The organism is Mycobacteroides sp. H001, assembly GCF_001440005.1.
Taxonomy (GTDB): Bacteria; Actinomycetota; Actinomycetes; order Mycobacteriales; family Mycobacteriaceae; genus Mycobacterium; species Mycobacterium gwanakae.
The window spans coordinates 113,425-170,809 of record NZ_LJYH01000025.1 but is presented as its reverse complement, the minus strand read 5'-3'; the positions used below and the strand labels follow the sequence as shown (position 1 = coordinate 170,809).

Genomic DNA, 57,385 nt, shown 5'->3' with positions numbered 1-57,385 from the left:
CAATGAGGCGGCAAATACTCCGGAGCTGGATCCGGCGATCGCCGATCCGATGCGTTCGTGGGCGACAAACGCCAACAAGCTCATGATTCTCATGGGCGTCCGGGCGCCGGTCGACGGTGTCAACGGGAAGGCCAACGACCTGAATACCGACGCTCATAACGTTCAGATGGCCTGCGCGCTGGCGGGGACGCACGCTTAGCGCTGCGCGGCCGTCCTAGTCTGGTGCCATGTTCACTGGAATCGTTGAAGAGCTTGGCGAGGTCCTGGGCAGGGAGGATCTCGGCGACTCTGCCCGCCTCACTGTGCTCGGTCCGCTGGTTGTCGAGGACGCGAAACATGGCGACTCGATAGCCGTCAACGGCGTCTGCCTGACGGTGGTCGAGGTGCGCCCCGGAGGGGTCTTCACCACCGATGTCATGGGGGAAACGCTGTCGCGCTCGAGTCTGGACAAGATCGGGACCGGCACGAAGGTCAATCTTGAGCGCGCGGCCGCGGTCAACAGCCGACTCGGTGGGCACATCGTGCAGGGGCATGTCGACGGCACCGGGAACGTGCTCCTCCGCACTCCGTCGGAGAACTGGGAAGTGGTGCGCGTCTCACTGCCCGCGCAGGTGGCCAGGTACGTCGTCGAAAAGGGCTCGATCACCGTGGACGGGGTGTCTCTGACGGTGTCGGCGCTGGGGCCGGATTGGTTCGAGGTGTCACTGATTCCGACCACATTGGGGTTGACGACGCTCGGATCTGCCGAGGTCGGGACGCCGGTGAACCTCGAAGTGGATGTCATCGCCAAATACGTGGAACGCCTGCTCGAGCACCGTTCTTAGCTTCCCGGTTCCGCTGAGTGAACAGCGCTCGAATCGTTCGATTTGCGGTGGTTCATAATTAACATGCCCCACACGCCCCTAACGAGAGTGGTCCCCATGACCAGGTTGGACAGCATCGAACGCGCTGTCGCCGATATCGCCGCCGGTAAGGCCATCGTCGTCGTCGACGATGAGGATCGGGAGAACGAAGGCGATCTGATTTTCGCCGCGGAGAAGGCCACCCCGGAGTTGGTGGCGTTCATGGTGCGATACACGTCGGGCTACCTCTGCGTGCCGCTGGCCGGGGAGGATTGCGATCGCCTCGGACTGTTGCCTCAATACGCGGTGAATCAGGACAAGCACGGCACCGCGTACACGGTCACCGTCGACGCGAAAAATGGTATCGGGACCGGGATTTCGGCGTCTGATCGCGCGGCGACAATGAGGCTGCTGGCCGATGCGACGAGCGCACCCGATGACTTCACGAAGCCGGGTCACGTTGTTCCGTTGCGCGCCAAGGATGGTGGGGTGCTGCGTCGCCCGGGCCACACCGAGGCCTCGGTGGATCTGGCGAAGCTGGCGGGGCTACGGCCCGCCGCGGTGATCTGCGAGATCGTCAGCCAAAAAGACGAGGGCGCGATGGCCCAAACCGAGGAACTGCGGGTCTTCGCCGACGAACACAACCTTGCCCTGGTGTCGATCGCGGACCTGATCGAGTGGCGCCGCAAGCACGAGAAGCATGTGGAGCGGATCGCTGAGGCGCGGATTCCCACTCAGCACGGAGAGTTCCGCGCGGTGGGCTACACGAGCATTTACGACGACGTCGAGCATGTGGCACTGGTGCTGGGCGATATTTCGGGGCCCGAAGGTGACGGCAATGACGTGTTGGTGCGGGTGCACTCTGAGTGTTTGACCGGCGACGTATTCGGTTCTCGCCGTTGTGATTGCGGTCCGCAGCTGGACGCGGCAATGGAGATGGTGGCCAAGGAGGGGCGTGGGATCGTGCTGTACATGCGCGGCCACGAGGGGCGCGGTATCGGCTTGATGCACAAGCTGCAGGCCTACCAATTGCAGGACGCCGGTGAGGACACTGTGGATGCGAACCTCAAGCTCGGTTTGCCTGCCGACGCGCGTGACTACGGTTTGGGCGCGCAGATTTTGGTGGACCTCGGGGTGAAGTCCATGCGGCTGCTGACCAACAATCCCGCCAAGCGTGTGGGGTTGGACGGGTACGGCCTGCACATCATCGAGCGGGTGCCCCTGCCGGTGCGCGCCAACTCGGAGAATATTCGATACCTGCGTACCAAGCGGGACCGGATGGGGCATGACTTGGCGGATCTTGACGATCACCCTGAGGCCGACGGAGCGTGAGCGGCGAAGGCATCCCGTCACTGAAGGTCGGTGACGCATCGAGTCTCAGCCTGGCGATAGTGGCCAGCACCTGGCACGACCAGATCTGCACCGCGCTGCTGGAGGGCGCCAAGCGGGTAGCAGCTGACGCGGGAATCGATCGTCCGACCGTGGTCCGGGTTCTGGGCGCCATTGAGATACCCGTCGTGGCGCAGGCACTGGCCCGTACCCATGACGCCGTCGTTGCGCTCGGGGTCGTAATCCAAGGTGAGACACCGCATTTCAACTACGTGTGCGACGCGGTGACTACTGGGCTGACCCGTGTCTCGCTGGATACCAGCACACCGGTGGCCAACGGGGTGCTGACCGTGAACAACGAGCAGCAGGCCCTCGACCGTGCCGGTCTGCCGGAATCCTCCGAAGACAAGGGCGCCCAGGCAGCGGCGGCCGCGCTCGACACCGCGCTTACCCTGCGCCGGCTCCGTCAGCCGTGGACCGAGGCGTGACCCAATCGCCACGGGACGACGCTTGGGAACTCGTCCTCAAACCGCATCTCTCGCCGTACTTTGTGTACGCCGCCGCCTTCATCATCGCGGCCGCGCATGTCGCGGTGGGGGTGCTGCTCAAGATCTCGCCCAATAGTGGGGTGATCTTCAAGACCTCCGACCAGATCGGTATCGCGTTGGTGGGCTTTGTCATCGCGGGTGTGGTCCTCATGTTCGCGCGTCCGCGGGTACGTGCCGGTGTGGTGGGGATCGAGGTACGTAATGTGCTGGGTCCCAAACTCATCCCGTGGTCCGAGGTAGTCGGAGTCTCATTTCCCGCCGGTGCGCAGTGGGCACGGCTGGACCTGGACGACTACGAATACGAGCCGTTGATGGCAATTCAGGCCATCGACAAACAGCGGGCCGTCGAAGCGATGGACGCGCTGCGCGGGTTGGTCGTCAAGTACACGGAGCCGTCCCCGGCTTAGCCGGTCATGAGCGGGCCGGACGGCCATCTCACGCAGTTTCCGGTCCTGGCGGCGATGTCCACGTATCGTGGCAATACCGACCGTGCCTGCGAAGATGGCCAGGGCAGAGAGCTTGGAGAACGTGGCGACTACGAGAACTACCGCGCGCCGCGGGGGTGTTCGGGCGTCCCTGGCGTCCGTACGTAACGCGCACGACCTCTTTGTGGCGGGCCAGGTAGACGGTTCGTATCTGGAATCGATACCGCTGCCGCGCCTCGTCACTGAAAGCTGGCAGCGGAGTCTGGCGACCGGCGTCGATCCCGACCGTGGTCCCGGCGAGGCGGCCGCCGCGAGGAGCCTGACCGAGCTGCGCAGCAGCCATCCGCTGGCCGGCGCGCTGCCCGTCATCCGTCGTCTGCTCGTGGACCATGCCACGGATTCGGGCGTACTTGTCGGGGTTACCGCTGCTGACGGCGCACTGCTGTGGGTGGAAGGCGACGCGGGCGCGGGCCGCAAGGCGGCGTCGATGAACTTCGTGCCCGGTGCCGACTGGAGCGAGCGGGCCGTGGGCACGAACGCCCCCGGTACCGCCCTTGCCCTGGATCGGGAGGTGCAGATCCGTGGCAGCGAGCATTTCTGCAGGCTGGTCCGGCCATGGTCGTGCACCGCGGTGCCGATACACGACCCGCTGACCGGTGAGCCCCTGGGAAGCATCGATCTCACCGGCGGTTCGGCCGTTGCATCGGCCCAGACGCTGGCCTTGGTCCGTGCGACGGCAGTCGCCGTTGAGCATTTCATCGCCCTGAACTACCCGCGGCGGGGCCAGCCGGAAAGTGATGCCGAACCGCGTGTGACGCTGCTCGGCGCTGACCGCCCGATTTTGCGCACCGGCGGAGGACAGCGTCGGCTGTCCGGTCGCCATGCCGAGATCATGGCGCTATTGCTGCGCCACCCGGAGGGTCTGAGCGCCGACCATCTGGCGATACTGCTCGACGAAAATGATCTCGACGTCGTCACCATTCGCGCCGAAATGTCGCGATTGCGGCGCATTGTGGGGGACGAGCTGATCGGGTCCCGCCCGTACCGGCTGCTCGAACAGGTGGGAAGCGATATGGGTGATGTCTTCGCCGCGCTTCGATCCGGAGATATCGCCAGGGCGATGGACCACTACTCGGGCCAGCTGTTGCCGCGTTCGGCGGCGCCGGCCGTTGCGCGGCTGCGCCTGGAGCTGAGCACCAGTCTTCGCGGCGCTGTGCTTGCAGACGGTGATCTGCAGCTGCTGCGCCGTTGGCTCGACCTGCCGGAGGCGCGCGATGACCGCCAGGGATGGCAGGCGCTGCACGATCATCATGGTGCGGGCGTTGTCGGCCGCTCCTCGGCGCGCGGCCACCTCGTTGCGTTGGACTCCGATCTCGCCTGAGCACCGCCACTGCTGGCCGAAAGTTGCAACCGTGCTGCAACGGGCCTAAACCTACCTTCAGTGATCACCGACACATGTGATGTCTTGAAGGTAGGAGAACGCCGTGACTGTTTACGCCCGCCCGGGTGCGCCGGGATCGCTGATGACTTTCGCATCCCGCTACGAGAATTTCATTGGCGGGCAATGGGTTCCCCCGGCCGAGGGCCGATACTTCGAGAATCGCACGCCGGTGACGGGGGAGGTGTTCTGCGAGATACCGCGTTCCGGTGAGGCCGATGTGGAGAACGCTCTCGATGCTGCACACGCCGCGGCTCCAGGCTGGGGTAAGACCTCGCCGGCCGATCGTGCGCTCATCCTCAACCGGATTGCCGACCGGATGGAATCCAACCTGCAGTCCATTGCCGTGGCCGAGTCGTGGGACAACGGCAAGCCCGTCCGGGAAACCCTGAACGCAGACATCCCGTTGGCCATCGATCATTTCCGGTACTTCGCCGGTGTCCTTAGGGCGCAGGAGGGTTCACTCTCGCAGATCGACGAGGACACTGTCGCCTACCACTTCCACGAGCCCCTCGGCGTGGTCGGGCAGATCATCCCGTGGAACTTCCCGCTGCTGATGGCGAGTTGGAAACTCGCCCCGGCCATCGCCGCGGGCAACACGGTGGTGCTCAAGCCCGCCGAACAAACCCCGGCATCCATCCTGTACCTGTTCTCTCTCATCGGTGATCTTCTGCCTCCCGGTGTGGTGAACATCGTCAACGGGTTCGGGGTGGAGGCGGGTAAGCCACTGGCATCCAGCAGCCGGATCGCCAAGATAGCCTTCACCGGCGAAACCAGCACCGGCCGGCTGATCATGCAGTACGCCAGCCAGAACCTGATTCCGGTCACCCTGGAGCTCGGTGGCAAGAGCCCCAACCTCTTCTTCTCCGACGTGATGGTCGCCGGTGACGATTTCCAGGACAAGGCCCTGGAAGGGTTTACCATGTTCGCGTTCAACCAGGGTGAGGTGTGCACCTGTCCTTCGCGGAGCCTGATACAGGCCGACATCTTCGATGAGTTCCTGGAGCTGGCCGCCATCCGTACCAAGGCCATCCGCCAGGGTGATCCGCTGGACACCGAGACGATGATGGGGGCGCAGGCCTCCCACGAGCAGCTCGAAAAGATCATGTCGTACATCGACATCGGCAAATCCGAAGGGGCACGGCTGGTTACCGGTGGTGAGCGGGCCGAGCTCGGGGGCGATCTGTCGGGCGGTTACTACGTGACACCCACGGTCTTCGCCGGCACGAACTCGATGCGGATCTTCCAGGAGGAGATCTTCGGGCCGGTGCTGGCCGTGACCTCCTTCGCGGACTACGACGACGCCGTCGCCATCGCCAACGACACTCCGTACGGGCTGGGCGCCGGAGTGTGGAGTCGCAACGGCAACATCGCCTATCGCGCCGGGCGTGACATCAAGGCCGGCCGGGTGTGGACCAACTGCTATCACCAGTATCCCGCGCATGCCGCCTTTGGCGGCTACAAACGGTCGGGTATCGGCCGCGAGAACCACAAGATGATGCTGGATCACTACCAACAGACCAAGAATCTGTTGGTGTCCTACAGCTCCAAGGCGCAGGGCTTCTTCTGAGCAACGCCACTGGCGACATCACCCGAAAGCGAAGTCATTCACCTGAATTGATCTGTGGAGAGCAAGGAAACGATATGGCGACCACCAAGCACGGCCTCGTCGAGGAGCATCTGGAAAGCGCGGACTATCTGCGCAAGCGCCAACTCAAATCGGGGAGCGCGGGCTGGCTGCTGCTGGCCGGTCTCGGCGTGAGTTACGTGGTGTCCGGCGACTATTCGGGCTGGAACTTTGGCCTCGGTCAAGGTGGTTTCGGTGGGCTGGCCATCGCCACCGTGGTGATCGCTGGCATGTACTTGGCACTGGTGCTGGGGATGGCCGAACTCTCGTCGGCGCTGCCGACGGCCGGCGGCGGTTACACCTTCGCGCGCCGTGCGCTCGGCCCGTGGGGCGGATTTGCTACGGGCACAGCAATTCTCATCGAATACTCGATCGCTCCGGCCGCCATCGCCACCTTCATCGGCGCGTATGTCCAATCGCTGGGTCTGTTCGGCATCACCAACGGATGGTGGGTTTACCTGGCCGCCTATGCGTTGTTCATCGGGATCCACCTATCCGGGGTTGGCGAGGCGCTCAAGGTGATGTTCGTGATCACCGCGATCGCCTTGGTGGGCCTGTTGATCTTCGCGGTTGCGGCGGCCGGCCAGTTCGACGTTCACAATCTCACCAACATCGCGGTCGATGCGGGCGCGGCCGGGGCCTCTAGTTTCCTGCCGCATGGATACCTGGGTATCTGGGCGGCCATCCCGTTCGCGATCTGGTTCTTCCTGGCCGTCGAGGGTGTACCGCTGGCAGCGGAGGAGACCGCCAATCCGGAACGCAATGTGCCGAGAGGGATTATCGCGGCGATTGGCGTGCTGCTGGTGACCTGTGCGATCGCACTGGTGCTGACCACGGGTGCCGGTGGCGCGGAACAGATGTCGGACTCGGGCAATCCGCTGGTCGAGGCGCTCGGCCACGGCACTGCCGCCAAGCTGGTCAACTACATCGGCTTGGCCGGACTCATCGCCAGCTTCTTCTCGATCATCTACGCCTACTCACGACAGCTGTTCGCGCTCTCGCGTGCGGGCTATCTCCCGACGGTGCTGTCGGTGACCAATTCGCGGAAGGCGCCCACGCTGGCGCTGATCGTCCCCGGCGCTATCGGGTTCGCGCTGTCGTTGACGGGGCATGGCGACCTGCTGCTCAACATGGCGGTCTTCGGTGCGGCCCTGAGCTATGTGCTGATGATGGTCAGCCACATCGTGCTTCGCGTGCGCGAGCCCAACATGCCGCGGCCGTACCGTACCCCGGGCGGTGTGGTCACCACCGGCTTCGCTTTGGCCATCGCGGTGCTGGCGGTCATAGCCACCTTCCTGGTCAACCCGGTCGCTGCGGGCTTGTGCCTGGCGGTGTTCGCGGCATTCATGGTCTATTTCGCGCTGTACAGCCGCCACCGTTTGGTGGCGAATTCGCCCGACGAGGAGTTCGCGATGCTGGCGGAGGCGGAAAGCGAGCTCACGTGAAGTACCGGCAACAGGTCGCGGGAGTCAGCTACGCCTTCGACGGGCTGGTGGACGTGATGGCCAAGGCGACGCCGCTGCGGTCGGGTGATCAGCTGGCCGGCTGCGCGGCGGAGTCTGATGCCGAACGGGCAGCCGCGGCATGGGTTCTCGCGGACCTGCCACTCGACACTTTTCTCAACGAAGCGGTGGTGCCCTACGAAACCGATGAGGTGACCCGGCTGATCATCGACAGCCACGATCGTCGCGCCTACTCGGACATCTCGCATCTGACGGTAGGCGGCTTTCGGGATTGGTTGCTGCAGAGTGCTTCCCGCGACGACGGCGCTCAGCGCATCGCTGCCGTGTCTGCCGGGGTAACCCCGGAGATGGCGGCGGCGGTCAGCAAGATCATGCGCAATCAAGACCTGGTCGCGGTCGGGTCGGCGATGCGGGTGAGCGCGGCTTTCCGCACCACGGTCGGTGGCGTGGGCACGCTGGCCACCCGGCTACAACCGAATCACCCCACCGACGATCCCCGGGGTGTCGCCGCAGCCGTGCTCGATGGACTGCTTCTGGGGTGCGGTGACGCGGTGATCGGTATCAACCCGGCGACCGATTCGCCGGAAGCCACCTCGGAGCTGCTTCATCTGATGGACTCCATCAGGTCGCGCTACGACATTCCGACCCAGTCATGCGTCCTGTCACACATCACCACCACCATCGGATTGATCGAGCGGGGCGCGCCGGTAGATCTGACGTTCCAGTCGATCGCCGGCACCGAGGGCGCCAATTCTGCTTTCGGAGTGAACATTGCGTTGCTGCGTGAAGGTCGCGATGCGACCCGGGCGCTGCGGCGCGGGACCGTCGGTGACAACGTCATGTACCTCGAAACCGGGCAGGGTTCGGCGCTGAGCTCCCAGGCCCACCTGGGTACCGGCGATAAACCTGTCGATCAGCAGACCCTCGAAACGCGCGCCTACGCGGTGGCCCGCGATCTGGAGCCATTCCTGGTCAACACCGTTGTCGGATTCATCGGGCCGGAATACCTCTACGACGGAAAGCAGATCATCCGCGCCGGATTGGAGGACCACTTCTGCGGCAAGCTGCTTGGTCTGCCGATGGGTGTCGATGTTTGTTACACCAACCACGCAGAGGCAGATCAGAACGACATGGACACGCTGCTGATCCTGCTTGCCGCGGCCGGGGTGGCATTCGTCATCACTGTTCCCGGCGCCGACGATGTGATGCTCGGCTACCAGAGTCTGTCGTTTCATGATGTCCTGCAAGCGCGCCGGACGCTGGGCCTGCGTCCGGCACCCGAGTTCGAACAGTGGCTGCGTGCCATCGGAATGGTCGACGAAGCCGGCGCTCTCACCCCCTTTGATGTGACGAGCTCGCCGTTGCGTGCGCTGACGGCATCGGGCGCCTGATGACGACAGGTGATGTTGCCCGCCAAAAGTTTTGGAAAGAACTGAGGTTGAACACCCAGGCCCGGATCGGTCTGGACCGGGCGGGCAATGCGCTGCACACGCGGGATGTGCTGGACTTGGCCGCCGCGCACGCGGCCGCCCGCGATGCGGTCCACGTGCCCCTGGACACCGAGCGTCTCACCGCCGAAGTCGGTGGTATCGGACTGGGGACACCCACGGTGGTCACCAGTCAAGTGAGTTCGCGCGCAGAGTATTTACGCAGACCCGACCTCGGGCGGTTGCCGGCGGACTTGTCGTCGGTGCCGCGGGAAGGCGCCGATATCGGCTTCGTGCTGGCCGATGGTCTGTCACCCACGGCCCTCATGCGCCACGGCGTCCCACTGCTGTGCGAACTCGTTCTGCAGCTTGGCGTTTCCTACACCCTGGCCGCACCCGTGATCGCCACGCAGTCCCGGGTGGCGCTGGGCGATCACATCGCCGCGCAGGGACGGTACCGCACGCTGATTGTGATCATTGGCGAGCGTCCGGGCCTCAGCGTTGTCGACAGCCTCGGCATCTATCTCACGCATCTGCCGCGCCCGGGTTGTACCGACGCCGACCGCAACTGCATTTCCAATATCCACCCGCCGGACGGGCTCAGTTACCGGGAGGCCGCACACATCGCGGCGAGTCTGGTCGGTGGCGCGCGCCGGTTGGGCCGTTCTGGCGTGTCACTCAAGGACACTTCGCGCGCGGGCGTGATCGACGGGGCCGGGCAGGGCGAGTTGGGCTGATTTGGGTGCTTACCCCGTGTCACCCATGACGAGGCCCTCACGGCGCGGATCCGCACCGCCGATCCACCCCTGACCTCGTCGCACCAGCGCCGACAGCCCACTGGACTGGTCGGCGACATCGACAGTGTGTCCGCGACTGCGCAGCCCTTGGACCAGTGGATCATCGGAGCCGTTGTTGTGCGCGTCGATGTTGGGGTGTTCTCCACCGACGTTTGTCTTGCGTGAGTTGTTGGCGCCGAAGTCCACCATGGAAACCGCCTGTTGCGGGTCGAGTCCCCAATCCAAAATGCCGACAAGGGTTTTCACCACGAATTGGATGATCACCGCACCGCCGGGAGAACCCAGCGCCAGCAGCAGGGCGCCACGCTTGCCGGACTCCGCACGTTCGAAGACCAGGGTGGGGGCCATGGAGCTGCGCGGCCGTTTTCCTGGTTGTAGCCGGTTGGCAATGGGAAGCCCGTCCTTGCCCACGGGCTCGGCGGAGAAGTCGGTGAGCTGATTGTTGAGGATGAAGCCGTCGACCATGTGGAATGAGCCGAATGCGGATTCCACTGTCGTGGTGAGCGATGCGGCATTGCCTTGCCTATCGACGACCGTCACCTGGCTGGTGCCGTGTTCGGGAGTGGACACCGCGGCAGAGGCTGGAACGTTGAATTCGCCGGGCCTGGCGGTGCCCATCGTCTTATCGCCGGAGATCAGCCTGGCACGTGCGCTGAGGTAGGTCGGGTTGAGCAGGGTGTTGGGTGAATTACCCGGCAGTGCCACGAAATCGGTATCGGCGACGTACTTGTCGCGATCGGCGTAGGCCAGCCGCTCGGCCTCCGCGATGTAGTGCACTCCGTCCACCGTGGGTCTACCGCCGTCCAGGTCGACGTCGGTGGGGCGGTAGGAGGCCATCGGAAAGTTCTGCAGGATGCCCAGGGTGGCGGCGACGGCGATGCCACCCGAGGATGGTGCCGGCATGCCGCAGATTTCGTGATCGCGGTATGTGGTGCAGAGGGATTCACGGCGCTTGGCCGTGTACCCGGAGAGATCGGCCGTCGTCATCAGGCTCGGGGTGCGGCCGGACGAGGTATCTGCTGCCGCCGCGACGATATCCTCGGCGATGGCGCCCCGGTAGAACGCTTCAGGTCCGTCGGTGGCCACCGCGCCGAGGGTTTTCGCGTAAGCTGGATTGGTCAGCCTGGTCCCCGCGGATTTCGCTGATCCGTCGGGGTTGAGAAAGTACGTGCCCGCCTCGGGATCGATGGCAAGGCCGGCCGCCGAGTCGCTGATGGCGGCGGCGAGGCGCGGACTGATCTCGAAACCTTCGTCGGCCAATTGAACTGCCGGTGTGAACAAATCGCGCCATGAAACGGTGCCATGCGCGGAATGGGCGTCGTGGAGTAAACGAAGAATGCCGGGAACCCCGATGGAGCGGCCCGATGATCGGGCATCGGGAATGGGCTTGGCTCTGTTGGCGTCATCGATCCAGCGCAGATAGTTTTCGGTGGCGGCCGCGGGAGCCACCTCGCGGCCGTCGTATGTCTCGACGGCACCGGTCTTGGCGTCGTAGTAGACGAGGAAACCTCCGCCACCGATCCCGGAGGATTGCGGCTCGACGAGCCCGAGGACGGCTTGCGCGGTGATCAATGCGTCCGCCGCGGAGCCGCCGTCGCGTAGCACCCGGCAGGCCGCCTGGGTGGCCAGCGGGTTGGCCGTCGCGACGGCAAAGCTGGCAGTGCGTACGGCAGTCATGCCCGTGCGATAGCCGGTCGCGACCTCGGGGTTGGTGGAGATATCGCGTTCCCCGGAGGGACCCGCAGTGGCGGTGTTCGTGACGGGAACGCCATTGGTGACGATGCTGCACGGCTCGGATCCGGCGCCCGGACGCATTGCGTGGTCGGTCGAGCAGCCGACCGTCACGAGTGCGGCGAGGGCGAGGACGGCTAGCGGTCGTGGTGGAATCCTCACAGTTCCATGACGTTAGCGGCTACCGCGTGAGATCCACCGGGTGGTAGGAGAAACCGATTTCGACGGGCGTGTTGGTGAGTTCAGAACTCCGGGCGGACAGCACCGACTGGCCATCGGGATCGATCGTGACGGTCAGCGGGATCGCGGTGCCCTTGCTGTTGGTTACTGCCGGGGATGCGAACATCCCGACCAGCAGTGGCGGCTGATCCGGACCAGCATCGGATTCGATCAGCAGCGTGGTGTCATGACGCACCCAGTGTGTGCCCGCGGGAAGCGCGAGGTGCAGGTTGTAGTCGAACGAGTCGGAAGGGTTCTTCTTCACGATGGTGAAGTACTCGCCGCCGTCGACAAGGGGAGTCACCGTGAAGTCGGTGTCGGCAGACCGATAGGTCGCCTCTCCGTCGGGGCCCCATTCGGCGGGCATGAGGGGTGCGCTGTCGGGCAGGTGGATTGTCAGCAGCTCGCCGGGTTTACCGGTCCTGACCTTGATGCCCTCCTGCGCGAAGACGGGAAGTATCGCTGTGCGCGTGGCGGCTTCAGAATTCGGTGCGGGTGCCGGGGTGTCGGGATCGGCCGCGGCGATCGCGGGTGACAAGGCGATCCCGCTCATCGTCAGCAATGCGGTGGCCAGGGAACTAATGCCGAACTTCATTCAATTCGTCCTTCTGTGTCAGCACGCCAGCGTGACGTGGGCGACCTTGGTGGAGACTGGAACTGATGTCGGCCTGTTGCGCATATCACGCGCGCTGGCGACGTTGGAAACCGGCGATTGCTGATTGACGGATTGGACGGTGCAGTTATCTGGATGACCGGATCCGATTCTCGTCACGGTGACGCGATAGCCGCTGGCCTGCAGGCTGTTGATCACCGCATCGGCGTCGTTCGACGGTCGGGCCTGCGCGTGAATCGCCGTCGCCAGAGAAAAGCTGGAAGCCGCTACGAGCAGGACGGGTATGAATCCACTAGGCAATCTACGCACCGTCATAAAGCCCTCACCTTGTAGTTGATTCTCTTTTCAGGCTAGCCGATCACACGCGCCGCGTCTGGAAGCCCGTGATTCTGAGCTGCGTTAAGTGCGGGGCCCAGCCCGGTCGGGTGCGGATACGTGCCGGGTTGTCGCATGAACAGCAATCCAACGATTGAGCCTGACCAAGTAAACAGCTACCCATCAATGGGTTAACAACGTTAGCTCGATGCTACTGTTGTTTATGCGAATAGCCGTGGCGAAGGTGATGTCTGGATATGTCTCGTCGATGCTTATCGGGGGTGTATTTCTTTGTAATATTGCTCACGCAGACCCAAGTGCCGAACCGCCCGACTGCTCGGCTGCTGACTTAGCGGGGATTGTGGCGGGGGTTTCCGCCTCGGAATCGGTCTATCTGCACACACACCCTGACGTGAATGACTTCTTGTCCGGTTTGAAGGGCAAAAATGCTAAGGAAATTCGTACTGAACTGCGGCAGTACATGAGCTCACACCCGGATGTAAAACAAGATCTTCAGGATATTCGTCGGCCACTCACCGATTTCAAGAGCAGGTGCAGTGCCGAGTCGCTTGAATCAGTCGGCGATTCGGAATAGGGGGCAATGGCGATGCGTAGTGTTGCATTTATCACTGGCCTCCTGAAGCGAGGATCCATCATCGGAATGGCCGCATTGGCGTTGTTTGCCACTGCAAGTCTGAACGTTGCGCACGCGGATATTCCGCCGTGCGCCCCGCACGAAGACCCCGAGCACTATCGATGCAAGATCTACACAGACGATCCATTTGGCGTGTGGGAGTCCGAGGTTGAGCAGGAGCTGCTGGGTATTCCTTGGTCCGATCACTGACGGGCCGGGCCGGACGTGCTCTGCTCGCCAGGGTTAGTCGGACTCCGCGACTAGCCTGGATACGTGCCTGATCCCTCGACCTATCGACCGGCTCCCGGCTCGATACCCGTCGAGCCGGGGGTCTATCGATTCCGTGATCCGCACGGACGGGTCATCTACGTGGGCAAGGCCAAGAGCCTTCGTAGCCGGCTCACCTCGTACTTCGCCGATGTCGCCAGTCTGCATCCGCGTACCCGGCAGATGGTCACCACTGCGGGCAGCGTCGAGTGGACCGTGGTGGGCACCGAGGTCGAAGCGCTGCAGCTCGAGTACAACTGGATCAAGGAATTCGATCCGCGCTTCAATGTGCGCTACCGCGACGACAAGTCGTATCCGGTGCTCGCCGTCACGCTCAACGAGGAGTACCCGCGGCTGTTCGTCTATCGCGGGCCTCGCCGTAAGGGCGTGCGTTACTTCGGCCCGTACTCGCATGCGTGGGCGATCAGGGAGACGCTCGACTTGCTTACCCGGGTCTTCCCGGCCCGCACCTGCTCTAACGGAGTGTTCAAGCGGCACAAACAGATTGACCGCCCTTGCTTGCTGGGATACATCGAGAAATGTTCGGCGCCCTGCATCGGGCGGGTGAGCGCCGAAGAGCACCGGGAGATCGTTCTCGATTTCTGCGACTTCCTCTCTGGCAAGACGGATCGTCTGGCCCGGGACATGGAACGTGAAATGAACCACGCGGCTAAGGAACTCAATTTCGAGCGGGCGGCACGGCTGCGCGACAACATTTCTGCCTTGCAGCGTGCACTGGAGCGACAGACTGTTGTGTTCGGAGATGGCACCGACGCCGATGTGGTGGCCTTCGCCGACGACGAGCTGGAAGCCGCGGTGCAGGTGTTCCATGTGCGTGGTGGGCGGGTTCGCGGCCAACGTGGCTGGATTGTCGAAAAGTCGGGGGACCCGGGCGATTCCGATCTTGAGGGACTCGTCGAACAGTTCCTCACTCAGTTTTACGGCGACCAGGCCGATCTCGCTTATGTCGCCGACACGGATGCCGACGTGGCCCCGGTGCCGCGTGAGGTTCTCGTGCCGGTGCTGCCGCGTGATGCCGAGGGCATGACCTCTTGGTTGACCGGGCTACGGGGTTCCCGGGTCTCATTGCGGGTACCGCAGCGTGGCGACAAAAAGGCGCTCGCCGAGACGGTGGAGCGCAATGCCAAAGAGGCCCTGTCGCAGCACAAGCTCAAGCGCGCAGGCGATCTCACCACAAGGTCGGCGGCGTTGCAGGAGCTTCAGGATGCGCTCGGCCTGGAGCAGGCGCCGCTGCGCATCGAGTGCATCGACATCAGCCATGTCCAGGGCACCGACGTGGTGGCCTCGCTGGTGGTCTTCGAGGATGGGCTGTCCCGCCGGTCGGACTACCGCCACTACAGCATCCGGGAGGCTGCCGGGGATGGGCGCTCCGACGACGTCGGGTCCATTGCGGAGGTGACGCGGCGCCGATTCGCCCGGCACGTGCAGGATCAGCAGGTTCACGGTGACAGTGGTGCGGTATTGGATGCTGCCGGCGTTGCGGCTCCGGGGTTGGACGTCGCCGGCGCCGCGGCTCCGGGGTTGGACGTCGCCGGCGCCGCGGCTCCGGAAGGCAGGTCGAGGAAGTTCGCCTATCCGCCCAACCTTTTCGTCGTCGACGGTGGTGCACCCCAGGTCAACGCGGCCGCTGCCGAACTGAGTGAGCTGGGTGTCACCGATGTCGCGGTCATTGGATTGGCCAAGCGCCTCGAGGAGGTGTGGGTGCCGGGTGAGCCGGATCCGGTGATTCTGCCGAGGACGAGTGAGGCGTTGTATCTGCTGCAGCGTGTTCGCGACGAGGCGCACCGATTCGCCATCACGTTCCATCGCAGCAAGAGGTCCCGGCGGATGACCGCCTCGGTGCTCGATGGCATACCGGGGCTGGGGGAGGCGCGCCGGGCCGCGCTCGTCTCGCACTTCGGTTCGGTGGCGCAGCTGAAGAAGGCCAGCGTCGAGGAGATCACCGCGGTTCCGGGCATCGGTGCGGCCACCGCACTGGCGGTACGTGAGGCGCTCGTCGGTCCAGTCAATTCGGAGGCGACTTCCGGTGCAACCGAAGCACCACTGCCCGCCATGGTCGAAAATGGAGTCGATGACAATCGATCCTCTTAGCGTGGCAAGCGGACCCGCGAACGCCGATATCGACGTCGTCCTGGTCACGGGCCTATCGGGCGCGGGACGCGGCACCACCGCCAAGGTGCTCGAAGACCTGGGATGGTATGTCGCCGATAACCTGCCGCCCGAATTGATCACCCGGATGGTGGACCTGGGTCTTGCCGCGGGTTCACGCATCACGCAGCTCGCGGTGGTGATGGATGTCCGCTCCCGGGGCTTCACCGGCGATCTGGAATCGGTGCGTGCCGACCTGGCCACCCGGGGGATCAGCCCACGTGTGCTTTTCCTGGAGGCATCCGACGAGAGCCTGGTGCGCCGCTACGAACAGAACCGGCGCAGTCACCCGCTGCAGGGCGGTCAGACCCTTGCCGAGGGCATTGCCGCCGAACGCACGTTGCTCTCACCGATCCGGGCCTCGGCGGATCTGGTCATCGACACATCGTCGCTGCCCGTGCCCGCACTGCGTGCCGCTATCGAGCGTGCCTTCAGCACCGAGACAGTCGCACATCTGAGCGTCACCGTGGAATCTTTCGGATTCAAATATGGGCTACCGATGGATGCCGATATGGTCGTCGACGTCCGATTTCTACCGAACCCACACTGGGTTGACGAGCTGCGACCGCATACCGGTCAGCATCCGTCGGTGAGCCAGTACGTATTGAGCCAACCCGGCGCGGACGAGTTCCTGGACACCTACCATCGGCTGCTGAACCTCGTCATCGACGGTTACCGGCGAGAGGGAAAGCGCTACATGACAATCGCGGTTGGCTGTACCGGCGGCAAGCATCGCAGTGTCGCGATCACCGAGGCCCTGGCCGCATCGTTTGCCCCCGATGAAGACCTGTCGGTGCGGGTATTGCACCGCGACTTGGGGCGCGAATGAACCCCGGCATCGACCAGCCGTTCACGCGCCGCGAACCCCGGATCGTTGCCCTCGGTGGTGGCCACGGTCTGTACGCCACACTTTCGGCGGCGCGACGGCTCACCCATGACATAACCGCCGTGGTGACGGTGTCCGATGACGGCGGCTCGTCCGGGCGAATTCGTTCCGAGCTCGGGATCGTGCCACCCGGCGATCTGCGCATGGCGTTGGCGGCGCTCGCCTCCGACAGCCCGCGCGGGCGCATGTGGGCCACGGCCATCCAGCACCGCCTGGGCGGCAATGGCGGGTTGGCGGGGCACCCGATCGGCAACCTGATCCTGGCCGGGCTCACCGACATGCTCGCCGATCCGGTCTCCGCGCTCGACGAGATGGGCCGCATGCTCGGCATCACCGGCCGGGTGTTGCCGATGTGCCCGATTCCGTTGCAGATCGAGGCCGACGTATCCGGTCTGGAGTCCGACCCGCGGATGAGCCGGGTGATCCGCGGGCAGGTGGCGCTGGCGACCACCCCCGGCAAGGTGCGCCGCGTCCGCATGCATCCGGGCAACCCGCCGGCCACCCGGCAGGCCGTGGAGGCCATCATGGCCGCCGACCTGGTGGTTTTAGGGCCCGGGTCCTGGTTCACCAGTGTCATCCCGCATGTCCTGGTGCCCGAACTTTTCGCTGCTTTGCAGCAGACCCAGGCCCGGAAGGCCTTGATCTTGAATCTGGCACCGGAGCCGGGGGAGACGGCGGGCTTTTCCGCGGAGCGTCATTTGCACGTACTCTCGCAACACGCGCCCGAGTTCGGTGTACACGACATCGTCGTCGAATCCGCATCCGCAGATGACACCGAACGCGACCACTTGACCAGGGCAGCTGCCTTGTTCAATGCGCACGTTCAGTTCGCTGACGTCTCGCGCCCTGGTACACATTTACATGACCCTGCGAAACTGTCGGCGGTCTTGGATCGAGTACGAACGGGTAGCGCGGCCGCGGCCGCGGGAACAGATGCCGAATCCACGGTGCGCCTGGCAGCGGGGGGCGGGAGCACGCAGCATGGAATTCAGAGAGGGGACACCCCGTGGCGATGACCGCCGAGGTCAAAGACGAACTGAGCCGCCTGGTGGTGACTCAGGTCAGCAGCCGCCGCGCCGAGGTCGCGTCGCTGCTGCGGTTCGCCGGCGGACTGCATATCGTCAGCGGCCGGGTTGTCGTCGAGGCAGAAGTCGACCAGGGCAGCATCGCGCGGCGTCTCCGCAAGGACATCTTCGATCTGTACGGCTATAACGCCGTAGTGCACGTGTTGTCTGCGGGCGGCATCCGCAAGACCACTCGTTATGTGGTCCGCGTCGCCAAGGACGGAGAAGCGTTGGCGCGGCAGACCGGTCTGCTCGATCTGCGGGGGCGCCCGGTGCGCGGGCTGCCGGCACAGGTGGTCGGCGGCAGCGTGGCCGATGCCGAGGCCGCCTGGCGTGGCGCGTTCCTGGCACACGGCTCGCTGACAGAACCCGGCCGGTCATCGGCGCTGGAGGTCAGCTGCCCGGGACCGGAGGCCGCGCTGGCCCTGGTGGGTGCGGCCCGACGGCTCGGCGTGAGCGCGAAGGCGCGTGAGGTGCGGGGCAGTGATCGGGTGGTGGTTCGCGATGGCGAGGCCATCGGTGCCTTGCTCACCCGGATGGGCGCGCAGGACACCCGACTGACGTGGGAAGAACGCCGGATGCGCCGCGAAGTGCGGGCAACGGCGAACAGGCTCGCGAATTTCGACGACGCGAACCTGCGCAGGTCCGCGCGTGCTGCGGTCGCTGCGGCCGCGCGCGTGGAGCGTGCCCTGGAAATCCTTGGCGACACAGTGCCCGACCACCTCGCGGCCGCCGGAAAGCTGCGCGTTGAGCACCGGCAGGCATCACTTGAGGAGCTGGGCCGCCTCGCCGATCCGGTGATGACCAAAGATGCTGTCGCGGGCCGTATTCGGCGATTGCTTTCGATGGCCGACCGCAAGGCCAAGACCGACGGTATCCCCGATACCGAGTCCGCGGTGACCCCGGAGCTGCTCGAAGAGGCGTAACAAGTCCCCTCACGCCGAGCGAAAACCGATGGCGAATTGTCGGAGCGCTTTCGTACCCTGAATCGGTGGACTTCGCTAAGCAGGTGAAAACCGAAGCGGTCCTTGGGGAAATGCCCGAGGACTCTTCGGGCGAAGAGCCACACCATCAGAGCACCGGACTCCCGCGCGCACTGCGGCCGCTGCGGCATCGCGACTATCGACTGCTGACTCTGGGCCTGGCGGTGACCCTGTTGGGCAATGGCATGTGGACGGTGGCGCTTGTCTGGCAGGTCATCCGAATGGGACTCGGGCCGGCGCAGGTGGCCATCGTCGGCACCACCTTCAGCGTGGGTCTACTGATCAGCGTGCTGCCCGCCGGTGTCGCCGCTGATCGACTGCCCAAGTTGTGGGTGATGCGGTGCTCACTGGCCGTGCAGACGGTGCTGATGTTCACCACTGCGACGCTCGCACTGACCGGTGCCGCCCACATCTGGCATCTGGCGCTCAACTCACTGTTGTTCGGGATCGCCGAGGGTTTCTACATCCCGGCCTATACCGCGTTGTTGCCGAGTTTGTTGCCCGCCGATGAGCTGTTGGCGGCCAACGGAATCGAAGGTGTGCTGCGGCCCGTGATGCAGCTCGCGGCCGGTCCCGCGGTCAGTGCCGCCATCGTCAGCGTGTGGTCACCGGGTGGGGCGTTCCTCTTGGAGGGTGCGCTGGTGGCGGCGGGTCTGGGCTGTCTGCTGCTGGTTCGGCACACCCACGAGCCGGCCGCCGCGCCCGATGTACGTCAGCATCCCGTGCGCCGTGCGCTGGCCGATTTGGCGGAGGGGTTCCGCTACATGGTGCGCACCACGTGGTTCTTCGCCACGCTGCTGTTCGCGATCGGTTATGTGCTGGTGGTCGTCGGGCCCATCGAGATTCTGCTGCCGTTCGTCATCCGAGACCACGGCGGAGACCCAGGCACACATGCCACGGTGCTGGCGTTGTTCGGTCTGGCCGGCGCGGCCGGGTCCTTCATCGTGTCGTCACTGCCCCTGGCCCGCCGGTACCTGACGGTGATGATCCTGATGTGGGGAGCGGGGTCCTTGCCCCTGCTGCTCATCGGGTTCACCGGACGCGTCTGGATGATCGCCCTCGCCATGATCATCGTGGGGGGCACCATGCAGGCAGCCAACGTCATCTGGGGCACCCTGATGCAGCGTCGCGTGCCCGAGGAGATGCTCGGCCGCGCGGCCAGCATGGACTTCTTCGTGTCCCTCGTCGGCCTGCCCGCCTCGTTCGCACTCGTGGTTCCGGTGGCGCACATCATCGGCAACACCACGGTGTTCGTCATCGCTGGCGTGGCGCCGCTGGTGTTGGCGGTCATCGCCCATATCGTCGCGCGACTGGGCCGGGACGAAATGGCTCACCCCCTGGGCTAATGTGAGTGCCGATAACGGGTACACCACAGATCAAACAGACTAAGAGGGAGCGCTACGTGACTGTCCGGGTAGGCGTAAACGGGTTTGGCCGGATCGGCCGGAACTTCTTTCGGGCACTGGACGCGCAGAAGGCTCAAGGGATCAACACCGACATCGAGATTGTCGCGGTCAACGACCTGACCGATAACGCCACCCTGGCCCACCTGCTGAAATTCGACTCCATTCTGGGGCGGCTGCCGTACGACGTCAGCCTGGAGGGCGACGACACCATCGTGGTCGGCGACCACAAGATCAAGGCCCTCGAGGTCCGCGAAGGCCCGGCGGCGCTGCCGTGGGGCGACCTGGGTGTCGACGTCGTCGTCGAATCGACCGGCATCTTCACCAAGCGTGAGAAGGCGCAGGGCCACCTGGACGCCGGTGCCAAGAAGGTCATCATCTCCGCGCCCGCCAGCGACGAGGACATCACCATCGTGCTGGGCGTCAACGACGACAAGTACGACGGCAGCCAGAACATCATCTCCAACGCCTCGTGCACCACGAACTGCCTCGGACCGCTGGCCAAGGTGCTCAACGATGAGTTCGGCATCGTCAAGGGCCTGATGACCACCATCCACGCCTACACCCAGGACCAGAACCTGCAGGACGGCCCGCACAGCGACCTGCGCCGTGCCCGCGCCGCCGCGCTGAACATCGTGCCTACCTCGACCGGTGCCGCCAAGGCCATCGGTCTGGTGCTGCCCGAGCTCAAGGGCAAGCTCGACGGTTACGCCCTGCGTGTGCCGATCCCCACCGGTTCGGCGACCGACCTCACCGTGGAACTCGCCAAGGCGGCGAGCGCTGCCGACATCAACGCCGCCATGAAGGCCGCCGCGGAGGGCAAGCTCAAGGGCATCCTGAAGTACTACGACGCGCCGATCGTGTCCTCGGACATCGTCACCGACCCGCACAGCTCGATCTTCGACGCGGGCCTGACCAAGGTGATCGACAACCAGGCCAAGGTCGTCTCCTGGTACGACAACGAGTGGGGCTACTCGAACCGCCTCGTCGACCTGGTCGGCCTGGTCGGCAAGTCGCTGTAACGATGGCGATCAAGTCCCTCAACGACCTGCTGGCCGAGGGAGTTTCGGGCAAGGGCGTGCTGGTCCGGTCGGACCTGAACGTCCCGCTCGACGACAATCTCAACATCACCGACCCGGGTCGCATCGTGGCCTCGGTCCCGACCATCCGCGCGCTCGCGGGTGCCGGGGCCAAGGTCATCGTCACCGCGCACCTGGGCCGCCCGGACGGTGCGCCGGACCCCAAGCTGTCCCTGGCTCCGGTCGGTGCGGCGCTCAGCGAACTGCTGGGGCAGCACGTGCAGGTGGCCGGCGACGTTGTCGGGACGGATGCGCTGGCGCGTGCCGAAGGTCTGACCGACGGTGACGTGCTGCTGCTGGAGAACATCCGGTTCGACCCGCGTGAGACCAGCAAGGATGACGCGCAGCGACGAGCGCTCGCCCAGGAGCTCGCCGAATTGGTCGGCGGCCCAACGGGTACCGACGGTGCGTTCGTCTCCGATGGATTCGGCGTGGTGCATCGCAAGCAGGCCTCCGTCTACGACGTGGCGACACTGCTGCCGCATTACGCGGGTGGTCTGGTGGCCGCCGAGGTGGAAGTTCTGCGGGTGCTCACGGCCAGCACCGAGCGCCCGTATGCGGTGGTGCTCGGCGGGTCCAAGGTCTCCGACAAGCTGGCCGTCATCGAATCGTTGGCCACCAAGGCCGACAGCCTGGTGATCGGTGGCGGGATGTGCTTCACCTTCCTGGCCGCGCAGGGGTTGCCGGTGGGCAAGTCGCTGGTGCAGCCGGAGATGGTCGATACGTGCAAGCGGCTGCTGGATACCTATGCCGACGTGATTCACCTGCCGATGGACATCGTGGCAGCGGACGAGTTCGCCGCCGATTCGCCCTCGGAAATCGTTGCCGCAGACGCTATCCCGGACGGCAAGATGGGTCTAGACATCGGGCCCGAGTCGGTGAAACGGTTCACGGCCGTGCTGTCGAACGCCAAGACCATCTTCTGGAATGGTCCGATGGGTGTCTTCGAGTTCCCGGCTTTCGCCGCGGGTACTCGAGGGGTGGCCGAGGCGATCATCGCGGCCACCGAGAAGGGTGCGTTCAGTGTGGTCGGAGGCGGTGATTCGGCGGCCGCGGTGCGTGCGCTGGATCTGCCGGACGATGGCTTCTCGCACATCTCCACCGGTGGTGGCGCATCCCTGGAATACCTTGAGGGCAAGACGCTTCCGGGTATCGACGTTCTCGAAAGCTAGAGGAGCATCGCATGTCGCGTAAGCCGTTGATCGCTGGCAACTGGAAGATGAACCTCAATCACTTCGAGGCCATCGCCCTGGTGCAGAAGATCGCGTTCTCGTTGCCGGACAAGTATTTCGACAAGGTGGATGTGACGGTCATTCCGCCGTTCACCGACATCCGCAGCGTGCAAACTCTGGTCGACGGGGACAAGCTGCGATTGACCTACGGCGCACAGGACCTGTCGGTACACGACTCGGGTGCCTACACCGGCGAGATCAGCGGTGCCTTCCTGGCCAAACTGGGCGTCACGTACGTCGTGGTCGGGCATTCCGAGCGTCGTCAGTACCACGCCGAAGACGATGCGCTGGTCGCCGCCAAGGCGGCCGCGGCCCTCAAACACGGTCTGACGCCGATCGTCTGCATCGGAGAAGCCCTGGACATCCGCGAAGCGGGCGACCACGTGCAATACAACGTGGACTCGTTACGGGGATCGCTGGCCGGGCTTACCTCCGAGCAGGTCGAGAAGGTCGTCATCGCCTACGAGCCGGTGTGGGCGATCGGCACCGGCCGGGTGGCCAGTGCCGCCGACGCTCAGGAAGTGTGCGCGGCGATCCGGGCCGAGTTGGCGCAGATCGCCAGCGCCGACGTGGCAGCGTCCGTGCGAGTGCTCTATGGCGGCTCTGCCAATGCCAAGAACGTAGGCGAATTGGTTGCGCAGGAAGATGTGGACGGCGCTCTGGTGGGCGGCGCCTCGCTGGATGGCGAGCAGTTCGCCCAGATGTCGGCGATCGCGGCGGGCGGGCCGCTGCTCTAACTCAGTTCTGCGGCAGGTTCTGTAGGTGCGCGCCGCGCGCCAACACGCCGTCCAGAATGGTGAGGAAGGTCGGCAGGTTCGCGGTGATGTTCGCAGCGGTTTTGTTGAGTTCTTCGGAAGTCGTTTCGTACCAATCGATTCCGGGTGAGCCGTCTGCGGCGGTATCGAGTGTTTCCATGGCTTTGAGCCATGCATCGAGCTGCCCCAGGACCACAGCGTAGGGCGCCGCCCGGGTGAGGATGATCTCCCGGTCGGTGGGCTCCAAGTCCTCCATGTTGAGCTCACCCAAGTAGCGGCGCAGCGCGGCCACATGCGCTACCAGCAGCCGGCCACGCGCCGTGCGCACCGGAAGTAGCATTCCGGCCAGTGCGAAGACGGCTCCTGCGCCGCATACCGCCACACCGATCATGGCGCTGCCGACGCTCAGTGCCAGGGCGGCCGTGATCACGAGACCGCCGAGTAGCGCGCCGATCCCATAATGGGTTAGGGGGCCAAGGTGTTCTGGCGAACGGCGGAACCACCGATTGCGCTGGGCGTCGGCATACATCGTGTCGGACATGCCGCCAAGATCCAGCCGGGAACCCGGTGTGTGGAAGCTGGATACAAAGACCGTCTCGGTCCCTTGGGGGAGCAGGATATTCACCAGCTGGGTCTCGTAGGTGGTCAGTAGGCCATCCATCGGAGCGCGACGGGATATCTGCCAATCGAGCTGTGCACCGGGGCCGTCTGTTTCGGCGATCCAGAGGTATCCGCGCACCGCGAGGTCGACGATCGTCGCGGTGAGGTCCACGGCGTCGACACGCAGATCGACAACGGTGCCAACCTGTCCCGGTAGGACACCGTCGGGTGCTGCGAATCGTGCCCCCTTGTCATCGTGCACGAGGGGATCGGCCAAGGCGATGGCCATTTCGGCGGCCCGTGCATCGCGGCGGCGCGCGGTAATCACCCAGCCGGCTAGGGCGATCGCAGTGCCGCCGAGCGCTGTGAGCGCGGTGATCGACGACCCTGTCAGCGCGAACGGTCCCGGTGCCCCCGGGATTGTCGTGAAGGTGGCGCTGGCTGGGACCGTACCGGCCGGCAGCATGACACTGAAGACTACGACCGAATCCGGTGAGAGTTCGTTCTGCTGAAGCCGGATTACCCCGGTGTGATCGACCTGTGCTGAGGTACAACGTATTTGAAAACCTGGTGCGCCCACAGAGCATTCGGGAGAGCTGGGTTTGGTGCTCGGGGACACGAACGAGGCCGTGACGTTTCGCAGTCCCGAGTCCCATCCGGAGGCTACGGGCCACAACACCTGTTGCCGATCACCGATGTCGGTGACAGCGCCGCGCACCGTGTAGCTGATCGTGGCCGGGCCGTGAGCGACGGCGGTCAACGCGTTACCGTCCGAGATAGCCTGGGCGGCACCGGTAGTGGCTACCTGGTCGACTTCGAAATGCTGTACCCGATTGCCTTCGACGGCCGTGTCGAGCAGCAGGCGACGTTGCAGCACGTGGTCCTTGGCGGGCGTGATGGTTTCGGTGATGTGCAGCGTGCCGTCCTCGGCCAGATTCATGGCGACCGCCACCGTGCCGGCGGGATCGTCTGCGCGCGCAGGCGTCGCCGCGACCAGCCATCCGGTACCGAGCGTTAAACAGATCAACAGCCGCAACACCGCCCCGCGAATCATCTCTCCCACGGCGGTAACCCTAGGTCAGGGTCGATATGCTGGCGCGCATTCACCGAAGGTGTTCAGGGGGCGGACCATATGGGGCAGCAGCCGTATTACCAATCCAGGCCGGTGCCCGGCTGGGGTACACCATTACCGCCGCCCGCGCAGGCTCCGATGGCGCCATCTCCACGTGGATGGCGTCCACCGCCCGTTGCGCCATTGCCGGGATACCCTGCGCCTCAACCGCGGCCCGCCTACTCAGTGCCACCGGTGCGTCCGGTGTATCTGCCGCCGGCCGGATACGGACCGCGGCCGGGTGCGCACGGTGGGTCTCACACCGGCCTGATCGTCGCCGGCGTAGTTTGCGCTCTGGTCGTCGCTTTCGTGCTGGGCACGATGGCGGTATGGGCACTGCGTCCGAATAGAGACCGTTCGGTGCGAGCCACAACCACGTGGCAGTACCCCTCGACCACTGTTCGCAGTACCGCCGTGTGGGCCTCATCGTCGACGAGGCCCACCACGGCACCGGCGCCCCCGCCGCCTCCTGGCCCCAAGCCGGTATTCGCGCTCGGCAACAATCCGCTATTTCGGAATCAGGACGCGGGATTCACGAATGCGCCGTGCTCCACGAGCACATGGCCGTTCGACATCCCGCACGCCGACGCGTTCTACCGCGACCTTCGCGGGTGCATGGATCCGGAGTGGCGGCGGCTGCTTGACGGGCACAGCCTGCCGTGGTCGTCGCCGGGTTTGGTAGTGGCGGGAGACTATGTGGATTCGCCCTGTGGAGGCGAATATTTCGGAAGGGCGAGGGCCGCCTTTTACTGCCCCTCGAACAACACCATCTACATGTCGATCGTGGGTGTGCCTCCGGGCAGGTATGGGAATCATGACGGTATCTACCTGGCCGTTTACGCCCACGAGTATGGGCACCATGCGCAGGAGCTCAGCGGGATGTGGGATGAGTACTGGCGCCAGCGCCGCGCTGCCGGAGTCGATTCACCGCTGGGACTTGAGCTCTCCCGACGACTGGAACTGCAGGCCCAGTGCTTCTCGGGAATGTTCCTTGGCTCCCGACGTGGTGGCACCATCACCCAGCAGGAACTCGACCTGGCCTGGAATGACCAGGATCGCGGAGACGGACAGCAGCCGACGCGTGACCACGGTTCCAACCAGCACGCCGAGGCATGGTGGCGGCATGGTTCGCTCAAGAATCGGCTGTGGGAATGCAATACCTGGCTGGCCGATAGTTCGGCAGTGAGCTGAACGGAGTCCCTGCGCAGGTGAGCGGAACCGAGCCGGTAGGCTAACCACCATGGAATTGGCGTTGCAGATCATCCTGGTGATCACGAGCTTGCTCGTGGTCTTGCTGGTGCTGTTGCACCGTGCGAAGGGCGGTGGTCTGTCCACGCTGTTCGGTGGTGGCGTGCAGTCGAGCCTCTCCGGTTCAACCGTGGTGGAGAAGAACCTGGACCGGCTGACCTACTTCGTCACTGCTATTTGGGTGATCTCGATCATCGGCGTCGGGCTGGAGATCAAGCTCGGCGGATAGCGGAACGACGTTTTACCGGCAGCGGACTACTCCACAGGTAGTCCGCTGTTTTGTCTCTGCGGTAGATATTCTCGCTGGTAGTTGATGTTTCATCTATTTGCCGAGAAATTTCTTCAAAATTCATGGAACCGATTCATGTCCTCGGATCATCAATCTCTATGTATGGCACAGAAGTCGACGAGTGCCATCAGCGGTCGGTGGACCGGGGACGCGGAGGGGACGTTCCCGTTTCACCGGCCGCACCCCCAGGAAAGGAGCCCCTCGACATGTCGGAGTGCCGTGGTGACCCCCGCCAATGGATCCGTGAGTACCAGGATCGCCTGGAGGTTCTTGGACAACGCGCCCAGTACGTGCAGCAGACAGTGGGCCTGGTTCGCGGCCACGCCAAGGATGATGTGGGAGTCGCGGTGACCGTTGGGTCCGGCGGCCGCATCGAGGCGCTGGATCTCGATGAGTCCACACTGTCGATGGACGCGCGGGATCTGTCGGCAATCATTACCAGGACTATCGCCGCGGCGCAGGTCAATGCGGCCAGCCAGATCCACAGCACGTTGCATGACCTCACCGGTGACGGACCGGCCATGGACTACGTCAAGGGCTACCTGGACGGGGGGCACCTTGGGGAGGGTGAACATCTGGGACCGTCCTCATGAGCAATGAGCCGGGCGGGACCTTCCACTTTGACCGCGACGTGGTGTTGCACGAGGCAGCGAACCTCGAGAGCGCCGGGGAATCCGTGCGGTACTTGCTCGAGCATCACGGCGAGGGGCTCGGCGATCAGGACCTGGGGTCTGTGTCGTCGGATTTCGTGATGTCGGTGCGGGGAAGCATCGATGAGCTGTCCGACGCGGTCCGCACGCTCGGCGATGTCATCGTGGAGACGGGACAGCGCCTTCACGATCAAGCTCGGCAGATTGCCGAGGCGGAGGACCAGACTGTCGCCGCGATGACGAAGATTGGTGAAGGGTTCGGTGGACACCCTTGATGCCGAGCTGAAACCGCTCACTCGCCTCTATGACGCCGGATTGGGCTTCCTGGTCGAGCATGTGCAGTTCCTGGAAGAACCGCTCAATGCGATGCGGGGTGACCCCGTCGCGGCGTCCGCCGAAGCCACCTTCTGGCGCTATTGCATTGCCGATGTCACCAATGTGCAACAGGAACTCTCGGCGGTGCTCAGTGCGCTGGGCGACGGTCATAGCGGGGCGGCGGCAACAGGATTCGGTGAGGCGGCAGGTGCTCTCGATGACGCTTTGCAGGAGCTGCGCCTCGTCGCGGCGAATGTCAATCAGCGCATCAACGTCGTGACGGATCTGGTCACGCATACCCGGAGCATGCTCGGGCAATGGGTGGAAGGGTATGTGGACGACGTCATTACCGAGTTCACGGCGGCCCGGGCGGCTTCACCCATCACCCAGGGGGGCAGCGTGGCGACCACGATCGCCTCCGCCGTGGCGGATGCCTCCGAGCTTGGAAACAAGATGGGCCGCACGCTATCGCAGCTCTTGGACCGTCTTGACGAGCATGCGGCAGCGATCCGGGATGCGGTGGCGGAGTTCGCGATCAATGTGCAGCGTCTGAAAACGCCCGCGCCAGGACCCGCCGTCGCACCCTCGCCGGGTGTGCCAGCTCAGCTGCCTGCTCCGACACCGGCCCAGGCGGCGCATGGCCTGTCCGTAGACCCGGACGCGCTCTTCGCCGCGGGACAGGGCAACGAGAACTAGACCGCCACGCACAGGGTGTAGGCCGATCGCGGCCGCATGAGGGCCCGGTTGGGGCCTGCGCCTAGTTCAGCTGGCTCGCGGCGGCTTCGTCCAACAGCCACACGGTACGTTCGGTCCCCTTGGCGCCTGCCGCGGGCACATCGATCGGATCGGCCCCTCCGATCGCCGCCGCGACGGCTTCGGCCTTGGCCTCGCCGGAGACGATCAACCACACCTCGCGTGAACGCTGAATGGCGGGCAGTGTCAACGTGATCCGCTCCGGTGGTGGCTTGGGGGAGTCGGGCACCGCAACCACCAGTCGGTGTGTTTCCTTGACGGCATCGGTATGCGGGAACAGTGAATTGATATGCCCCTCGCCGCCCATGCCCAGCAGGTGGACGTCGAAGGCCGGGCAGTCCTGGCCGGGCTCGGCATTGGCCGCCAGCAGCTGCTCGTAGGCGAGTGCGGCCGCGTCCAGGTCGGTGCCATACTCGCTTTCGCTGTTGGGCATCGCGTGCATGTTGCGCAGCGGGAAGTCGACATGCTCGAGCAGTGCCTCCCAGGCCTGCCAGGCATTACGTTCCGGATCGGTCTTCGGGACGTACCGGTCGTCGCCCCAGAACACGTGGACGTTGGCCCAGTCGAGATCGCTGGCCACCTCGCGCAGATGCTTGAGCAGGGCGATGCCGGTACCGCCCCCGGTGAGCACGATCAGCGCCTTGCCGCGTTCGGCGAGGGCACCGGCGATTGCCGATGCCAGCCGGTCGCCTGCGGCGGTCACCAAAGTGTCGGTATCCGCGTACTTTTCGATGATTGTTTCACTCATAGGTATTGCACCTTCGCGATTCCCTCAAGCGCCGTGCGGTAGATCTCATCGGGATCGAGGCGGCGCAAATCCTCGGCCAGGCAATCTCGTGTCTCTCTGCGCGGCAACGGAAGTGATGCCGACGGGCGTCCGGTGCGGGCCAGTGTCGCGATGGCCCCGGTCTGCGGCCGGCTCAGGGTGACGACCTCGCTGTCCCGGTGCAGTTCCACCTTGAGCTCGCCGACCAGACGGGTGACGGGTCCTTCGATACGTGACGCGAGCCAGCCCGCGGTGACATCGAGCGCGGGTTCGGTGGCGAGCCCGGACACCACTGCCGAGTTGATGCCCTCATACGGTGGCTGATCCAGGGCCGAGGCCAGCAGCGCACGCCAGTAAGTGATCCGGCTCCATGACAGGTCGGTGTCACCGGGGGTGTATCCGGCGAGCCGGTTCTTGATGGCGTTCAAGGGGTCTGGTGCCGTCGTCGCATCGGTGATACGGCGGATCGCCAGACGTCCCACCGGATCTTTCGCGGGAATGGCGGGCGCCTGGTTGGGCCACCACGCGACCACGGGGGTATCGGGCAACAGGAACGGGATCACGACACTGTGCTCGTGGGCGGCGAGAGGGCCGCGCAGCCGCAATACGACGACCTCGCCCGTCCCGGCGTCACCCCCGACCCGGATCTGGGCATTGAGCCCCGTGGTGGGGGCCAGCGGATTGCGCTCCAGCACGATGATGCGGCACGGATGCTCGTGGCTGGCGCCGTTGGCGGCCTCGATGACCTCTTCGACGTCATCGCCGGCGTCGGTGATGACAACCAGGGTCAGGACGCGCGCCATGGTGACCGCACCACCGGTTTCGCGCAGCTCCACCAGCTTTTTGTTGACGTCGTTGGTGGTGGTGTCGGGCAGATCAATGATCACGGCCGCCTCCATTCCCGGCCACTGCGGGCCAGCATTTCCACGGCCGATTGCGGCCCCCAGGTACCCGATTCGTATGTGTCCGGCTTGCCCTCTGATGCCCAGAAATCCAGCGCAGGATCCAGAATCCGCCAGGACAATTCGACCTCGGCATTGACAGGGAACAGCGACGGTTCCCCCAACAGGACGTCGAGGATCAACCGCTCGTAGGCCTCCGGTGATTCCTCGGTGAAGGCCTGCTCATACGAGAAGTCCATGTTGACGTCCCGCACCTCCATCGCGGTACCGGGCACCTTCGAGCCGAACCGCAGTGTGACGCCCTCATCGGGCTGCACCCGGATGACCAGCGCATTGGCGCCGAGCTCTTCGGTCATCGTGGAATCGAAGGGCAGATGCGGTGCCCGCTTGAACACCAACGCGATCTCCGTGACCCTGCGGCCCAACCGCTTTCCGGTGCGCAGGTAGAACGGGACCCCGGCCCAGCGGCGGCTGTCGACCTCCAGGGTGATGGCGGCGAACGTCTCGGTGGTTGAGGTCTTGGAGAAGCCTTCCTCTTCCAAGAGGCCCGGAACCTGCTGGCTGCCTTGCCATCCCGGTCCGTACTGGCCGCGGGCAGTGGTTTCGGCGAGCGGCTCGGCCAGCCGGGTGGCCGAGAGCACCTTGATCTTCTCCGCCTGCAGCTCGGCGGGGGAGAAGTTAATGGGCTCCTCCATCGCGGTGAATGCCAGCAGCTGCAGCAGGTGATTCTGGATGACATCGCGTGCTGCCCCGATGCCGTCGTAATAGCCTGCGCGGCCGCCCAATCCGATGTCCTCGGCCATGGTGATTTGCACATGGTCCACGAAGTGGGCGTTCCAGATCGGGTCGAACAACTGGTTGGCGAACCGCAGCGCCAGAATGTTCTGCACCGTCTCCTTGCCGAGGTAATGATCGATCCGGAAGACTGATTCCTCGGGGAACACCTCGTTGACCACAGCGTTCAGCTCGCGGGCACTCTGCAGATCATGGCCGAAGGGCTTCTCGATCACGACGCGGCGCCATGCGCCGTCCACGGGCTGTGCAAGTCTGGACTTGGACAGCTGCTCGCATACCGTGGGGAATGCTTTCGGCGGAATCGACAGGTAGAAGGCGTGATTGCCGCCGGTGCCGCGTTCTTCGTCGAGCGTCTGCAGGGTCTTCTTGAGCTGCTCGAAGGCCGCGTCATCATCGAAACTGCCCTGCACGAACCGGATTCCCTCGGCAAGACGGTCCCAGACATGCTGACGGAACGGGGTGCGTGAGTGTTCCTTCACGGCATCGAGCACGATCTGGCCGAAGTCCTCGTTGGCCCAGTCCCGGCGGGCGAACCCGACCAACGCGAAGCTCGGTGGCAGCAGCCCGCGATTGGCCAGGTCATAGATGGCCGGCATCAACTTCTTGCGGGCCAGATCGCCGGTGACCCCGAAGATCACCAGCGAGCAGGGTCCCGCGATGCGTGGAAGACGCTTATCGCGCTTGTCCCGCAACGGGTTTGTCGCCGATGCGCCGTTCGCGCGAAGAATGTCAGTCATGGATGAGCCTTTCGTGTGAAGACCGTCATCCACGCTCACTCCTTGGTGGATACCGCGTCGAGTTGGGCTTGGGTGGCGTCGATGAGCTCGTTCCAGGCGACCTCGAACTTGTCGACGCCTTCGGTCTCGAGCACCTCGAACACGTCGTCCAGATCGATTCCGGCGCGACTGAGCTCATGGAAGACCGCGTGCGCGCCGTCATATGTTCCGTGAATGGTGTTGCCGGTGACGATGCCGTGATCGGCAACGGCCTCCAACGTCTTCTCGGGCATGGTGTTGACGGTGTGCGGAGCCACCAGGTCCACCACGTAGAGGGTGTCGTCGTAGTCGGGGTTCTTGACTCCGGTCGAGGCCCACAGCGGACGCTGCACGCGCGCACCGGCCTTCTTGAGCTCGGCGAACCTGTGACCGTGATCGAAGACCTTCTCGTAGGCCTGGTAGGCGAGGCGGGCATTGGCGACCCCGGCCCGGCCCCGCAGGGACAGTGCCTGACCGTTGCCGATGTCCTCGAGGCGTTTGTCGATCTCGGTGTCCACCCGGGACACGAAGAACGAGGCCACCGAGTGGATCTTGGAGAGGTCGCGTCCGGCTTCCTTGGCGGCCTCCAGGCCGGCCAGGTAGGCATCCATCACTTCCTTGTGGCGTTCCACCGAGAAGATCAGGGTGACGTTGACCGAGATGCCTTCGGCGATGACCGCCGAGATCGCGGGCAGACCGGCCTTGGTGGCCGGGATCTTGATCAACAGGTTGGGCCGATCGACGATCTTCCACAGCTCGATCGCCTGCAGGATGGTCTTGTCGGTGTCGTGTGCCAGGCGCGGGTCCACCTCGATGGACACTCGGCCGTCGACGCCCTCGGAGGCTTCGTACTGCGGAGCCAACACGTCGCAGGCGGCGCGCACGTCATCGGTGGTGGCGGTGCGGATTGCCGAGTCGACATCGGCCCCCCGCTCGGCCAGCTCGGCGATCTGCGCGTCGTAGGCATGCCCCTTGGACAGGGCGGCCTGGAAGATCGCAGGGTTGGTGGTCACCCCGACGATGCTTCTGGTCGCGATCAACTCGGCGAGATTGCCCGAGTTGAGTCGGTCCCGGGAGAGATCGTCGAGCCAGACGGCAACTCCGGCTTCGCTCAGTTCGGCGAGATTAGCGTTCTGCTCAGATGTGCTCATGGGATTCATCCCTTCCTGATTCGGGGTTATTGAGCTGCTGCGATGGACCTTTCGGCGGCCGCAGCCACTGCATCCGGGGTGAAGCCGAACTCACGGAACAAGGTCTTGTCGTCAGCGGAAGCTCCGAAGTGCTCCAGTGAGACGATTTGACCGGCGTCGCCGACGAACTTGTACCAGCCTTGCGCGATGCCGGCTTCCACGGACACCCGGGCACGCACCGACGGCGGCAGCACGCTGTCGCGGTATTCCTGGGGCTGGGACTCGAACCATTCCACACAGGGGAACGACACCACGGAGGCCGTAATTCCCTTGGCGGCAAGGATCTTCTTGGCCTCGACGGCGAGCTGCAGTTCCGAGCCCGTGCCGATGAGGATCACATCGGGCTGGCCATCGGTTGCCTCCAGCACGTAGCCGCCCTTGGCCACACCCTCGCGGCTGGTGCCTTCCAGGATCGGCACACCCTGGCGGGTGAGCGCCAAACCGACTGGGCCGGTGCTGGATTGGCGCTCCAGGACGGTCGCCCAAGCGTAGGCGGTTTCGTTCGCGTCACCGGGGCGCACCACCGAGAGGTTGGGGATGGCGCGCAGGGCGGCCAGGTGCTCCACCGGCTGGTGGGTGGGGCCATCCTCGCCGAGACCGATCGAGTCGTGTGTCCACACGTAGATCGGATCGATGTTCATCAAAGCCGCCAGGCGCACCGCGGGCCGCATGTAGTCGGCGAACTGCAGGAACGTTCCGCCGTACGCGCGGGTGGGGCCATGCAGCACGATGCCGGACAGGATCGATCCCATCGCATGCTCGCGGATGCCGAAATGCAGTGTGCGGCCATATGGTTGGGCATTCCAGTCCGATGTCGCGATGGACGTTGGGCCGAAGGAATCGGCGCCCTTAATGGTGGTGTTGTTGCTGCCCGCGAGGTCCGCGGAGCCACCCCACAGCTCGGGAAGCTTGGCGCCGAGCGCTGACAGGGTGTCGCCGGACGCGGCGCGAGTAGCCACGCCCTTGGAGCCGGGCTCCCAGGACGGCAGGTCGGCGTCCCAGCCCTCGGGCAGGGTGCGCGCCTCCAGTCGGTCCAGCAGTGCCTTGCGCTCGGGCTCGCGGGCGGCCCAGGCGTCAAAATCCTTGTCCCACTCCGCATGTGCTTGCTTGCCGCGCTGCACGAGCTCGCGGGTGTGGGCGATGACCTCTGGGGCCACGTCGAAGGATTTCTCCGGATCGAAGCCCAGAATTTTCTTGGTGGCGGCCACCTCGTCAGCCCCCAGCGCCGAGCCGTGCACGCCGCCGGTGTTCATCTTGGTGGGAGCGGGGTAGCCGATGATCGTGCGCAGCGCGATGAACGACGGGCGGTCGGTGACCGCACGGGCGTTGGCCAGTGCTTCCTCGATGCCGGTGACGTTCTCACCACTGATGACGGTCTGTACATGCCAGCCGTACGCCTCGTAGCGCGCGGGGGTGTCCTCGCTCAGTGCGATCTTGGTGTCGTGCTCGATGGAGATCTCGTTGTCGTCCCAGATGACGATGAGGTTCCCGAGCTGTTGGGTACCGGCCAAGGAGGACGCTTCCGAGGTCACGCCCTCTTCGATGTCGCCGTCGGAGGCGATGACGTAGATGAAGTGGTCGAACGGGCTGGTCCCGGGCGCGGCGTCGGGGTCGAACAAGCCGCGCTCGTACCGAGAGGCCATCGCCATGCCAACCGCCGAGGCCAGGCCCTGGCCGAGCGGCCCGGTGGTGATCTCGACACCCTTGGTGTGGTGGTACTCGGGGTGACCGGGGGTCAACGAGCCCCAGGTGCGCAGTGCCTCGATATCGGAGAGTTCCAGGCCGAATCCGCCCAAGTACAGCTGCAGGTACAGAGTCAGGCTGCTGTGCCCACAGGACAGCACGAACCGGTCGCGCCCGATCCAGGAGGGGTCACTGGGATCGTGGCGCAGCTGACGCTGGAAAAGCGTGTATGCCACGGGTGCCAGGCTCATCGCGGTGCCGGGGTGGCCATTGCCGACCTTCTGCACGGCATCGGCGGCCAGCACCCGTGCGGTGTCTACCGCACGCGAGTCCAGGTCTGTCCAGTCATCCGGGTGGTCGGCCCGGGTGAGGGTTGGGATATCGGTCGGGATCTCGTCGATCGCGGTCACGGGGCCCATCGTAGTGCTGCCGATTTCCCGCCGCTGCCTCACGGCCGGGTCACGCCGTCTAGGCAATGTGATAGTCCGGTGGCGGACAACCTATGTTCACTTCCGGGGGCCGACCTTGGTTGTCGACGCGCGACCCTGGCGGTCTACCATCGTGTGTAGTAGAGCGCTCAGTGCCGCGGGTCGGCTGGCTCACCGGATAATTACCCAGGAGGATCAGCGCGGTGCGGATGCGAGAGACGCAAGGCGCGCGTGCTCGCGGCCCGTTCCTTTCGACAATCCTCGCCTACGTGGCGCTGACCAAGCCCAGGGTCATCGAGCTGCTGCTGGTCACCACGATCCCCGCGATGCTGCTGGCCGACCGCGGTCACGTGAATCCGCTGTTGATCCTGAACACGCTGCTCGGCGGCATCATGGCGGCGGCCAGCGCCAACACGCTGAACTGCGTGGCCGATGCCGATATCGACAAGGTCATGAAGCGCACCGCGCGGCGGCCGCTGGCGACATCGACGGTCACCACGCGCAACGCCCTGACCTTCGGGATCGTGCTCGGCGTGGGGGCTTTCGCCTGGCTGTGGTGGACTGCCAACCTGCTGTCCGGCGTGCTCGCCGTCGCCACCATCGCCTTCTACGTGTTCATCTACACGCTGGTGCTCAAGCGCCGCACCGCGCAGAACGTGGTGTGGGGCGGGGCGGCCGGGTGCATGCCGGTGATGATCGGGTGGTCGGCGGTCACCGGCACCATTGAGTGGCCGGCGGTGGTGATGTTCCTGATCATCTTCTTCTGGACTCCGCCGCACACCTGGGCGCTGGCCATGCGCTACAAGGAGGATTACCGGGCCGCGGGGGTCCCGATGCTGCCCGTGATCGCAACCGAAGAGAAGGTCACCCGGCTGATTCTCATCTACACCTGGCTGACGGTGCTTGCCACGCTGGCACTCGCGCTGGCCGCAGGTGTCATCTACGCCGTGGTCGCGTTCCTGGCCGGGGTGTGGTTCCTGGCGATGGCGCACCAGCTGTACTCGGGTGTGCGCAAGGGGCAGCCGATCAAACCGCTGCGGTTGTTCCTGCAGTCCAACAACTACCTGGCCGTGGTCTTCTGCGCCCTGGCGGTCGACTCGGTGGTCGGCTGGCCGCTGTTGTTCAGCAATGGGCTGCTAGGGCACTAGGACGACCGACCCGGTGGTCTTGCGTGCCTCCAGGTCGATGTGGGCCTGGGCGGCCTGCTCCAGCGGATAGCTGGCTCCGACGGTGATCTTCAATGTCCCGCGCGACACCAGGTCCAGGACCTCATCGGCGCGCCAGGCGAATTCTGCCGGGGTGCGGATGAAATGCCCCATGGTCGGTCGGGTCAGCACAGCCGACTTCGCGGTGAGGCGCTGCGGGTCGAAGGGCGGCACCTGGCCACTGGCCGCGCCGTACAGGGCGATCAGGCCACGCACCCGGACTGCCGCCAGGCTTGCCTCGAAGGTCGACTTGCCGACGCCGTCGTAGGCGACCGCGACACCCTCACCCGAGGTCAGCTCGAGGATCTTCTCGGCGAATTCCGCCGGATCCGCGGGATCCGGGTAGGGCAGCACCTCGGCGGCACCGGCCTCGCGGGACAGTTTCTCCTTGGCCGCGCTCGACACGGTCGTGATGACCCTGACCCCGCGATGGGACGCCCATTGGGTCAGCAGCAAGCCCATTCCGCCGGCTCCGGCGTGCACCAGCACGGTGTCACCAGCGGCGACGGGGTACACCGAGGTGAGCAGGTAATGGGCGGTGATGCCTTGAAGCAGGGCGCTCGCGGCAACCTCCGGAGACAGGCCCTCGGGCACTTTTGCGGTGTAATCGGCTGGTGCGGTGGTCGATTCGGCGTACCCCCAGGCGGCCACGGGGCTGGCGACCCGGTCGCCAGGGGCAAGGTGTTCGACACCCTCACCCACCGCGCTTACCACTCCGGTGACCTCGGATCCCGGAATGTGGGGGAGCGGGGCGGCGTAGCTGCCGTTACGCAGATAGATATCGCGGAAGTTGACCCCCACCGCATCGACGTCGATGAGTACCTCGCCGGGGCCCGGTGTCGGAGCTGTCTTTTCGACGAGGGTGAGCACTTCGGGTCCGCCGGTCACCGGCACTTCGATGGCGCGCATGGGTACCAGTATCCAGGCACGTACGCTCTATACATGACCGATGAAGCCCAGCCCGCCGACAAGCAGCGGAAGGTGTCCGTTCCGTCGACCGTGCATCGCGCACTGACGGCGTTCGTGAAGGCGCATCACATGCCCACCAAGGCAGTGCTGCAGCCCATCGGGCAGGCGGGTGTTCGCATCACCCTGGTCGGCGCCGACGGAATCCTCGGCGATCAGGTGGTTACCGACCTGGCGACCGCGCACGCCGCCGTGGAGGCCGTCGAAGGCATCGAGGCCGTTGAGGAATGGGACCGCGAGCTGGTCAGTACCGCCACCCCGGCACCGGGTCACGCCAAGAAGATGGCCGGGTGGGTCGCCCGGACGTAAGGCTGGGACGGCCGGATATCTTCCATCCGCGCATCGTTCTGGCCGGCTGCCCCCAACTCGTCTCCGGTGACGGTGACGACGCTGAACTTGTTGCCGCACTGCGTGTTCGTGACCTACACGCGCGTTGGCTGTCCTGGGATGACCCGGAGACCGCGCAAGCCGATTTGGTGATCCTGCGCGCTACCTGGGACTACCCCGAACGCCTGGATGAGTTCCTGCGATGGGCCGGGTCGATGCGCAACCTGCTCAACCCACTGCCGGTGGTGCGCTGGAACACCGACAAGCGTTACCTGAATGATCTTGCCGCAGCTGGTATTCCGACGGTTCCGAGTACCTTCTTCGCACCCGACGAGCCCGTCGTGCTGCCCGACGGCGAACTGGTGATCAAGCCCGCGGTGGCCGGAGGCTCGCGCGGCGCGGGGCGTTTCACGTGCCCGGAAGCCGCCCGTGATCATGCCGAGGCGCTGCAGGACGAGGGCCGCACCGTTCTCATCCAGCCCTACGACCCTCGAGTCGACGTGCACGGCGAAACGGCGTTGGTCTTCCTCAACGGCGAACCGTCCCATGCGTTTACCAAGGGCGCGCTACTACCTCCGCCGGGTGCTGCCGCCGAGGTCGACGAGTCGGGCCTGTTCCACTCCGAGCGGTTGGCGCCGGTGAAACCGTCCTCGGCGCTGTGGAAGTTCGGCGCTTCGGCATTGGCTGCCGCGGCCACCAAATCCGGCATCGCCATGGCCGAGCTGCTGTATGCGCGTGTCGACGTGATCGGTGGAGTGCACGACGACGACCCACGGCTGTTGGAGCTGGAATTGGTTGAGCCGTCTCTGGGCTGGCGTCAGCTGGAGACCGAAGAGCGCGATCTGGCGCAACGAAAGTTCGTAATCGGTGTTGACGAGGCGTTAGAGCGTTTGGGCCTGGGCCCGCTGGGGCAGCACCGACGCGGCTAGCGCCGGGGTGGTCAGCGCCGCCCAGAGAGCGGCGGTGGCCGCGGTGCACGCTGCCGCACCTGCGACGTGGACGGCGACGAGCACGGCAGGCACGCCGGTGTAGAACTGGACCACACCCACGAATCCCTGCGCCAGGGTGAGTGCCAGCAATGCCGTGAAGCGCACCCAGATAGGCCGGGTCACGCCGACGGCCGCGAGCCCGAATCCCAGCCCCACCAGCAGCGCCAGGTAAGCGATGAGCAGTGTGCCGTGCAGATGCACCAGCGTGGTGATTTCCACCTGTAGCCGGGGCACTACGCGCGTGACGCTTTTGTCACCGGCATGTGGCCCTGCGCCGGTCACCAGCGTTCCGACCACCAGGACGGCGGCCAGGGTCACGCCGATCAGCGCGGTCAGGCGGCGCAACGGTGCGGGCGGCGGGGGCACCATCGGGAAGTCGGAGACGACGTCGGGCTCACCGATCTTCACGTAGAGCAGCGTGGCCAGCCACACCATGCCCATCGACACCAACAGATGGATCGCAACCGTCCACCACAGCAGGCCGGTCAATACGGTGATGCCACCGATGACAGCCTGCAGCACGGTCGAGGCCGGCATCAGCCAGGCGTACACTAGCACCTCGTGGCGGCGGCGCGCACGTGTCACCGCAAGGACGGCCAACGCGGCGGTGATCACCACCAGGAAACTGATCATCCGGTTGCCGAACTCGACGGCCTGGTGGATGCGGGGCACTTCGGCTACGGCGACCGGGGTGAAACTTCCGGGGAAGCACTGTGGCCAGGTCGGGCATCCCAGGCCCGAGGCGGTGACCCGAACCACGGCGCCGGTCACGGCGATTCCGCCCTGAGTCAGCACGACCGCCGCGGCGATGAGGCGCTGCGTGCGGAGGCTCGGTATCGGCAGCAGATCGACCACCCGCAAAAACGCCCGATATAACACGCGATGAGTCTATGCCACAGCCAACTACGCCTTGTAGTAGCGGATGTCCTACGTTCGGACCCCTACTGTGGCGGCTCGATGGGCAGCGTTGGTCCGCCGTATGGGGTGGGGATGCTGAAACGTCCCGTGGGCGTCCGATCCGCGGTTGTCCCGAGATCGGCCCCGGCGCGTGGTCCGGCCGTATCGTCTCCGGCCGGGCGTGGAGCGTTCTTGGCCCCGCGGATCAGGACGGCGGGATCGTCGTCACGGCAGAACGTGTTCAGGAACGGCTCGGGGTAGTCGGCCGACGACGGGGGCCTGCGCGGGGTGCCGTAGTCACACGTGTAGCGGGGATAGATATCTGCGGTGGCCCACCCGCCGCCGTCATGCAGGATCGTGGTGAGGGCCTCGAGCATGGAACCGCGATAGTCGGGGAACAGCGCATTGAGCGCGGGTACACGCAGGTAGGTCAGGTGCGAGACGGTGGCAAGGTTCCCGAGCAGCTGCACCATGGTGTCCGAGTTGTCGGAGAAGAGTGCGTCGATCTGGTGGAAGCGCTGTTGTCCGGTGTCGACGAGTGTGCGGTAGCCGCCTTCCATCCGGTTGACGCCGTTCATCACGGTGGTGAGATTGCGTGAGGTGGTGGCGATGCCGTTGTTGACATCGGTGGCGGTGGTGAGCACGACCCGGCTGGTGCGCAACAGGCTGATCGTCTCGGGCAGTACCTGATCGAGAGTGGCCAACAGGAACGTGCCGCCGTCGATGATGTCCGTGAGCTTGCGGGGGCCGTCCTTGCTCAGGCTCAGTTCCCTGCGGATGATCTCCAGCTTCTTCGGGTCGAGCTGCGCCAACGTGCCGTCCGCATCGGCGAGCAGCTGCGCGAGGGTGACCGGAGTCGTTGCCTTGCCGAGCCCGACGACGCTGCCGTCGGTAAGAAATGGTCCGGCATCCGAGTGCGAGGAGAAGCCGACATACTGCTCGCCGGCGGGTGAGAGTCCCGACACCCGCACCGTGCTGGAGGTGGGAATCTTCGCCGGTGAGTTGATGCTGATGATCGCGTTGACGCTGTCCTGGGTCACGTCGACCGACTCGACGCGCCCCACCGGTGCTCCCTGGAACATCACATCTTGGTGGGGGAGCAGACCACCCGATTCGGCAAGTTGCACGGTGACCCGGTAGCTGGGTGCGAACGGGCTGATGCGTAATCCGCCGACGAGGATGTAAACCGACCCGACGACGAAGGCGAACGCCAGCGCCAGCACAGAAAGCCAGAGCCGTCGCCGGTAGTAGAAACGCACAATCTGCAGCACGATGTCGGCCGCGGTTTCGAGCAGCCCGGAGATGCCGGGTTTCAATGGGGCAGAGTCGGTTTCGGTGTGCTCGTCCTCGGCGATGCTCGTGGTCATCGTGGCTCACCTTGTTCGGGTGCGGATGAAACCGGGGCACCAGGCGTTGGCGGTATGGGTGTCGGCGGGATGGGTGCCCCACCCATCGGACTGTCCGGGCCCTGCCCGACGACCCGCTCCTGCAGGCGCCACAGCGTGTATTTGATCGAACCGGCGAGCTTGGCCCAGTCGTATCGCTTCGGGCCGTGGAGGCCGGGGTCCCCCTTGAACCCGATATCGGGGATGGATCCGAGTGCGATCTTGTCGATCTGGGCATTGAGGGGCAGCGAGTCTCCCGAGGTCAGTTTGACGAGGATCGGGAGCAGACGGCTCAGGTCCGAGAGCTTGGTGTCGGGGCTGACCACCACATCATTGAGTGCCCCCGCGACATCGTTGAGGTCCGCGACCACGCTGCGGGTTCCCTGGTCGGTGCCCGCGATCGACGGAAACTTGGACAACTGCCGGGACGCGCCGCCGACCTGCAATGCGAGGTCGATGATTCCCCGGGTGTTCTCGGAGACGGTTTCGGTGGCGGGGCCCGCGGCCCTCATCATCTCCGCCAGCGCTGTGCGCTTGTCTTCCAGTCGCATGGACAGTTGTGAAACGTTGGTGATGGCCGCGTCGAGTTGTGTTGAACGCGCGTCGATTTTCGCCAAGAGCCGGTTGGAATCACTGATGAGGTTCCCAAAAGCGTGCCCTTGATCCCCGGTCGCCTTACCGAGACCGTTGACAATGTCGGTGAGGTTGCGCACGGCACCGCCATTGATCATCAGGGCCGCCGAACTCATCACCGACTCCACCGTCGACGCGGCCGCCGTTGAATCCAGGCCGATGGTGTCACCTTGTTTCAACAGGGGATCGTTGGGTCGACTGTCGGACGGCGGCGCAACGGAGACGAACACGTCACCCAGTGGCGTGGCCGAGCGCAGCTGCGCGGTGCTCCCGGCGGGGAGCCGTACCCCGTCCATGATGCGCAGGGTGATGACGGCGACGTAGTTCCGGGTCGCCATCGATTCGACAAAACCGACATCGGCGCCGGCCAGCTTGACCTTGGCCCTGTCGGGGAGATTGAGCGCGTTGGTGAACAACGCGGTCAACGTGTACCCGCCGTTTCCGTCGCTCGGCGCGGGCAGCGGGAGGCTGGCCAGGCCATTGGTGGCACACCCGGACAGAAGGGCGCCGGCGAGCAGCACACTGAGGGCGACAGAATGCTTCACTACTTCTGTCCCATCGCTGCGAGTCCATCGAGCATGTAGGTCAATCCGAAATCAGGCCCGTAGTCCTGAAGCGTTCCAGTGCTGCAACCGAGCTGGCGCAACCCCATGAGATTGCATATCTCCTTGGCGAATTGGGTGTCGAAGAGGACCTTGTCGACAAGGATGTGCGCGCGCATACTCCCGTTGTTCTGATCGACGGCGTTGTAGAGGTTGTCGGACATCAGTGGGAGGACGTCGAAGAGTTCCGAGGCCTCGCGCTGGTAGTCGGTCAACGACTGCAGTGCCGTGTTTCCGTGTTGCACGCTCTGTGCGAAGTTGTTGCGGTTCCTCTCCACGATGGCGCCGGCCTTCTCGATGATGGCGTTGAGGGTGTGGCCCGTTTCTCCTGAACCAAAGTCCTCATTGGCGACGATCTGGCTGAGTTGCCGCACGCTGGAACCGAAGTCGCGCAGCGTCTGGTCGTTTTTGGCGGCGGCATCGAAGAGCGAGCTGGTGTTGGTGATGATGGTGATCAGCTGCTCGCGGGTGAGTGCACCGCCGTCTTCGGAGGTGATGCGCAGGGCCTTTGACAGTGCATCTGCCGCCGATTTCATCTGCCCACCGTTGCCGTCGGCTATCGCGGCGCTGTTGTTCACCAGATCAGCGAGCGGCCCCTGCCCCTTGCCGTCGCCGCGCAGCGACCCCGACAGTTTGTCGAGAATGCCGAGCACACGGTCGAATTCGATGGGCGATTTGGTGTTCGGTAGTCCGATGGTGTCGTCTTCTTTCAATGTCGGCCCGCCGCGGTAGGGCGGAGTGAGCTCGATGTGCCTGTCGGTGAGAATCGACGTAGACACCGTCACCGCCTGCGCATCTGCCGGAATCTGTACGTCTTCGTCGATCGCCAGCACCACTTCGGCGTAGCCGCCCTTGAGGTTGATGGCGGCTACGCGTCCCACCGGCATACCCAGCACGGAGACCGGATTGTCGACATAAAGCCCCGAAACGCTTTCGAACTGGGCCGTGACCGTCATGGTGTTCACATACGGTTTGATGTAGCGCCACCCGATGACGCCGAGAGCGGCCGCCACCATCAGAGCGGCGATGAGGGCGGCGATGATGGTCGATCGCGGGATAGTTTTCACTTGCAGTCCTTGAAATACTCGAGCATGCCGAATTGCTGTGCCCGGCCGCTGATTGCGCACATCCACGAGTCCACCAGCAGCCCATTGGTGACATTGGCTTCCCAGGCGTTGCCGTACCCGAAGGCATTGGTGACATTGCGCGCTGTGACCGGGGCGATCTGCAGGATGTTGCGCACCAAGTCGTCGTGGTCCGACAACAACCTCAGCAGGTGATTCAGGTCCCGGATCAAGTCTTCGATGCTGGCCTGGTCGTCCACCACGACCTTGCTCAGGAACGCGACCAGCTTTGTGGTTGATTGGATCAGTGCGTGAAATGCGGTGCGGCGTACCACGAATTCGCCCAGCAAGTCCTGCCCCTGCCGGACGAGTGTCCCGACCCCGGACTGCTGGCGACGCAGTGTGCTGCTGACGGTGTCGATATTGGCGAGCAGCGACCCGATCTGGGTCCGCCGGTTGGCAACGATGGTGGAGAGACGATGCAGATCGTCCATGGCTTGCGGGATGACCGGCGGCAGGCCCTCCAGCTGCTTGCCCAGCGCGCCGAGCGAGGCGGCGATCTGGTCGGTATCGGTCTCGCCGAACGTGGTGGTGACGTCGGCCAATGTGTCTTGCAGATCGTAGGGGACCTCGGTATGCGCCAGGTCGATGATTCCGTGGGCCACAGTGCCGCTGCGTCCCGGCCGCAACTCGAGGTATCGCGAGCCAAGGATGGTGGTGACCTTCATAATCGCCCTGGTCTCGGCGCCCAGCGGGACGTTGTCGCGCACACGCAGACCGACTTCCACGTGATCGCGAGCAAGGCGCATGCTGGTCACCTCACCGACCGGGATGCCCGCGACCGTGACGATGTTGCCCGTGTGCAGGGCGGCGGCTTGCGCGAATTGCGCGGTGTAGTGCCGATATCCGAGACCAGCGGTCTTGACCAGGAGCAATCCGCCCATCACCGCGACTATCAATCCGATCGCGATGAATCCGATCCATGTTTTGTTGTACGAGTCCAACGGGCGCCGAACGGAACGCCGCCAACGTGCCCTGTTAACCATTGGCCATGCTCCTGCACTTGGGTGTGTGCTGGGCCTTGTTTCCCGGTGTTGCCGCATCCACGATGATCGGGACGACGATGTTCAACCCGGGAAAGAATCCGAGCGCGTTGAGATCACACGCATAGATGTTCACGTAGGAGCCGCTCTGTGTTATCCGGGCGACGCCCTTGAGGATTAGCGGCAGATTGCTTCCCAGGAATGCGGTTTGACTTTCGATGCCGACCATGTGCCGGGCCACGCCCGGCTGGCGGTTGATGAGTTCGTTGAGTGGCGGATCGATGATGTCACTGATCGCGGAGAGCCGTTGGGCCACATGGCGGAAAGAACCCAGTGAGTCCACAAGTTCAGGGCGCTTGGCGTTGAACGCGGACATCATCTGCCGGGTCTGGGTCAAGATCTGATCAAGGCTGCCGTCCTGCTCGGCGAGGATGCCGGAGACCGCGTCCAAGTTGGTAATGACCTGGTCAAGAGATTCGTCCTTACCCGCGACAATCCTTGTCAGGCTGGTGGTTTGGTTCACCAGCGTGGGTATCGCGGCAGTATCGCCCTGCAGTGAGGCGACCACGCCATTGGTCAGGTTGTCGAGCTGCTTGGGATCCAGGGTGCTGAACAGGGGCGCATATCCGTGTAGCAGTCTGCCGACATCGAATGAGGGCTCGGTCCGTTCCAGTGGAATGGTGCTGCCCGCGGGCAGCGGATCGAGGCTGCCTGTATTGCCGATCGACAGACCGAGATAGCGCTGGCCGATGATGTTCTGGTACGTCACAGAAGCAACGGTGTTCCCGAACACGTGCTGGTCGTTTTGTACGACGAAGGAGACCTTCGCCGTATCGTCGGCGAGTTCCACCTTTTCGACGCGGCCTACCCGCACGCCGGCGATCCTGACGTCATCGCCCTCACGCAGACCGAACACGTCGGAGACCATTGCTTGATAGGGCGTCGTCGATCCGGAGATATCGCGCCGCAGCGAGACATAAACCAGCCAGGTCAGACCAAGACAGACCGTTGTGAAAAGGGCAAGGCCCACAAACGCGCCGCGTACTTTCATGACCCGCTTTCGTGTGACTTCTTCAGGGACACGGTGGTTCCCCGCGCCAACGGACCGAGCAGTAGTTGTGTTGCTGTACTGGCTTTTTCGCCTGTGATCAGGCCGAGCTGGGCCCTTTCCTCGGCCCCGCCCACCGGCCCCACGTTGCCGCCGTATGAGGCAGGTGCGGCAGCTGGGACTGACTGTGCCGGGCTGAGAGGCGGGGGAGCGTCTGCGGGGTCCGCGGTCCCGGGTACCCGGGGAGCAGGGCCGGTCCACCAGGGCAAGGGTGGGTTGGGGTCAGCGAGTGCGGGATTCGGGTTGATTAGCGGGGGGCCCACAGCGATCAGATTTCCGTCGGGGCCGATCTTCGTTCCCGGTGGTGGCGTTAAGTCTTTGGGCGGCCGATAGTTCTGTGGGAGGAGAACTTCCGGTAGGTCTGGGCGTACGGCGATTTGCGGTGCGGTGAAGCAGCTCGGGCCCTTGAGCTCGCCGTACTGGGGGCAATCGGCTCGGGTGTAGGTAGTGGAAGGCGTGAAGGAGAGGATGCCGCGCAGCGTCGCGCTGTCGTTCTCCGGATTCCACGCCTCCTCGATGAACTTGTTGGCGAACGTCCTGGTTCGCACCGCGATCGGTACGAAGTGCCTACGGTTTTTCGCGATGACGCCGAGTGCGGGACCGAGCTCCGCGGAGATCCGGATGAGCTGGTCAACATGGTTGTCGATGGCTTCTCGCGCTGTGCCGAAGGTGTAGTCGGCACTGGCGACCATCGATTTCAGTTGTGCGCGTTTCTCGGCGAATGTCTGCATCGGCCGGACCGCCTGATGTAACGCATCGACCAGGTCAGGAGCGGTGTCCTGTAATCCGGCCGCCGCATCGACCAGGGCAGAGACGGTCGATGGGCCAGGGTCGGTGGTGACGATGCTGTCGAGCTGTTGAATGAGGCGGTTCAATTGGGCTCCGCCGGTGAGAAGTCTGGCCCTGCGGTTCTCGGTGGCGGCCCCCACTGCCGCCAGGATGCCCACCGTGTTGTCGTTGCGGTCACGACCCGTGGCGGCCAGTACATCGCGCAGCTTGCTGATGGTTGTCTGGAACAGCACGGTCGGCAATGTGGTGTCTTCCTGGATGCGGGCCCCGGCGCGGATCGGCGTCGCGTTCCCGTTCTGGACCAGCTGCACCGAGGACACCGCGAACACATTGCTGGGCACGACCCGTGCGGTGACGGTCGACGGAATGTTCTTGGCGTACGGCGCTTTTATCTGGATCCGCACGTAGTTCGGCTTGCCGTCGACCGCTGGGGTGACGTCGCGGACAGCACCCACGAGCACGCCCCGGTACTTGACGTCAGATTTCCTGGGCAGGCCGTCGCCGACATTTTCGAGCTCGGCGACTACGTTGATGTAGTCATCCAGGCGGCCAGTCGATTTCAAGAGCAGCAGGGTCACTGCTACGGCGATGGAGACGATGACGATCCCGCCGCGGATGAGCAGTTGGCGCGTATTCGGGCCGCGGCCGTCGAATTCGAAAGGGTTGCGCACGTCAGCCTCCGAACCGTGCGCCCGCATCGACGCCCCAGAGGGCCATCGTGAGCAGCATGTTGACCATCACGACGGCGGTGATGGTGGATCGAATGGCATGGCCTGCCGCGACCCCGACCCCTTCGGGCCCGCCGCTGGCATAGAAGCCGTAGTAGCACTGGATGGTCGAGGCGATCCAGCCGAAGATGATGCACTTGATCACCGAATAGATGACGTCCTGAACACTGAGCATCATGGTGAAGTAGTGCAGATAGGAGCCGGTGGAGGTGTTGCCGAGAACCATCACCATGAGCTGGCAGGACAGATAGCTGGTGGCCAGGCACACCACATAGAGCGGCAGGACGGCGACGACCGAGGCCATTAACCGGGTGGTGACCAGATAGGGGATGGGCCGGATAGCCAAGGCGCCCAACGCATCGATCTCCTCGGCGATGCGCATCGAGCCGAGCTGGGCAGTGAAGCGGCAACCCGCCTGCACCGCGAACGCCAGTGAGGCCATCAACGGCGCCAGTTCGCGGGTGTTCACCAGCGACGAGATGAAACCTGTTGCCGGACCCAGTCCAAGCAGGTCGAGGAAGGCGTAACCCTCGATGGCGATCAAGGCGCCGGCAAGCATCCCCAGCCCCACCGCCACGCCGGCGGTACCGCCGCCAACCACGATGGATCCGTTTCCCCACGAGATATCGGAGAGCAGGCGCACAAATTCTCTGCGGTAGTGGCGTAATGCGAACGGGATTCCGGCGAGCGCTTCGCCGAAGAAGGTGAGCATGTGCCCGAGTTGCATGACCGGTCCCGCGCCGACGTCTTGAGCCCTTTGGAAGGGGCGCAGCGGTCCGGGGATGTGACGTGACGCCGTCACGTCACAGGCCCGTACGCGGAGACAGCATGACGTAGAACTGACTGATGGCGACGTTCACGGCCATGAGGATCAAGATCGATTCCACGACAGCGGCATTCACTGAATTAGCCACTCCGATCGGGCCGCCCTGAGTTGCCAGGCCCTTCTGGCATGCGATCACCGCTACCAAAGCACCGAAGATGACCGCCTTGAGGAGGGCCACGATCATGTCGCCGGTGGTGGCGAAGGACGAGAAGGTCGCTACGAAGCTGCCTGGGGCACCATCCAGGGCGTAGACATTGAACAGGTAGGCGGCCAAGAAGCCGACGAAACAGGTTCCGCCGGTGAGCAGCAGTGCCACCAGGATCGCGGCGGCGAACCGGGGAACCACCAACCTGCGGATCACCGAGACTCCCATGACTTCCATGGCATCGGTCTCTTCACGCATTGTCCGCGAACCCAAGTCGGCGGTGATCGCCGAGCCGACGGCCGTGGCCATCAACATCGCTGCCACGAGTGGTGCGGCCTGGCGAATCACCGCCAGTCCACTGGCGGCGCCGGCCAGTGAGGTGGCACCGACTTGTGCCGCCAGGAGTGCGAATTGAATCGACAGTGTGACTCCTAGCGGCAGTGCGATCAGGACGGTGGGAAGTACAGCGGTCGATGCCATGAACGCGCCCTGACGGATGAACTCACGCCATGGGAAACGCCCGGAGGCTACGTCGATGAAGAAGTACTGCACGGTATGTACGGCCATCACGAACTGCTCGCCGACAGTAGTCACGGCCGCCAAAGGATGACGCCGGACGTAGCCGACGGCCCAGTCCTCGATCGTCGCGACGCTGCCGGCCGGAGCCTTCACTCCGTGAGCCGACGCAAGCTCCACTGCTGGATCACTCAAAGTCTTATCCCCGACTTTCCCTTGACGGGTCAGACAGCAACAGTGCGGACGGCGCCGTTGCAGTCTTCCGTGGCCCACACTCTAGGGAGGTCCCCAAAGCGTGGTCAATAGATCTTGCGAAGAATAGTCATTAACATAAATGTTCTGAACGAGATATGTTGGCATCTCACATGCACTAATCTCACGTAGCAGTCCCTAGTATCAGGTGAACAGCGGAAAACATGATGTAGGGCGGTTTACTACCGGCGTAGTGGTGCCGGGATGTCAGAGAGGATGTTCCAGCAATGTTGAGCAAGCTCAACCGGATGCTGAATTACGAGATGAAGGTCTCCGAGTTCCTCGGGACACTGATCATCATCGGGATTCCCTACGGCTTGATCGGTGTGGTGTGGACACTGACGCACACATCGCACCTCAAGGAACTCGACGGGATCGACCTGGTGATCTCGTTTCTCGGCTCGATTGTCTGCTGGCCAGTGCTCACGTTCTCGAATGTGTGCATGACCTGATGATGGGGTTGGTGTGGGTCATCGATGTCCTGGTGATCATCGTTCAGATCATGGGAGGCCGCCGTCAGGTCAATCCGGTACTGCGGATTGGGTTATGGGTCTCATTCGTCTGTCTCCTCGTCGCCGGAATCGCGGCGCTGGGCGGACTTCTGGTGCTGCTGCAGATGTGGCTGACAAGCCTGCGCTGAGAGGAAAAGTAAACCATGCCAATGCAATACGTTCAGATAGACCCTGCGGTCAGGCCTCGCCTCACCACTGATCAGACACGGATACAGATCACTCAATACACCCCGCGCTGGGTGCCAAAGAAGAAGGTCGACCCCACGCAGGCACTCGATTTCTGGTCGGCGGCCGGGGCTGCCGCGAACGTGGTCATGCAGATGTGCTGGCCGGAAGTGGGATACGGCGTCGCCGAAAGCAGGGTCGAGTCCGGCAGTCTCATGAAGCACCCGTGGAAGCGTCTGCGTACCACGGCGCAATATCTCGCCGTCGCTGTCCTGGGGAGCCAAGAGGAGCGAAACGCGTACCGCGATGCCGTCAACGTCGCTCATCGGCAGGTGCGATCGACCGAACATAGCCCGGTGGACTACAATGCGTTCAACCGAGAGTTGCAGCTGTGGGTGGCGGCGTGCCTGTTCATCTTCTACGAGGACACCTACCAACTGCTGCACGGCAAGATGACCGAAGAGCAAGCCGAGTACTTCTTCCAGAAGGCGATGCCTATCGGGACGACTTTGCAGGTGACAGAGGATCAATGGCCTTCGACCAGAGCAGATTTCGATACCTATTGGAACATCGCATGTGAACGGGTCGCGCTGGACGGGTACATCCGCGACTACGCGATGAAGCTGATCGACCTGCGCATGATCAACTGGCCCATGCGCAGGCTGCTGGCGCCACTGTTGCGCTTCCTGACTATAGGATTTCTCGCGCCGGTCTTCCGCGAGCAGATCGGCCTGGAATGGACGGACGACGACAGGCGGCGGTTCGAGCATCTGTTTCTGTTCGTCTCATTTGTGAACCGCTTCATCCCGCGATATCTGCGAAACATGAACTACAGCTTGCTCATGCGCGATCTACGTTGGAGATTGCGCACCGGCAGGCCGCTCATCTGAGCTCACCGGGATAGGTCTGCCGAGGAGTGCGGCCTCCATGAGGCGCCGGACGCTGGCCTGCGCGTGCTCGGTGTTGTCGTACTGAACCAGCCGCCCCAGGTCCACGACAAGCGTGAAGCCGGCGTGGACCGCGAACCGTGCATGCCCGGGCGAGATCTCGGGCCGCGCGGACAACAAAAGCTTGGTCCAGGATTCGACCGTGGAGCGCTGAATATGGTGCAGGATCGCCTGGTCTGCCGCGGGCAGATTGATGCGTTCGGTGTAGTAGACGTATCCGAGTTCTGGCCGTTCGAACGAACGTGCCACGTATCCCGCGACGAGCCTCTCCAATGCGGCCTCTGGCGCTGTCGTCTCGGATAGCGCCCGGGAGACATCGCCGGAAATCCGGTCTGCCGCACGACGAAACGAGGCGGCGAGCATATCTGCCTTGCTGGGGAAGTAGCGATAGATGCCGGACACCGGAATTCCGATGGCCGTCGCGATGTCTTCCATGCTGGTTTCGCGGTAGCCGTTTACGTTAAAGAGCCGCATCGATTCATGCAGCAACATCTCATAGGGCCCCGCATCAACCGTCACCGGTGGCGCTGAGGGCATGATCTTGTGGTGAGGCGGTGGTGTGGGCAGCTCCGCGTACAGCACCGCCGCGGCGAGTTCGGCAAGGACAGTACGGATTTCCGGGATGGGCAGTGCAGCGCGATGATCGGTGATGCTGCCGATGACGCTCAAAGCTGCCGACGACAGCGTCCAGCGCTCATGAGATGTCAACGCGGGCCGTATGGATTCGAGCGGCTTCTGTATGCGCCGATTGACGAGTTTGATCTGATTGGCGAGTTCGACCTGGTCCTCGTCCTTGAGATACCTTGCCTCCCAGCGGAAAAGGCCTCCGGCTGTGCGGTGGGCAATCGTAGTCTCGATGAGTCCGTCTATCAAGGCGCGCAGTGTCTCTCGCGGATCGGCATCAGCTTCGTGGAGAGGGTCGGTGGCGTCGACAAGGCAATGCCCCAGTCCCAGCACCGCGTCACGAAACAAGTCGTATTTGCTTGCGGAGTGCCGATAGAGCGCCGGCGCCGAGATGCCCACGCGCGATGCGATTTCCTCCATGCTGACTGCGTGATATCCGGATTCACTGAAGGCGTCGGATGACGCCTTAGCGATCTGGACCTTCCGATCCTTGGGGCGGCGCCGCACCGACTTGGCGGGCTGCGGCCGGCGGGAGGCGGACATGGGTTCTACGGTAGCGGAGGGTAAGCGAGTCGATGGGCAACAGCGCGGAAATGACCGACTAACCGAGTTTGCGGCTGATGCGCGGAAGTACGTAGTTGGAGTACGAGTACTTGCCGGTGACCTTGCCGTGCGCGTCAAAGTGAAAGACATCCAAGCCTTCCCAGCCAAATCGTGGGTAGACAACGGCCACCAGGCGGGTCGCCAACCCAAGCAGTGGCGCGGGGGACCGGCGCCCACGGATGTCATGCCGGCAGGTCCATCGGATGGTGGCCTTACGGGCGGCCGCGTCGATGATCCGGTCGTGCTCATCGAATGTCATCGCGCCATAGGTGCCCCGGAACTGGGGTTCGAATTCACGGCGAATGGCGGTGAGACCCACATGGCGGGACCCATCCCCTGGAAGGTATTCGGCGTCCTCGGCGAAATGTTCCATCACCAGGTCGAGATCATTGGTGTTGAAGGCAGCCACGAAGCGATCCAGGGCTGCTGCGATATCTGCCATGGGGGGAGCGTACGGGGTCTTTGCTAGTACTCGTCGTGTAAGCGCCACCACTGATAGGGCGGCGTCTGCGGCCAGCCATCGGGGGAGTCCTCCCAATCTTCTTGACGGCCATAGGGTGTGAGGTCGAGCAGCGTGAAGTCCAGGCGCATCTTGTCCCCGCCCCGGTCCGTACTGAAGTAGGTTTGATACACAGTGTTGTCGTCGCGCAGAAACACGCTGATGCCGAATCCGCTCCCGGCGCCGCAATCCTCGGCGAAGGTCGTCTCGCGGGACGACACGAACGGGAACGTCCACTGCATGCGGTGCTTGAGGGAGTCGATCTGTGCATACGGCATGGTGGAAACCACCGCGAAGGTGGTACTGCGGGCGTTCAGATGCTCGTGCCTGCCGATGTTGTCGCATACCGAGGCGCACCCGGAGCAGAAGTCATCGGCACCGTTGTCCATGAACTGGTAGACGATGAGCTGGTCGCGCCCGTCGAACAGATCCGGTAGTGACAGCCCGCCGCCGGGGCCGGTGAACGTGTAACCGCCGGGCATCGCGACCATCGGCATCCGGCGACGCCGAGCGGCCAGATCATCGAGGGCTCGCGTTGTGGCCTTCTCGTGGACCAACAGCTCGGCGCTCGCTTGGAGCCATTCGTTGCGGGAAACAATCGGGGGCAAGGGCTTGGCATGGGACATACCGGTACAGACCGGTGGCGAGCCCGGATCTCATCGGATCAGGTGAATCGGAACCAGCGCAGCGCACCGTATCCGGCGAGCGAGCCCCACACCGCGAGCACGGCGATCGCGAACCAGTCCACTGAAAGCGTCATTGCGGCAGCCAGTGCCTCCGAGAGCGCACCCGAAGGAGAAAGCCGAGCTAAAAGCACCACGGCATGGGGGATTGCGTCGGTGGTGCGGCCGTCTTCCAGGGTCAACGCCCCCAGCCCAGCGAAGATGAACCACAGCAGATTCGCCAGGGCGAGCACGATTTCCGCGCGCAGTGTGCCGCCGAGTAGCAGTCCCATCGCCGCAAAGGTTGCGGTTCCGAGGGCGATGACCACCGCGCCGAGGAGCAGTCCGACCGGATGCGGGCGCCAGCCCAGCGTGGCACCGATGGCGCCTATGACAGCGGCCTGCAAGACAACCACCGTCACCACGGCCAGCGACTTGCCGGCGATGATGCCCCAAACCGGTAATGCGGTGGCACCCAGGCGTTTCAGAGCGCCATACCGGCGATCGAACCCGACGGCGATGGCCTGCCCGGTAAAGGCGGTGGAGATGACGGCCAGCGCCATGATGGCGGGCACGAAGATGTCGGTACGCGATCCGGGGAATTGGCCCAGCGGCAGCAAGGTCAGCCCGATGAGCAGTGTGATCGGGATGAACATGGTCAGCAGCAACTGTTCGCCGTTGCGGAGCAATAGCTTGAGCTCCAGCCAGAACTGCGCGAAGAGCATGGTGTGCACCGCGCTGGCGCGCGGATCCGGCGTGAACGTTCCCGGGTCGAAACGGGGTGTGGTTTCGGTCATCGCAATTCCCTGCCGGTCAATTCCAGGAACACATCCTCGAGACTGCGTTTCTCCACGCGCAGGTCGGTGGTCAACACATCCATGCGGGCGCACCACGCGGTTACCGTCGCCAGTACCTGCGGATCGACTACGCCCTCGACGCGATACTCGCCGGGCGTAACCTCGGCCACCTTGTATCCCTCCGGCAGCGCCGAGGTGAGCAGGGTCAAGTCCAGCCGTGGTGGCGCCGAGAAGCGCAGCTGGTTCTCGGCGCCGGTCTGCATCAGGTCCGACGGTGTACCGGCCGCCACCACGGCACCGTGATCGATGATCATGAGCTGGTCGGCCAGTTCCTCGGCCTCCTTCATGTGGTGCGTGGTCAGCACCACCGACACGCCGTCACGACGCAGGCTGTCGATGAGTTCCCACACCACCAACCTGGCATGGGCATCCATACCGGCTGTTGGCTCGTCGAGGAAGACCAGTTCGGGCCGGCCCACCAGTGCGCACGCCAGCGCGAGGCGCTGCTGCTGTCCTCCGGACAGCCGCCGATACGGAGTGCGGGCGGCATCGGTCAACCCCAGCGTGTCCAGAAGCCATTGCGGGTCAAGGGGATTGGCTGAATATGAGGCGACAAGGCCGAGCATCTCGCTGGCCCGGGCGGTGGGGTAGGCACCGCCGCCCTGCAGCATGACGCCGATACGCGCGCGTACCGCCGAGTTCTTCGCGACCGGATCCATACCCAGCACCTCAACGGTGCCCTCGTCGGGATGCAGGAAGCCCTCGCACAATTCGACGGTCGTTGTCTTGCCGGCGCCGTTGGGGCCGAGCAGTGCAAAGACCTGCGCGCGCTCTACCTCAAGGTTGAGGCTGTGGAGTGCTGTCGTTGTCCCGTATCGCTTCGTCACCGACCGCATCCGCACCGGCGGTGCCGTCTTTGTCGGTGGTTGCGTCACGGTCAGTCAGCGTAAGCGGCGCGTGTTTGTCACCGTTAGGCAGCCGACGCCACGGCAGATAGTCGTGCGTGATAGCGATGAGCAGTAGCGCGATGATCGCGCTCGCCACGGTGGCGTCGATGATCTGGAACAGCGCGAATCTGTCACCGTTGGCGGTGGGCCCGAAAATGCCTACGAGCAGCGTGATGCCGATGGCGGTCCCGCGGAACGCGGGACGGGTGGCCCACGCGGCCAGCGGAATGATCGCCCACAGCAGGTACCAGGGCTGGACGACCGGAAACAGCAACACGGTGATGCCCAGCGCGACACCCAGCCCTCCGACAGGGTGCAGGCGCCCGCGCAGCACCGCGAGTAGCAGCCACGACACCGCGATACCGATGATGCCGATACCGATTCCGCGGGTCAGCGACAAGATCGCGGTGGTGTGATCGCCCAGGCCGAGCAGGATGCCGACTTGCCCGGTGCCCAGCGCGACGAGCGTGGGCGGAGACATCCAGCTACGGACGGCATTGGCGGTGCCGAGTGTGAACACCCAGCCGAACCCGAGCCCGCTGGCGAATCCGATGAGAACTGTGCAGGCGCCGGTGATGGTGCCCAGTAATGCTCCGGCCTGGAAGAGCCCGCGCACACCGCCGCCCCACCGGCGCGCCAGCGCCATGCCGACGAATCCCAGCGCTAACAGCGAAGGCAGCTTGACCTGTGAAGACGCGGTAATCAGCACCGTGCCGGCCAGCAGATTGGCCAGCGGTACCCAGGTCGCCCAATCGGTACGCACCCCGATGAGGGGGCGTGTCGAGTCGACACCGCGCATGGCCAGCTCGGTGCCGGCCAGCATCAGGCCCAGCATGAGCGCTTCATTGTGGATTCCGGCGACCAGATGCATCAGCAGCAGCGGATTCGCGGCGCCGAGCCACAGCGCGCTGACTTCTGCGACGCCGCAGCGCTGGGCCAAGCGTGGTGTTGCCCAGATGATCAACAGCACACCGAGCAGTTCAACGATCCGATGGCACAGTGCTCCGGCGACGATGTCATCGCCGGTGAGCCGCGAGATGCCCTTGCCGATCCACAGAAACAATGGACCGTAGGGGGCAGGTGTTTCTCGCCACATGCTGGGTACCGACAGCGTGAACACGTGATCCAGGCCGAGGGCGACCGCTGGTCCTTCGGTGTACGGATCCTTGCCCAGGCGCGCTATCTGGCTCTGGGCCAGGTACGAATACACGTCCTTGGAGTACATCGGCGGCGCGATGAGCAGCGGCAGAATCCAGAGCAGCAGGGTCCGGTCCAGCTGGCCGCGGGACATCCTGCGCACCGGGCCTCTGGTTCCATTCGGACGCCCGTCCGGACCTTTGTTGCGCAGGCTGCCGATGGCGAATCGACCCAGCATCAGCCAGGCCAGCGTCATCATCACCGCGCCGGTTGTCGTCATCGTCAGTGACACCGTTTGAATGCGCGAGGGCAGGTTGAGTAGCCGAACACCGAAGATCGGGTCTTGGATCACCGGACGCGCGCCGGCGCCGAGTGCGCCGATCGCCATAAGGGCGGTTCCCGTCGCGCCGAACAGCCGAGTTCGGTTCATGGCGGTGAGCTCGCGCTCATTGAGCGGGGCCGAGGAACGTTCGTCATCATGCAGATGCGACAGCGACGAACTCAGCCACTGACCACGTACCGACACGCGAGCAGCGTATCGGCCCGTCGTGCCGGCTCCGTGGAACCTGCCGGGCAGGGCCTGTCCGGCAGGCGCGGCGGCGATCAACATAGGTAACCCTTGCTAGACGTGGCATTCTGAATTGCGTCACACTGGTGTTGTGAAATTCGGCCAGCCCTCTGCGGTGGCGTCTGCTGCGGCGACGTCGCAGGTGCTGGACGCTGCCCCGGCCGTGTCTCACGACGGGCAGACACGGGTGGCCGTGGTGCGGCTGCTCATGGAGTCCGGGCCGGTCACCGCGGGTGAGATTGGCGAACGGCTTGGTCTTTCGCCCCAGGGTGTCCGCCGTCACCTCGACGCCTTGATCGAGGCCGGGGACGCCATCTCGAATCCGGCGGCCGCATGGCAGCACAACGGCAGAGGCCGCCCGGCCAAGCGGTTCCAGCTCACCGCGGACGGTCGCGCCAAGCTCAATCACGCCTACGACGACCTCGCGTCTGCCGCCATGCGTCAGCTGCGCGAGATCGGCGGCGACGATGCGGTGCGCGTGTTCGCGCGCCGTCGCATTGACTCGATCCTGAGCGATGTCGTCGCCGGTGGACCGTTTCACGACACCGAGGCCACGGTGAATCAATTGGCCGCGGCCCTGACCAAGGCCGGGTACGCAGCCAGCACCCAGCGGGTCGGTGGAGCCGGTGGACCCTCCAGTGGTGTGCAGATATGTCAGCATCATTGCCCGGTATCGCACGTGGCCGCCGAGTTCCCCGAACTCTGTGAGGCAGAACAGCAGGCCTTCGCCGAGGTGTTGGGAACACATGTACAGCGGCTAGCCACCATCGCCAACGGTGACTGTGCCTGTACGACGCATATTCCGCTGCACGTATCGACAACTCTGGCGCCCAGCCCCGCGTCAGATACAACGACCAGTAAGGAGTCACAATGACCCTCGAGCGTGAGGTGCTGACCCAGGACGAGACGATCGCGTCACTGGGCAACTACGGCTATGGCTGGTCGGACTCCGATGCCGCGGGAGCTAGTGCGCAGCGCGGTCTGTCCGAGGCTGTGGTGCGTGACATCTCGGCGAAGAAGAGCGAGCCCGAGTGGATGCTCGATGTCCGCCTGAAGGCGCTGCGCACCTTCGATAAGAAGCCGATGCCCAACTGGGGATCGAACCTTGATGGCATTGATTTCGACAACATCAAGTATTTCGTGCGCTCCAGCGAGAAGCAGGCCGCATCCTGGGATGAACTGCCCGAGGACATCAAGAACACCTACGACCGGCTTGGCATCCCCGAGGCGGAGAAGCAGCGGCTGGTGGCCGGTGTCGCGGCGCAGTACGAGTCCGAGGTCGTCTACCACTCGATCCGGGAAGACCTTGAGTCCCAAGGGGTCATCTTCCTGGACACCGACTCGGGCCTGCGTGAGCACCCGGAGATCTTCAAGGAGTACTTCGGCAGCGTCATCCCGGCCGGGGACAACAAGTTCTCCGCACTCAACACCGCGGTCTGGTCCGGTGGATCGTTCATCTATGTGCCGCCGGGCGTCCACGTGGACATCCCGCTGCAGGCGTACTTCCGCATCAACACCGAGAACATGGGTCAGTTCGAGCGCACGCTGATCATCGTCGACGAAGGTGCCTATGTGCACTACGTCGAGGGATGTACCGCACCGATCTACAAGTCCGATTCGTTGCACTCGGCCGTGGTGGAGATCATCGTGAAGGCCGGTGGGCGTTGCCGCTACACGACCATCCAGAACTGGTCCAACAACGTATTCAACCTGGTCAC

General features: G+C 64.4%; 57 protein-coding genes (2 of these 57 running past the window's edge). 32 read left to right on the top strand and 25 right to left on the bottom strand.

What is annotated here, in order from left to right; all coding sequences use genetic code 11:
• The 10 genes from AOT83_RS09800 to eutC form a co-directional block, all read left to right on the top strand.
• Positions 1-199, top strand: partial view of a hypothetical protein gene (locus tag AOT83_RS09800; protein ID WP_030093518.1) — the end only. The gene continues 368 nt to the left of window position 1, outside the view; 199 of the gene's 567 nt are visible here — the last part of the coding sequence; its start codon lies off the left edge, out of view; the stop codon is at positions 197-199.
• Between the two features lie 28 nt (positions 200-227).
• Complete coding sequence (locus AOT83_RS09795) at positions 228-824, top strand: riboflavin synthase (RefSeq protein WP_030093517.1); 597 nt, start codon at positions 228-230, stop codon at positions 822-824.
• Between the two features lie 96 nt (positions 825-920).
• Positions 921-2,174, top strand: a complete 1,254-nt coding sequence (locus AOT83_RS09790; RefSeq protein ID WP_030093516.1) for a bifunctional 3,4-dihydroxy-2-butanone-4-phosphate synthase/GTP cyclohydrolase II — start codon at positions 921-923, stop codon at positions 2,172-2,174.
• Complete coding sequence (gene ribH / locus AOT83_RS09785) at positions 2,171-2,659, top strand: 6,7-dimethyl-8-ribityllumazine synthase (RefSeq protein ID WP_030093515.1); 489 nt, start codon at positions 2,171-2,173, stop codon at positions 2,657-2,659. The genes AOT83_RS09790 and ribH overlap by 4 nt, the downstream gene beginning before the upstream one ends.
• The gene (locus AOT83_RS09780) at positions 2,656-3,126 is read left to right on the top strand and encodes a PH domain-containing protein (RefSeq protein WP_057965946.1); all 471 of its coding nucleotides are present in this window, start codon (positions 2,656-2,658) and stop codon (positions 3,124-3,126) included. The genes ribH and AOT83_RS09780 overlap by 4 nt, the downstream gene beginning before the upstream one ends.
• A gap of 121 nt (positions 3,127-3,247) precedes the next feature.
• Positions 3,248-4,525: a helix-turn-helix domain-containing protein gene (locus tag AOT83_RS09775; protein ID WP_057966036.1), complete on the top strand. Its 1,278-nt coding sequence runs from the start codon at positions 3,248-3,250 to the stop codon at positions 4,523-4,525.
• Positions 4,526-4,628: 103 nt separating this feature from the next.
• The gene (gene adh, locus AOT83_RS09770; protein WP_057965945.1) at positions 4,629-6,152 is read left to right on the top strand and encodes an aldehyde dehydrogenase; all 1,524 of its coding nucleotides are present in this window, start codon (positions 4,629-4,631) and stop codon (positions 6,150-6,152) included.
• Between the two features lie 74 nt (positions 6,153-6,226).
• Positions 6,227-7,654, top strand: a complete 1,428-nt coding sequence (eat, locus tag AOT83_RS09765) for an ethanolamine permease (protein WP_057965944.1) — start codon at positions 6,227-6,229, stop codon at positions 7,652-7,654.
• Positions 7,651-9,063: an ethanolamine ammonia-lyase subunit EutB gene (locus AOT83_RS09760; protein ID WP_057965943.1), complete on the top strand. Its 1,413-nt coding sequence runs from the start codon at positions 7,651-7,653 to the stop codon at positions 9,061-9,063. The genes eat and AOT83_RS09760 overlap by 4 nt, the downstream gene beginning before the upstream one ends.
• Positions 9,063-9,836 (top strand): ethanolamine ammonia-lyase subunit EutC, encoded by a 774-nt coding sequence (eutC, locus tag AOT83_RS09755; protein WP_057965942.1) that lies wholly within the window; start codon positions 9,063-9,065, stop codon positions 9,834-9,836. The genes AOT83_RS09760 and eutC overlap by 1 nt, the downstream gene beginning before the upstream one ends.
• A gap of 9 nt (positions 9,837-9,845) precedes the next feature.
• On the opposite strand, the gene AOT83_RS09750 is transcribed toward eutC, so the two are convergent.
• Genes AOT83_RS09750 through AOT83_RS09740 form a run of 3 tightly spaced genes read right to left on the bottom strand, consistent with a single transcriptional unit; the run spans position 9,846 to position 12,774 of the window.
• Complete coding sequence (locus tag AOT83_RS09750; protein WP_109394819.1) at positions 9,846-11,789, bottom strand: gamma-glutamyltransferase family protein; 1,944 nt, start codon at positions 11,787-11,789, stop codon at positions 9,846-9,848.
• 19 nt (positions 11,790-11,808) lie between these two features.
• Positions 11,809-12,441 carry a hypothetical protein gene (locus AOT83_RS09745; protein WP_030093507.1) on the bottom strand — a complete coding sequence of 211 codons (633 nt, stop codon included), beginning with the start codon at positions 12,439-12,441 and terminating at the stop codon, positions 11,809-11,811.
• An 18-nt stretch (positions 12,442-12,459) separates the two neighbouring features.
• A complete protein-coding gene (locus AOT83_RS09740; RefSeq protein WP_030093506.1) occupies positions 12,460-12,774 on the bottom strand; it encodes a hypothetical protein in 315 nt (104 codons plus the stop codon).
• 268 nt (positions 12,775-13,042) lie between these two features.
• Between AOT83_RS09740 and AOT83_RS26755 the strand changes: the two genes are divergently transcribed.
• The 9 genes from AOT83_RS26755 to tpiA all read left to right on the top strand — a co-directional run bounded on the left by AOT83_RS26755 (position 13,043) and on the right by tpiA (position 23,228).
• Complete coding sequence (locus AOT83_RS26755) at positions 13,043-13,369, top strand: heme-binding protein (RefSeq protein WP_030093505.1); 327 nt, start codon at positions 13,043-13,045, stop codon at positions 13,367-13,369.
• 312 nt (positions 13,370-13,681) lie between these two features.
• On the top strand, positions 13,682-15,787 hold the full coding sequence (gene uvrC, locus AOT83_RS09730) for an excinuclease ABC subunit UvrC (protein WP_057965940.1): 2,106 nt from the start codon (positions 13,682-13,684) through the stop codon (positions 15,785-15,787).
• Positions 15,759-16,673, top strand: a complete 915-nt coding sequence (gene rapZ, locus AOT83_RS09725; RefSeq protein WP_057965939.1) for an RNase adapter RapZ — start codon at positions 15,759-15,761, stop codon at positions 16,671-16,673. Before uvrC ends, rapZ begins: the two co-directional genes overlap by 29 nt.
• Positions 16,670-17,746, top strand: a complete 1,077-nt coding sequence (yvcK, locus tag AOT83_RS09720; RefSeq protein WP_046253867.1) for a uridine diphosphate-N-acetylglucosamine-binding protein YvcK — start codon at positions 16,670-16,672, stop codon at positions 17,744-17,746. Before rapZ ends, yvcK begins: the two co-directional genes overlap by 4 nt.
• Entirely contained in the window at positions 17,743-18,720 is a 978-nt protein-coding gene (gene whiA / locus AOT83_RS09715) for a DNA-binding protein WhiA (RefSeq protein WP_030093500.1), read from the top strand. Before yvcK ends, whiA begins: the two co-directional genes overlap by 4 nt.
• A gap of 179 nt (positions 18,721-18,899) precedes the next feature.
• Positions 18,900-20,123, top strand: coding sequence for an MFS transporter (locus AOT83_RS09710; RefSeq protein ID WP_030093499.1), 1,224 nt, complete (start codon positions 18,900-18,902; stop codon positions 20,121-20,123).
• 56 nt (positions 20,124-20,179) lie between these two features.
• Complete coding sequence (gene gap / locus AOT83_RS09705; protein ID WP_057965938.1) at positions 20,180-21,202, top strand: type I glyceraldehyde-3-phosphate dehydrogenase; 1,023 nt, start codon at positions 20,180-20,182, stop codon at positions 21,200-21,202.
• A gap of 2 nt (positions 21,203-21,204) precedes the next feature.
• Positions 21,205-22,431, top strand: coding sequence for a phosphoglycerate kinase (locus AOT83_RS09700; RefSeq protein ID WP_030093497.1), 1,227 nt, complete (start codon positions 21,205-21,207; stop codon positions 22,429-22,431).
• 11 nt (positions 22,432-22,442) lie between these two features.
• A complete protein-coding gene (gene tpiA / locus AOT83_RS09695; RefSeq protein ID WP_030093496.1) occupies positions 22,443-23,228 on the top strand; it encodes a triose-phosphate isomerase in 786 nt (261 codons plus the stop codon).
• A gap of 1 nt (position 23,229) precedes the next feature.
• On the opposite strand, the gene AOT83_RS09690 is transcribed toward tpiA, so the two are convergent.
• The gene (locus tag AOT83_RS09690; protein WP_057965937.1) at positions 23,230-24,900 is read right to left on the bottom strand and encodes a DUF2207 domain-containing protein; all 1,671 of its coding nucleotides are present in this window, start codon (positions 24,898-24,900) and stop codon (positions 23,230-23,232) included.
• Between the two features lie 78 nt (positions 24,901-24,978).
• Between AOT83_RS09690 and AOT83_RS09685 the strand changes: the two genes are divergently transcribed.
• The 5 genes from AOT83_RS09685 to AOT83_RS09665 all read left to right on the top strand — a co-directional run bounded on the left by AOT83_RS09685 (position 24,979) and on the right by AOT83_RS09665 (position 28,155).
• The gene (locus AOT83_RS09685) at positions 24,979-26,148 is read left to right on the top strand and encodes a neutral zinc metallopeptidase (RefSeq protein ID WP_057965936.1); all 1,170 of its coding nucleotides are present in this window, start codon (positions 24,979-24,981) and stop codon (positions 26,146-26,148) included.
• Between the two features lie 49 nt (positions 26,149-26,197).
• Positions 26,198-26,434, top strand: coding sequence for a preprotein translocase subunit SecG (gene secG, locus AOT83_RS09680; RefSeq protein ID WP_030093493.1), 237 nt, complete (start codon positions 26,198-26,200; stop codon positions 26,432-26,434).
• Positions 26,435-26,700: 266 nt separating this feature from the next.
• Entirely contained in the window at positions 26,701-27,087 is a 387-nt protein-coding gene (locus AOT83_RS09675) for a hypothetical protein (RefSeq protein ID WP_046253862.1), read from the top strand.
• Positions 27,084-27,419, top strand: a complete 336-nt coding sequence (locus tag AOT83_RS09670) for a hypothetical protein (RefSeq protein WP_030093491.1) — start codon at positions 27,084-27,086, stop codon at positions 27,417-27,419. The genes AOT83_RS09675 and AOT83_RS09670 overlap by 4 nt, the downstream gene beginning before the upstream one ends.
• Positions 27,406-28,155 carry a hypothetical protein gene (locus AOT83_RS09665; RefSeq protein WP_057965935.1) on the top strand — a complete coding sequence of 250 codons (750 nt, stop codon included), beginning with the start codon at positions 27,406-27,408 and terminating at the stop codon, positions 28,153-28,155. Before AOT83_RS09670 ends, AOT83_RS09665 begins: the two co-directional genes overlap by 14 nt.
• Before the next feature lie 61 nt (positions 28,156-28,216).
• Here the strand turns inward: AOT83_RS09665 and pgl are convergent, their stop codons facing one another.
• Genes pgl through tkt form a run of 5 tightly spaced genes read right to left on the bottom strand, consistent with a single transcriptional unit; the run spans position 28,217 to position 34,722 of the window.
• Positions 28,217-28,960 (bottom strand): 6-phosphogluconolactonase, encoded by a 744-nt coding sequence (gene pgl, locus AOT83_RS09660; RefSeq protein WP_057965934.1) that lies wholly within the window; start codon positions 28,958-28,960, stop codon positions 28,217-28,219.
• Entirely contained in the window at positions 28,957-29,865 is a 909-nt protein-coding gene (gene opcA / locus AOT83_RS09655; RefSeq protein ID WP_057966035.1) for a glucose-6-phosphate dehydrogenase assembly protein OpcA, read from the bottom strand. Before opcA ends, pgl begins: the two co-directional genes overlap by 4 nt.
• On the bottom strand, positions 29,862-31,412 hold the full coding sequence (gene zwf / locus AOT83_RS09650) for a glucose-6-phosphate dehydrogenase (RefSeq protein ID WP_057965933.1): 1,551 nt from the start codon (positions 31,410-31,412) through the stop codon (positions 29,862-29,864). Before zwf ends, opcA begins: the two co-directional genes overlap by 4 nt.
• A 35-nt stretch (positions 31,413-31,447) precedes the next feature.
• Positions 31,448-32,581 carry a transaldolase gene (gene tal, locus AOT83_RS09645; protein ID WP_057965932.1) on the bottom strand — a complete coding sequence of 378 codons (1,134 nt, stop codon included), beginning with the start codon at positions 32,579-32,581 and terminating at the stop codon, positions 31,448-31,450.
• 26 nt (positions 32,582-32,607) lie between these two features.
• Entirely contained in the window at positions 32,608-34,722 is a 2,115-nt protein-coding gene (gene tkt / locus AOT83_RS09640; protein ID WP_109394815.1) for a transketolase, read from the bottom strand.
• A 218-nt stretch (positions 34,723-34,940) separates the two neighbouring features.
• Between tkt and AOT83_RS09635 the strand changes: the two genes are divergently transcribed.
• Positions 34,941-35,879 (top strand): heme o synthase, encoded by a 939-nt coding sequence (locus AOT83_RS09635; protein ID WP_057965930.1) that lies wholly within the window; start codon positions 34,941-34,943, stop codon positions 35,877-35,879.
• Here AOT83_RS09635 and AOT83_RS09630 read toward each other — a convergent pair.
• The gene (locus tag AOT83_RS09630; RefSeq protein ID WP_057965929.1) at positions 35,868-36,845 is read right to left on the bottom strand and encodes a quinone oxidoreductase; all 978 of its coding nucleotides are present in this window, start codon (positions 36,843-36,845) and stop codon (positions 35,868-35,870) included. The genes AOT83_RS09635 and AOT83_RS09630 overlap by 12 nt on opposite strands.
• Before the next feature lie 33 nt (positions 36,846-36,878).
• Between AOT83_RS09630 and AOT83_RS09625 the strand changes: the two genes are divergently transcribed.
• The gene (locus AOT83_RS09625; RefSeq protein ID WP_030093482.1) at positions 36,879-37,211 is read left to right on the top strand and encodes a hypothetical protein; all 333 of its coding nucleotides are present in this window, start codon (positions 36,879-36,881) and stop codon (positions 37,209-37,211) included.
• Entirely contained in the window at positions 37,193-38,158 is a 966-nt protein-coding gene (locus AOT83_RS09620; RefSeq protein ID WP_030093481.1) for a hypothetical protein, read from the top strand. Before AOT83_RS09625 ends, AOT83_RS09620 begins: the two co-directional genes overlap by 19 nt.
• Here AOT83_RS09620 and AOT83_RS09615 read toward each other — a convergent pair.
• The 9 genes from AOT83_RS09615 to AOT83_RS09575 all read right to left on the bottom strand — a co-directional run bounded on the left by AOT83_RS09615 (position 38,111) and on the right by AOT83_RS09575 (position 48,149).
• Positions 38,111-39,097, bottom strand: a complete 987-nt coding sequence (locus tag AOT83_RS09615; RefSeq protein WP_057965928.1) for a COX15/CtaA family protein — start codon at positions 39,095-39,097, stop codon at positions 38,111-38,113. The genes AOT83_RS09620 and AOT83_RS09615 overlap by 48 nt on opposite strands.
• 62 nt (positions 39,098-39,159) lie before the next feature.
• Positions 39,160-40,410 carry an MlaD family protein gene (locus tag AOT83_RS09610; protein ID WP_057966034.1) on the bottom strand — a complete coding sequence of 417 codons (1,251 nt, stop codon included), beginning with the start codon at positions 40,408-40,410 and terminating at the stop codon, positions 39,160-39,162.
• A gap of 68 nt (positions 40,411-40,478) precedes the next feature.
• Positions 40,479-41,678, bottom strand: coding sequence for an MlaD family protein (locus AOT83_RS09605; protein ID WP_057965927.1), 1,200 nt, complete (start codon positions 41,676-41,678; stop codon positions 40,479-40,481).
• Positions 41,678-42,802, bottom strand: coding sequence for an MlaD family protein (locus AOT83_RS09600; protein WP_075908900.1), 1,125 nt, complete (start codon positions 42,800-42,802; stop codon positions 41,678-41,680). Before AOT83_RS09600 ends, AOT83_RS09605 begins: the two co-directional genes overlap by 1 nt.
• Complete coding sequence (locus AOT83_RS09595; protein WP_057965926.1) at positions 42,799-43,845, bottom strand: MCE family protein; 1,047 nt, start codon at positions 43,843-43,845, stop codon at positions 42,799-42,801. Before AOT83_RS09595 ends, AOT83_RS09600 begins: the two co-directional genes overlap by 4 nt.
• Positions 43,838-44,893: an MCE family protein gene (locus AOT83_RS09590; RefSeq protein ID WP_057965925.1), complete on the bottom strand. Its 1,056-nt coding sequence runs from the start codon at positions 44,891-44,893 to the stop codon at positions 43,838-43,840. Before AOT83_RS09590 ends, AOT83_RS09595 begins: the two co-directional genes overlap by 8 nt.
• A complete protein-coding gene (locus AOT83_RS09585; RefSeq protein WP_057966032.1) occupies positions 44,890-46,410 on the bottom strand; it encodes an MCE family protein in 1,521 nt (506 codons plus the stop codon). Before AOT83_RS09585 ends, AOT83_RS09590 begins: the two co-directional genes overlap by 4 nt.
• 1 nt (position 46,411) lies before the next feature.
• The gene (locus AOT83_RS09580) at positions 46,412-47,269 is read right to left on the bottom strand and encodes an ABC transporter permease (RefSeq protein WP_057965924.1); all 858 of its coding nucleotides are present in this window, start codon (positions 47,267-47,269) and stop codon (positions 46,412-46,414) included.
• A 1-nt stretch (position 47,270) separates the two neighbouring features.
• The gene (locus AOT83_RS09575; RefSeq protein WP_199339984.1) at positions 47,271-48,149 is read right to left on the bottom strand and encodes an ABC transporter permease; all 879 of its coding nucleotides are present in this window, start codon (positions 48,147-48,149) and stop codon (positions 47,271-47,273) included.
• Positions 48,150-48,433: 284 nt separating this feature from the next.
• Between AOT83_RS09575 and AOT83_RS09570 the strand changes: the two genes are divergently transcribed.
• Genes AOT83_RS09570 through AOT83_RS09560 form a run of 3 tightly spaced genes read left to right on the top strand, consistent with a single transcriptional unit; the run spans position 48,434 to position 49,773 of the window.
• Positions 48,434-48,658 carry a hypothetical protein gene (locus tag AOT83_RS09570; protein ID WP_057965922.1) on the top strand — a complete coding sequence of 75 codons (225 nt, stop codon included), beginning with the start codon at positions 48,434-48,436 and terminating at the stop codon, positions 48,656-48,658.
• Positions 48,646-48,846: a hypothetical protein gene (locus tag AOT83_RS09565; RefSeq protein ID WP_078284576.1), complete on the top strand. Its 201-nt coding sequence runs from the start codon at positions 48,646-48,648 to the stop codon at positions 48,844-48,846. Before AOT83_RS09570 ends, AOT83_RS09565 begins: the two co-directional genes overlap by 13 nt.
• Positions 48,847-48,861: 15 nt before the next feature.
• On the top strand, positions 48,862-49,773 hold the full coding sequence (locus AOT83_RS09560; protein ID WP_057965920.1) for an oxygenase MpaB family protein: 912 nt from the start codon (positions 48,862-48,864) through the stop codon (positions 49,771-49,773).
• Here AOT83_RS09560 and AOT83_RS09555 read toward each other — a convergent pair.
• The 6 genes from AOT83_RS09555 to mptB are packed head-to-tail and all read right to left on the bottom strand — an operon-like array spanning position 49,735 to position 55,625.
• On the bottom strand, positions 49,735-50,997 hold the full coding sequence (locus AOT83_RS09555; protein ID WP_057965919.1) for a TetR/AcrR family transcriptional regulator: 1,263 nt from the start codon (positions 50,995-50,997) through the stop codon (positions 49,735-49,737). The genes AOT83_RS09560 and AOT83_RS09555 overlap by 39 nt on opposite strands.
• 58 nt (positions 50,998-51,055) lie before the next feature.
• A complete protein-coding gene (locus AOT83_RS09550; protein ID WP_057965918.1) occupies positions 51,056-51,499 on the bottom strand; it encodes a nuclear transport factor 2 family protein in 444 nt (147 codons plus the stop codon).
• A gap of 23 nt (positions 51,500-51,522) precedes the next feature.
• On the bottom strand, positions 51,523-52,182 hold the full coding sequence (locus AOT83_RS09545) for a DUF899 family protein (RefSeq protein WP_057965917.1): 660 nt from the start codon (positions 52,180-52,182) through the stop codon (positions 51,523-51,525).
• A 38-nt stretch (positions 52,183-52,220) separates the two neighbouring features.
• On the bottom strand, positions 52,221-53,015 hold the full coding sequence (locus tag AOT83_RS09540; protein ID WP_057965916.1) for an ABC transporter permease: 795 nt from the start codon (positions 53,013-53,015) through the stop codon (positions 52,221-52,223).
• Entirely contained in the window at positions 53,012-53,911 is a 900-nt protein-coding gene (locus tag AOT83_RS09535) for an ABC transporter ATP-binding protein (protein ID WP_057965915.1), read from the bottom strand. Before AOT83_RS09535 ends, AOT83_RS09540 begins: the two co-directional genes overlap by 4 nt.
• Positions 53,853-55,625 carry a polyprenol phosphomannose-dependent alpha 1,6 mannosyltransferase MptB gene (gene mptB, locus AOT83_RS09530; RefSeq protein ID WP_057966031.1) on the bottom strand — a complete coding sequence of 591 codons (1,773 nt, stop codon included), beginning with the start codon at positions 55,623-55,625 and terminating at the stop codon, positions 53,853-53,855. Before mptB ends, AOT83_RS09535 begins: the two co-directional genes overlap by 59 nt.
• A gap of 133 nt (positions 55,626-55,758) precedes the next feature.
• Here mptB and AOT83_RS09525 point away from each other — a divergent pair, with 133 nt between their 5' ends.
• Positions 55,759-56,541, top strand: coding sequence for a metalloregulator ArsR/SmtB family transcription factor (locus AOT83_RS09525; RefSeq protein ID WP_044103926.1), 783 nt, complete (start codon positions 55,759-55,761; stop codon positions 56,539-56,541).
• Positions 56,538-57,385: the 5' portion of a Fe-S cluster assembly protein SufB gene (gene sufB / locus AOT83_RS09520; RefSeq protein ID WP_057965914.1), read on the top strand. The gene runs 580 nt beyond the window's last position; the window shows 848 of its 1,428 coding nt (coding positions 1-848); its start codon is at positions 56,538-56,540; the stop codon falls past the right edge of the window. Before AOT83_RS09525 ends, sufB begins: the two co-directional genes overlap by 4 nt.

Excerpts from the sequence above, each read along its gene's own strand:
- AOT83_RS09795 (WP_030093517.1), top strand. The coding sequence starts at position 228 with ATGTTCACTGGAATCGTTGAAGAGCTTGGCGAGGTCCTGGGCAGGGAG.
- AOT83_RS09790 (WP_030093516.1), top strand. The coding sequence starts at position 921 with ATGACCAGGTTGGACAGCATCGAACGCGCTGTCGCCGATATCGCCGCC.
- eat (WP_057965944.1), top strand. The coding sequence starts at position 6,227 with ATGGCGACCACCAAGCACGGCCTCGTCGAGGAGCATCTGGAAAGCGCG.
- eutC (WP_057965942.1), top strand. The coding sequence starts at position 9,063 with ATGACGACAGGTGATGTTGCCCGCCAAAAGTTTTGGAAAGAACTGAGG.
- AOT83_RS09745 (WP_030093507.1), bottom strand. The coding sequence starts at position 12,441 with ATGAAGTTCGGCATTAGTTCCCTGGCCACCGCATTGCTGACGATGAGC.
- AOT83_RS09740 (WP_030093506.1), bottom strand. The coding sequence starts at position 12,774 with ATGACGGTGCGTAGATTGCCTAGTGGATTCATACCCGTCCTGCTCGTA.
- AOT83_RS26755 (WP_030093505.1), top strand. The coding sequence starts at position 13,043 with ATGCTTATCGGGGGTGTATTTCTTTGTAATATTGCTCACGCAGACCCA.
- rapZ (WP_057965939.1), top strand. The coding sequence starts at position 15,759 with ATGGAGTCGATGACAATCGATCCTCTTAGCGTGGCAAGCGGACCCGCG.
- yvcK (WP_046253867.1), top strand. The coding sequence starts at position 16,670 with ATGAACCCCGGCATCGACCAGCCGTTCACGCGCCGCGAACCCCGGATC.
- whiA (WP_030093500.1), top strand. The coding sequence starts at position 17,743 with ATGACCGCCGAGGTCAAAGACGAACTGAGCCGCCTGGTGGTGACTCAG.
- AOT83_RS09700 (WP_030093497.1), top strand. The coding sequence starts at position 21,205 with ATGGCGATCAAGTCCCTCAACGACCTGCTGGCCGAGGGAGTTTCGGGC.
- tpiA (WP_030093496.1), top strand. The coding sequence starts at position 22,443 with ATGTCGCGTAAGCCGTTGATCGCTGGCAACTGGAAGATGAACCTCAAT.
- AOT83_RS09690 (WP_057965937.1), bottom strand. The coding sequence starts at position 24,900 with ATGATTCGCGGGGCGGTGTTGCGGCTGTTGATCTGTTTAACGCTCGGT.
- AOT83_RS09685 (WP_057965936.1), top strand. The coding sequence starts at position 24,979 with ATGGGGCAGCAGCCGTATTACCAATCCAGGCCGGTGCCCGGCTGGGGT.
- secG (WP_030093493.1), top strand. The coding sequence starts at position 26,198 with ATGGAATTGGCGTTGCAGATCATCCTGGTGATCACGAGCTTGCTCGTG.
- AOT83_RS09675 (WP_046253862.1), top strand. The coding sequence starts at position 26,701 with ATGTCGGAGTGCCGTGGTGACCCCCGCCAATGGATCCGTGAGTACCAG.
- AOT83_RS09670 (WP_030093491.1), top strand. The coding sequence starts at position 27,084 with ATGAGCAATGAGCCGGGCGGGACCTTCCACTTTGACCGCGACGTGGTG.
- pgl (WP_057965934.1), bottom strand. The coding sequence starts at position 28,960 with ATGAGTGAAACAATCATCGAAAAGTACGCGGATACCGACACTTTGGTG.
- zwf (WP_057965933.1), bottom strand. The coding sequence starts at position 31,412 with ATGACTGACATTCTTCGCGCGAACGGCGCATCGGCGACAAACCCGTTG.
- tal (WP_057965932.1), bottom strand. The coding sequence starts at position 32,581 with ATGAGCACATCTGAGCAGAACGCTAATCTCGCCGAACTGAGCGAAGCC.
- tkt (WP_109394815.1), bottom strand. The coding sequence starts at position 34,722 with ATGGGCCCCGTGACCGCGATCGACGAGATCCCGACCGATATCCCAACC.
- AOT83_RS09635 (WP_057965930.1), top strand. The coding sequence starts at position 34,941 with ATGCGAGAGACGCAAGGCGCGCGTGCTCGCGGCCCGTTCCTTTCGACA.
- AOT83_RS09630 (WP_057965929.1), bottom strand. The coding sequence starts at position 36,845 with ATGCGCGCCATCGAAGTGCCGGTGACCGGCGGACCCGAAGTGCTCACC.
- AOT83_RS09625 (WP_030093482.1), top strand. The coding sequence starts at position 36,879 with ATGACCGATGAAGCCCAGCCCGCCGACAAGCAGCGGAAGGTGTCCGTT.
- AOT83_RS09595 (WP_057965926.1), bottom strand. The coding sequence starts at position 43,845 with ATGGTTAACAGGGCACGTTGGCGGCGTTCCGTTCGGCGCCCGTTGGAC.
- AOT83_RS09590 (WP_057965925.1), bottom strand. The coding sequence starts at position 44,893 with ATGAAAGTACGCGGCGCGTTTGTGGGCCTTGCCCTTTTCACAACGGTC.
- AOT83_RS09570 (WP_057965922.1), top strand. The coding sequence starts at position 48,434 with ATGTTGAGCAAGCTCAACCGGATGCTGAATTACGAGATGAAGGTCTCC.
- AOT83_RS09560 (WP_057965920.1), top strand. The coding sequence starts at position 48,862 with ATGCCAATGCAATACGTTCAGATAGACCCTGCGGTCAGGCCTCGCCTC.
- AOT83_RS09555 (WP_057965919.1), bottom strand. The coding sequence starts at position 50,997 with ATGTCCGCCTCCCGCCGGCCGCAGCCCGCCAAGTCGGTGCGGCGCCGC.
- AOT83_RS09550 (WP_057965918.1), bottom strand. The coding sequence starts at position 51,499 with ATGGCAGATATCGCAGCAGCCCTGGATCGCTTCGTGGCTGCCTTCAAC.
- AOT83_RS09545 (WP_057965917.1), bottom strand. The coding sequence starts at position 52,182 with ATGTCCCATGCCAAGCCCTTGCCCCCGATTGTTTCCCGCAACGAATGG.
- AOT83_RS09540 (WP_057965916.1), bottom strand. The coding sequence starts at position 53,015 with ATGACCGAAACCACACCCCGTTTCGACCCGGGAACGTTCACGCCGGAT.
- AOT83_RS09535 (WP_057965915.1), bottom strand. The coding sequence starts at position 53,911 with ATGCGGTCGGTGACGAAGCGATACGGGACAACGACAGCACTCCACAGC.